The 57,071-nt window shown below is 71.7% G+C and carries 51 protein-coding genes (2 of these 51 cut by a window edge); 21 read left to right on the top strand and 30 right to left on the bottom strand.

Annotation, left to right across the window (positions count from 1 at the left end; all coding sequences use genetic code 11):
• The 4 genes from AB0924_RS15020 to AB0924_RS15005 all read right to left on the bottom strand — a co-directional run.
• Positions 1-207 carry the beginning of an ATP-binding cassette domain-containing protein gene (locus AB0924_RS15020; protein ID WP_358936254.1) on the bottom strand. The gene continues 597 nt to the left of window position 1, outside the view, so only the first 207 of its 804 coding nucleotides appear in the window; the start codon lies at positions 205-207; its stop codon lies beyond the left edge, outside the window.
• Positions 174-1,214, bottom strand: a complete 1,041-nt coding sequence (locus AB0924_RS15015; RefSeq protein ID WP_358936093.1) for an ABC transporter permease — start codon at positions 1,212-1,214, stop codon at positions 174-176. The genes AB0924_RS15020 and AB0924_RS15015 overlap by 34 nt, the downstream gene beginning before the upstream one ends.
• Entirely contained in the window at positions 1,211-2,215 is a 1,005-nt protein-coding gene (locus tag AB0924_RS15010; RefSeq protein WP_366911595.1) for a sugar ABC transporter substrate-binding protein, read from the bottom strand. The genes AB0924_RS15015 and AB0924_RS15010 overlap by 4 nt, the downstream gene beginning before the upstream one ends.
• A 236-nt stretch (positions 2,216-2,451) precedes the next feature.
• Entirely contained in the window at positions 2,452-3,189 is a 738-nt protein-coding gene (locus AB0924_RS15005; protein ID WP_359546744.1) for a GntR family transcriptional regulator, read from the bottom strand.
• 130 nt (positions 3,190-3,319) lie between these two features.
• On the opposite strand from AB0924_RS15005, the gene AB0924_RS15000 reads away from it, so the two are divergent.
• On the top strand, positions 3,320-4,342 hold the full coding sequence (locus AB0924_RS15000) for a Gfo/Idh/MocA family oxidoreductase (RefSeq protein WP_366911594.1): 1,023 nt from the start codon (positions 3,320-3,322) through the stop codon (positions 4,340-4,342).
• A gap of 22 nt (positions 4,343-4,364) precedes the next feature.
• Here AB0924_RS15000 and AB0924_RS14995 read toward each other — a convergent pair whose 3' ends face one another.
• Positions 4,365-5,555, bottom strand: a complete 1,191-nt coding sequence (locus AB0924_RS14995) for a cytochrome P450 (RefSeq protein ID WP_358936099.1) — start codon at positions 5,553-5,555, stop codon at positions 4,365-4,367.
• 264 nt (positions 5,556-5,819) lie between these two features.
• Here AB0924_RS14995 and AB0924_RS14990 point away from each other — a divergent pair, with 264 nt between their 5' ends.
• Positions 5,820-6,215: a ribonuclease domain-containing protein gene (locus tag AB0924_RS14990; protein WP_366911593.1), complete on the top strand. Its 396-nt coding sequence runs from the start codon at positions 5,820-5,822 to the stop codon at positions 6,213-6,215.
• A gap of 314 nt (positions 6,216-6,529) precedes the next feature.
• Here AB0924_RS14990 and AB0924_RS14985 read toward each other — a convergent pair whose 3' ends face one another.
• Positions 6,530-7,330 carry an alpha/beta fold hydrolase gene (locus AB0924_RS14985; RefSeq protein ID WP_366911592.1) on the bottom strand — a complete coding sequence of 267 codons (801 nt, stop codon included), beginning with the start codon at positions 7,328-7,330 and terminating at the stop codon, positions 6,530-6,532.
• Between the two features lie 2 nt (positions 7,331-7,332).
• Entirely contained in the window at positions 7,333-7,704 is a 372-nt protein-coding gene (locus AB0924_RS14980; protein ID WP_358936105.1) for a hypothetical protein, read from the bottom strand.
• 188 nt (positions 7,705-7,892) lie between these two features.
• Here AB0924_RS14980 and AB0924_RS14975 point away from each other — a divergent pair, with 188 nt between their 5' ends.
• Positions 7,893-8,126, top strand: a complete 234-nt coding sequence (locus AB0924_RS14975) for an MbtH family protein (RefSeq protein ID WP_358936107.1) — start codon at positions 7,893-7,895, stop codon at positions 8,124-8,126.
• 29 nt (positions 8,127-8,155) lie between these two features.
• Here AB0924_RS14975 and AB0924_RS14970 read toward each other — a convergent pair whose 3' ends face one another.
• The 4 genes from AB0924_RS14970 to AB0924_RS14955 form a co-directional block, all read right to left on the bottom strand.
• Positions 8,156-8,446, bottom strand: coding sequence for a hypothetical protein (locus AB0924_RS14970; RefSeq protein ID WP_358936109.1), 291 nt, complete (start codon positions 8,444-8,446; stop codon positions 8,156-8,158).
• Positions 8,447-8,689: 243 nt separating this feature from the next.
• Positions 8,690-9,598, bottom strand: coding sequence for a DMT family transporter (locus AB0924_RS14965; protein WP_358936111.1), 909 nt, complete (start codon positions 9,596-9,598; stop codon positions 8,690-8,692).
• Positions 9,599-9,732: 134 nt separating this feature from the next.
• On the bottom strand, positions 9,733-10,341 hold the full coding sequence (locus AB0924_RS14960) for a dihydrofolate reductase family protein (RefSeq protein WP_358936113.1): 609 nt from the start codon (positions 10,339-10,341) through the stop codon (positions 9,733-9,735).
• Positions 10,342-10,415: 74 nt separating this feature from the next.
• Positions 10,416-11,228 carry an AIM24 family protein gene (locus AB0924_RS14955; protein ID WP_366911591.1) on the bottom strand — a complete coding sequence of 271 codons (813 nt, stop codon included), beginning with the start codon at positions 11,226-11,228 and terminating at the stop codon, positions 10,416-10,418.
• 101 nt (positions 11,229-11,329) lie between these two features.
• On the opposite strand from AB0924_RS14955, the gene AB0924_RS14950 reads away from it, so the two are divergent.
• Positions 11,330-12,082, top strand: coding sequence for an SDR family oxidoreductase (locus tag AB0924_RS14950; protein WP_366911590.1), 753 nt, complete (start codon positions 11,330-11,332; stop codon positions 12,080-12,082).
• A gap of 188 nt (positions 12,083-12,270) precedes the next feature.
• On the opposite strand, the gene alc is transcribed toward AB0924_RS14950, so the two are convergent.
• Positions 12,271-13,386 (bottom strand): allantoicase, encoded by a 1,116-nt coding sequence (gene alc, locus AB0924_RS14945; protein WP_366911589.1) that lies wholly within the window; start codon positions 13,384-13,386, stop codon positions 12,271-12,273.
• A gap of 55 nt (positions 13,387-13,441) precedes the next feature.
• Positions 13,442-14,779: an allantoinase AllB gene (allB, locus tag AB0924_RS14940; protein ID WP_366911588.1), complete on the bottom strand. Its 1,338-nt coding sequence runs from the start codon at positions 14,777-14,779 to the stop codon at positions 13,442-13,444.
• Positions 14,780-15,052: 273 nt separating this feature from the next.
• Here allB and AB0924_RS14935 point away from each other — a divergent pair, with 273 nt between their 5' ends.
• Positions 15,053-15,847 (top strand): IclR family transcriptional regulator, encoded by a 795-nt coding sequence (locus AB0924_RS14935; RefSeq protein ID WP_366911587.1) that lies wholly within the window; start codon positions 15,053-15,055, stop codon positions 15,845-15,847.
• An 83-nt stretch (positions 15,848-15,930) separates the two neighbouring features.
• On the opposite strand, the gene AB0924_RS14930 is transcribed toward AB0924_RS14935, so the two are convergent.
• Positions 15,931-16,245 (bottom strand): DUF5955 family protein, encoded by a 315-nt coding sequence (locus tag AB0924_RS14930; protein ID WP_358936125.1) that lies wholly within the window; start codon positions 16,243-16,245, stop codon positions 15,931-15,933.
• A 129-nt stretch (positions 16,246-16,374) separates the two neighbouring features.
• Here AB0924_RS14930 and AB0924_RS14925 point away from each other — a divergent pair, with 129 nt between their 5' ends.
• Positions 16,375-16,986 (top strand): nucleotidyltransferase family protein, encoded by a 612-nt coding sequence (locus AB0924_RS14925; protein ID WP_358936127.1) that lies wholly within the window; start codon positions 16,375-16,377, stop codon positions 16,984-16,986.
• A 184-nt stretch (positions 16,987-17,170) separates the two neighbouring features.
• A complete protein-coding gene (aceB, locus tag AB0924_RS14920) occupies positions 17,171-18,796 on the top strand; it encodes a malate synthase A (RefSeq protein WP_366911586.1) in 1,626 nt (541 codons plus the stop codon).
• 48 nt (positions 18,797-18,844) lie between these two features.
• On the opposite strand, the gene AB0924_RS14915 is transcribed toward aceB, so the two are convergent.
• The 4 genes from AB0924_RS14915 to AB0924_RS14900 form a co-directional block, all read right to left on the bottom strand.
• A complete protein-coding gene (locus tag AB0924_RS14915) occupies positions 18,845-19,759 on the bottom strand; it encodes a HipA family kinase (protein WP_366911585.1) in 915 nt (304 codons plus the stop codon).
• 200 nt (positions 19,760-19,959) lie between these two features.
• Positions 19,960-20,502 (bottom strand): SMI1/KNR4 family protein, encoded by a 543-nt coding sequence (locus tag AB0924_RS14910; protein ID WP_366911584.1) that lies wholly within the window; start codon positions 20,500-20,502, stop codon positions 19,960-19,962.
• Between the two features lie 49 nt (positions 20,503-20,551).
• On the bottom strand, positions 20,552-29,194 hold the full coding sequence (locus AB0924_RS14905) for a DNRLRE domain-containing protein (RefSeq protein WP_366911607.1): 8,643 nt from the start codon (positions 29,192-29,194) through the stop codon (positions 20,552-20,554).
• A gap of 397 nt (positions 29,195-29,591) precedes the next feature.
• Entirely contained in the window at positions 29,592-31,094 is a 1,503-nt protein-coding gene (locus AB0924_RS14900; protein WP_358936135.1) for an IucA/IucC family protein, read from the bottom strand.
• 122 nt (positions 31,095-31,216) lie between these two features.
• Here AB0924_RS14900 and AB0924_RS14895 point away from each other — a divergent pair, with 122 nt between their 5' ends.
• From AB0924_RS14895 to AB0924_RS14885, 3 genes are read left to right on the top strand one after another with little or no spacing between them, the layout of a single operon-like run.
• The gene (locus tag AB0924_RS14895) at positions 31,217-32,722 is read left to right on the top strand and encodes an IucA/IucC family protein (protein ID WP_358936137.1); all 1,506 of its coding nucleotides are present in this window, start codon (positions 31,217-31,219) and stop codon (positions 32,720-32,722) included.
• An 18-nt stretch (positions 32,723-32,740) separates the two neighbouring features.
• Complete coding sequence (locus AB0924_RS14890) at positions 32,741-34,003, top strand: VWA domain-containing protein (protein ID WP_366911583.1); 1,263 nt, start codon at positions 32,741-32,743, stop codon at positions 34,001-34,003.
• Complete coding sequence (locus AB0924_RS14885) at positions 34,003-34,803, top strand: hypothetical protein (protein ID WP_358936141.1); 801 nt, start codon at positions 34,003-34,005, stop codon at positions 34,801-34,803. The genes AB0924_RS14890 and AB0924_RS14885 overlap by 1 nt, the downstream gene beginning before the upstream one ends.
• 52 nt (positions 34,804-34,855) lie before the next feature.
• Here the strand turns inward: AB0924_RS14885 and AB0924_RS14880 are convergent, their stop codons facing one another.
• Positions 34,856-35,482: a helix-turn-helix domain-containing protein gene (locus tag AB0924_RS14880; RefSeq protein WP_358936143.1), complete on the bottom strand. Its 627-nt coding sequence runs from the start codon at positions 35,480-35,482 to the stop codon at positions 34,856-34,858.
• Positions 35,483-35,563: 81 nt separating this feature from the next.
• On the opposite strand from AB0924_RS14880, the gene AB0924_RS14875 reads away from it, so the two are divergent.
• From AB0924_RS14875 to AB0924_RS14860, 4 genes are all read left to right on the top strand, one after another.
• On the top strand, positions 35,564-36,775 hold the full coding sequence (locus tag AB0924_RS14875; RefSeq protein ID WP_358936145.1) for a pyridoxal phosphate-dependent aminotransferase: 1,212 nt from the start codon (positions 35,564-35,566) through the stop codon (positions 36,773-36,775).
• Positions 36,776-36,941: 166 nt separating this feature from the next.
• Complete coding sequence (locus AB0924_RS14870) at positions 36,942-37,541, top strand: histidine phosphatase family protein (RefSeq protein ID WP_358936147.1); 600 nt, start codon at positions 36,942-36,944, stop codon at positions 37,539-37,541.
• A 119-nt stretch (positions 37,542-37,660) separates the two neighbouring features.
• A complete protein-coding gene (locus AB0924_RS14865; RefSeq protein ID WP_358936149.1) occupies positions 37,661-38,290 on the top strand; it encodes a hypothetical protein in 630 nt (209 codons plus the stop codon).
• A gap of 54 nt (positions 38,291-38,344) precedes the next feature.
• A complete protein-coding gene (locus AB0924_RS14860) occupies positions 38,345-38,767 on the top strand; it encodes an acyl-CoA thioesterase (protein ID WP_366911582.1) in 423 nt (140 codons plus the stop codon).
• 9 nt (positions 38,768-38,776) lie between these two features.
• Here AB0924_RS14860 and AB0924_RS14855 read toward each other — a convergent pair whose 3' ends face one another.
• The 8 genes from AB0924_RS14855 to AB0924_RS14820 form a co-directional block, all read right to left on the bottom strand.
• Entirely contained in the window at positions 38,777-39,178 is a 402-nt protein-coding gene (locus AB0924_RS14855; RefSeq protein ID WP_358936153.1) for a helix-turn-helix domain-containing protein, read from the bottom strand.
• Between the two features lie 127 nt (positions 39,179-39,305).
• Complete coding sequence (locus tag AB0924_RS14850) at positions 39,306-40,703, bottom strand: nucleobase:cation symporter-2 family protein (RefSeq protein ID WP_366911581.1); 1,398 nt, start codon at positions 40,701-40,703, stop codon at positions 39,306-39,308.
• 257 nt (positions 40,704-40,960) lie between these two features.
• Positions 40,961-42,340: an 8-oxoguanine deaminase gene (locus tag AB0924_RS14845; protein WP_366911580.1), complete on the bottom strand. Its 1,380-nt coding sequence runs from the start codon at positions 42,338-42,340 to the stop codon at positions 40,961-40,963.
• Positions 42,341-42,464: 124 nt separating this feature from the next.
• On the bottom strand, positions 42,465-43,388 hold the full coding sequence (gene pucL, locus AB0924_RS14840; RefSeq protein WP_358936159.1) for a factor-independent urate hydroxylase: 924 nt from the start codon (positions 43,386-43,388) through the stop codon (positions 42,465-42,467).
• A 3-nt stretch (positions 43,389-43,391) separates the two neighbouring features.
• The gene (uraH, locus tag AB0924_RS14835) at positions 43,392-43,787 is read right to left on the bottom strand and encodes a hydroxyisourate hydrolase (RefSeq protein WP_358936161.1); all 396 of its coding nucleotides are present in this window, start codon (positions 43,785-43,787) and stop codon (positions 43,392-43,394) included.
• A 4-nt stretch (positions 43,788-43,791) separates the two neighbouring features.
• Positions 43,792-44,304 (bottom strand): 2-oxo-4-hydroxy-4-carboxy-5-ureidoimidazoline decarboxylase, encoded by a 513-nt coding sequence (gene uraD / locus AB0924_RS14830; protein ID WP_358936163.1) that lies wholly within the window; start codon positions 44,302-44,304, stop codon positions 43,792-43,794.
• A 118-nt stretch (positions 44,305-44,422) separates the two neighbouring features.
• The gene (locus tag AB0924_RS14825; protein ID WP_358936165.1) at positions 44,423-44,791 is read right to left on the bottom strand and encodes a helix-turn-helix domain-containing protein; all 369 of its coding nucleotides are present in this window, start codon (positions 44,789-44,791) and stop codon (positions 44,423-44,425) included.
• On the bottom strand, positions 44,788-45,039 hold the full coding sequence (locus AB0924_RS14820) for a hypothetical protein (RefSeq protein ID WP_366911579.1): 252 nt from the start codon (positions 45,037-45,039) through the stop codon (positions 44,788-44,790). The genes AB0924_RS14825 and AB0924_RS14820 overlap by 4 nt, the downstream gene beginning before the upstream one ends.
• Positions 45,040-45,194: 155 nt before the next feature.
• Here AB0924_RS14820 and AB0924_RS14815 point away from each other — a divergent pair, with 155 nt between their 5' ends.
• The 5 genes from AB0924_RS14815 to AB0924_RS14795 all read left to right on the top strand — a co-directional run bounded on the left by AB0924_RS14815 (position 45,195) and on the right by AB0924_RS14795 (position 50,084).
• Entirely contained in the window at positions 45,195-46,016 is an 822-nt protein-coding gene (locus AB0924_RS14815; RefSeq protein WP_366911578.1) for a TIM barrel protein, read from the top strand.
• Positions 46,017-46,041: 25 nt separating this feature from the next.
• Positions 46,042-46,932, top strand: a complete 891-nt coding sequence (locus AB0924_RS14810) for a 2-hydroxy-3-oxopropionate reductase (protein ID WP_366911577.1) — start codon at positions 46,042-46,044, stop codon at positions 46,930-46,932.
• Between the two features lie 174 nt (positions 46,933-47,106).
• Positions 47,107-48,564 carry a catalase gene (locus tag AB0924_RS14805; protein WP_366911576.1) on the top strand — a complete coding sequence of 486 codons (1,458 nt, stop codon included), beginning with the start codon at positions 47,107-47,109 and terminating at the stop codon, positions 48,562-48,564.
• Between the two features lie 422 nt (positions 48,565-48,986).
• The gene (locus tag AB0924_RS14800) at positions 48,987-49,220 is read left to right on the top strand and encodes a hypothetical protein (RefSeq protein ID WP_358936175.1); all 234 of its coding nucleotides are present in this window, start codon (positions 48,987-48,989) and stop codon (positions 49,218-49,220) included.
• Positions 49,221-49,379: 159 nt separating this feature from the next.
• On the top strand, positions 49,380-50,084 hold the full coding sequence (locus AB0924_RS14795) for a TIGR04222 domain-containing membrane protein (RefSeq protein WP_366911575.1): 705 nt from the start codon (positions 49,380-49,382) through the stop codon (positions 50,082-50,084).
• Between the two features lie 75 nt (positions 50,085-50,159).
• On the opposite strand, the gene gcl is transcribed toward AB0924_RS14795, so the two are convergent.
• A complete protein-coding gene (gcl, locus tag AB0924_RS14790; protein WP_366911574.1) occupies positions 50,160-51,947 on the bottom strand; it encodes a glyoxylate carboligase in 1,788 nt (595 codons plus the stop codon).
• A gap of 279 nt (positions 51,948-52,226) precedes the next feature.
• Between gcl and AB0924_RS14785 the strand changes: the two genes are divergently transcribed.
• The gene (locus AB0924_RS14785; protein WP_366911573.1) at positions 52,227-52,892 is read left to right on the top strand and encodes a hypothetical protein; all 666 of its coding nucleotides are present in this window, start codon (positions 52,227-52,229) and stop codon (positions 52,890-52,892) included.
• Between the two features lie 19 nt (positions 52,893-52,911).
• Here AB0924_RS14785 and AB0924_RS14780 read toward each other — a convergent pair whose 3' ends face one another.
• Together AB0924_RS14780 and AB0924_RS14775 are read right to left on the bottom strand one after the other, a co-directional pair.
• A complete protein-coding gene (locus tag AB0924_RS14780) occupies positions 52,912-54,522 on the bottom strand; it encodes an AMP-binding protein (RefSeq protein WP_366911572.1) in 1,611 nt (536 codons plus the stop codon).
• Positions 54,519-56,192: an AMP-binding protein gene (locus AB0924_RS14775; protein WP_366911571.1), complete on the bottom strand. Its 1,674-nt coding sequence runs from the start codon at positions 56,190-56,192 to the stop codon at positions 54,519-54,521. The genes AB0924_RS14780 and AB0924_RS14775 overlap by 4 nt, the downstream gene beginning before the upstream one ends.
• 127 nt (positions 56,193-56,319) lie before the next feature.
• On the opposite strand from AB0924_RS14775, the gene AB0924_RS14770 reads away from it, so the two are divergent.
• Positions 56,320-57,071, top strand: the 5' portion of a protein-coding gene (locus AB0924_RS14770; RefSeq protein ID WP_358936187.1) for a helix-turn-helix transcriptional regulator. It continues 85 nt past the right edge of the window; only the first 752 of its 837 coding nucleotides appear in the window; the start codon lies at positions 56,320-56,322; its stop codon lies off the right edge, out of view.

Below are 57,071 nucleotides of genomic sequence, written 5' to 3'. Positions count from 1 at the left end.
GCCGCCGTCGTGCTTGTGCAGGCCCGCGACGATCTTGATCAGGGTGGACTTGCCGGCCCCGTTGTCGCCGAGGACGCAGGTGATCTCCCCGGGACGGACCTCCAGGGAGACGCCTTCGAGGGCGCGGACGGTGCCGTAGTGCTTGCTGACGTCGGTCAGCTCGACCAGAGAAGTCACTTGTTGGCCTCCGCACGCTTGCGGACCCAGGCGTTGAGCAGGGTCGCGAGGAGCAGCATCGCTCCGAGGAAGAACTTGAACCAGTCCGGGTTCCACTCGGCGAAGACGATGCCCTTGCTGGTCATGCCGAACAGGAGCGCGCCGACCGCCGAGCCGACGGCGCTGCCGTAGCCGCCGGTGATCAGGCAGCCGCCGATGACGGCCGCGATGATGTAGATCAGCTCGTTGCCGACGCCCTCGCCGGACTGGACGGCGTCGAAGGAGTAGAGCAGGTGCTGGCCGGAGATCCAGGCGCCGAGGGCCACGCCCATGTAGAGGCCGATCTTCGTCCGGGCGACCGGGACGCCGACCGCGCGGGCCGCGTCCTGGTTGCCGCCGGCCGCGAAGATCCAGTTGCCGGCGCGGGTGCGCAGCAGGATCCAGGAGCCGAGGGCGACCAGCGCGAGCCACCACAGGATGGTGACCTTGAAGTCGACCCCGCCGACGGTGAGGGTCGAGGCGAAGACCGCGTGGGCGCTCGGGAAGCCCTCCATGTCGGCGATGCTCTTGGTGGAGACCGTGTCGTCGATCAGCTTGGTGAAGCCGAGGTTCATGCCGGTCAGCATCAGGAAGGTGCCGAGCGTGATGATGAAGCTGGGCAGTTTCGTGCGGGTGAGCATGAAGCCGTTGAAGGCGCCGATCGCCAGGGTGACCAGCAGCGACACGCCCACACCGACCCAGGTGTTCGCCGTCATCTGGTAGCTGAACATCGACGACACGAGCGCTGACGACGTCACCAGGACGCCGGCCGACAGGTCGAACTCGCCGCCGATCATGAGCAGCGCCACGGGGACGGCCATGATGCCGATGGCCGAGGAGGCGTACAGGACCGTGCTGAGGCTGGTGGCGCGCAGGAAGCCGTCGGCGGCGAAGGCGAAGAAGACGAAGACGGCGAGCGCGCCGACCACCGAGCCCAGCTCCGGGCGGGCGAGCAGTTTCCGCAGCGGCGAGCTCCGCAGGAGTCTGTCGTCCGCCGTCTGTTCGAGGGTGGCGTTCATCGGGTGCCCCGCTCGGTGTACTCGGCCAGCGCGGCGGCCTGGTCCTTGGTGACGATCTGCGGGCCGGTGAGCACGGGCCGGCCGCCGCCGAGGACGTCGCCGTTGTACTTGTACAGCCACAGCAGGTCCACGGCCTGGTAGCCCTGGAGGTAGGGCTGCTGGTCCACGGCGAAGCCGAGGGTGCCGTCCGCCAGCTCGGCGGCGACCTTGGCGTTGAGGTCGAAGGTGTCGATCTCCGCCTTGCTGCCCGCTCCCTTCTTCGCCTGCACGGCGGTGTCGGCGTAGGGGGCGCCGAGGGTGACGACCGCGTCGACGGAGGCGTCCGCCTGGAGCTTGGCCTCGATCGCTGACTGCGTGTCGGGCATGTTGGTGCCGTTGACGTACAGCTTCCGCACGGTGCCGTGGAAGGTCTTGGCCACGCCGTCGCAGCGCTGCTCGTGGCCGACGTTGCCCTGCTCGTGCAGGACGCACAGGGCCTTCTTCTTCCCGCGCTTGTTCAGCTCCTCGCCGACGGCCTCACCGGCGACGGTCTCGTCCTGGCCGATGTGGGTGAGGGCGCCGAAGGCCTTGGACTGCTCGGACCCGGAGTTGACGGTGATGACCGGGATGCCGGCCTTCTCGGCGCGGGCGACGGCGGCCTTGAGGGCGTCGGGCTTGGCGAGGGTGACGATGATGGCGTCGACCTTCTTGTCGACCGCCGCGTCCACGAGCTGGGCCTGCTGCTGGGCCTCGTCGTCGTGCGAGTACAGGAAGTTGATGTTGTCCTTGACGGCGGCCTGCTTGGCGCCGCTCTGCACGATGTCCCAGAAGGTGTCGCCGTCTCCCGAGTGGGTGATCATCGCGAAGGTCCAGCGGGGGGTGTTCACCGCCGCCCGCCCCTGGGCCGCCGCGGCCTTGCGGGCGTCCTCCGCCCGTTTGCCGCCGGTGCTGCTGCACCCCGCCAGGGACACCGAGAGTGCCCCTGCCAGCGCGATGCCTACCCAGGTCCGAAACCGTGCCACGAGGCCGTGCCCTTCTTGCCGTGTCCGTCCGTACGCAAGGGGCCGGCGATCATCTCGGCGGCCCCGAACACTCCAGTATCGAACACGGGGAACACCCGTGACACCGCCGGGAGGCCCCTGCCCGTCACCTTGTCCGGACATTGCGACGTGACACGGGGCGGATGATCACGGCCGTCCCGGCCCGGCGTTCACCGGAGTGCGGGCCGGCGCCGCGGGCCCGCGCGCGGGCCGGCGGCTCAGGGGCGTACCAGGAGCTGGAACTCGAAGGCGTAGCGGCTCGGACGGTAGGTGTGGTCGCCGAACTCCACCGCGCGGCCGGTGTCGTCGAAGGTGGTGCGCCGCATGGTGAGCAGCGGGGCGCCCTCCGCCTCGGAGAGCCGCTCGGCCTCGGCGGCCGTGGCGCCCCGGGCGCCGATGGACTGGCGGGCGCTGTGCAGGGTGATCCCGGCGGAGCGCATCAGCCGGTACAGGCCGGTGGCCTCCAGCCGGCCGGTCTCCAGGTCGAGCAGGCCGGGCGGCAGGTGGTTGATCAGGTACGCCATCGGCTCGCCGTGCGCGAGGCGCAGCCGCTCCACGTGGTGGACGTCGCTGCCCTCGGGCACGCCGAGCGCTGCGGCGATCTCGGCGGAGGCGGGCACGACGGTGTTGACCAGGACCTTGGTCTCGGGCCGCTGCCCGGCGGCCTCCAGATCGTCGTAGAGGCTGCTCAGTTCCAGGGGGCGCTTGACCTGGCTGTGCACGACCTGGGTGCCCACGCCCCGGCGGCGGACCAGCAGGCCCTTGTCGACGAGGGACTGGATGGCCTGGCGGACCGTGGGCCGGGACAGGCCGAGCCGGGCGGCCAGCTCGATCTCGTTGCCCAGCAGGCTGCCGGGCGTGAGCCTGCCGTGCTCGATCGCGGCCTCGAGCTGCTGGGAGAGCTGGAAGTACAACGGCACCGGGGAACCGCGGTCCACACGGAGGTCGAGCGACACGGCCGGGTCCACAACTGGTTTGGGCACGGGCTCGAGCGTAGCCGCGTGCCCGGATGACGGGAAGTCGTGTAGTCCGGTTGTCCGGACATTGCGATTGACAGGGCCCGGGGTCCGCCCTCACTTTGTTTCCATGCGCATCGGGGTCATCGGTACGGGCCGCATCGGCACCATTCATGCGAACACGCTCAGCCGCAGTCGCGAGGTCGGGTCACTGATCCTGACCGACGCCAACCCGGCGCGGGCACAGGCGCTGGCGCAACGGCTTGGCGAGACGGCGGCGCCGGGGGTCGACGAGATCTTCCGGTGGGGCGTGGACGCGGTGGTGATCACCACGGCGACGGCGGCGCACGCCGAGCTGATCGGCCGGGCGGCCCGGTCCGGCCTGCCGGTCTTCTGCGAGAAACCCATAGCGCTCGACCTGCCGGGCACGCTGCACGCGCTCGCCGAGGTCGAGGCGGCGGGCACGGTGCTGCAGATGGGTTTCCAGCGGCGCTTCGACCCGGGCTACACGGGCGCCCGGGATGCGGTGCGCTCGGGCCGGCTCGGGCGGCTGCACACCGTGCGGGCGACGACCTCGGACCAGTCCCCTCCCCCGCCGGAGTGGCTGCCGCTGTCCGGCGGGCTGTTCCGGGACACCCTGATCCACGACTTCGACGTGCTGCGCTGGGTGACTGGCCGCGAGGTGACCGACGTGTACGCGGCCGGCTCGGACGCCGGGCCGCCGATGTTCCGCCAGGCCGGGGACGTCAGCACGGGCGGGGCCCTGCTCACCCTGGACGACGGCACGCTGGCCACGGCGACGGCGACCCGGCTGAACGGCGCGGGGTACGACGTCCGGATGGAGCTGGCCGGGGAGCGGGACACGGTCGTGGTGGGCCTGGACGACCGTACGCCGGTCGCGTCCACCGAGCCGACCGGGCCGCCGGCCGCGTCCAGGCCCTGGACCGGGTTCCTGGAGCGGTTCGGGCCGGCCTACGAGGCCGAACTGTGCGCCTTCGTCGAGGTGCTGCGCGGTGAGCGGCCCAACCCGTGCGACGGCCAGGAAGCCCTGCAGGCGCTACGGATCGCGGAGGCCTGCGAGGTGTCCCGGCGCGAGCGCCGCCCGGTGCGGCTGCTGGAGATCCAGGACCGGGTCCAGCCGTCGTACGGCTGAACCCGGGCCGCTCACGCGCGGTTCACCAGCGCACGGGCAGGCCGCGCATCCCCCGCATCAGCATGCCCGGCAGCCACTCTCCCGGGGAACCGTCGAGGGCTAGACCGGGGGCGCGCTCCAGGAGGGTGCCGATGGCGATCCGGCCCTCCAGACGGGCCAGGGGCGCGCCCAGGCAGTAGTGGACGCCGTGGCCGAAGGCGAGGTGGCCGCGGGCGTCGCGGCGGATGTCGAACCGGTCCGGGCCGGCGAAGCGGTCGCCGTCGCGGCCGGCGGCGGTGAGTCCGATCATCACCGACTGGCCCTTCTCGATCACCGTGCCGGCGATCTCCAGGGATTCGGCGGCGTACCGGTACGTGCCGGTCTCCACCGGGCCCTCGTAGCGCAGCATCTCCTCGACGGCGCCGTCCAGGAGGCCCATGTCGGCGCGCAGGGCGGCGAGTTGGCCGGGGTGGGTGAGGAGGGCGTGGACGCCGTTGCCGATGAGGTTGACGGTGGTCTCGTGGCCGGCGATGAGCAGCAGATAGGCCATGCCGCTCAGTTCGCGTGAGGAGAGCCGGTCGCCGTCCTCGGCGGTGGTGCGGATCAGGTCGCTGAGCAGGTCGTCGGTGGGGCCGGCGCAGCGCTTGTCCTCGATCAGGTCCCGGAGGTACCGGGCGAGGGCGACGACCGCGTCGTACTCCGTGTCGGCGCTGGTCGGTGCGACGACTTCGGTGGAGATCCGGCGGAACTCCGCGCGGTCCATGTCCGGGACGCCGAGGAGTTCGCAGATGACGGTGAGGGGCAGCGGGTAGGCGAGCGCCTCGATGAGGTCGGCGCTGCCGCGCGGCAGCATCTCGTCCAGCAGGTCGTCGGTGATCCGCTGGATCCGGGGGCGCAGCCGCTCCACCCGGCGCATGGTGAACGCGCGCGTGACCAGGGAGCGCAGCCGGGTGTGCTGGGGCGGGTCGGTGACCAGCAGGTACTTGCCGATCTTCTCCTCGTCCAGCATGGGCGAGCCGATCCGGGCGGTGTCCTTGGCCAGCCGGGGGTCGGCGAGGGCGGCCCGCGCCTCCTCGTACCCGACGACCAGCCAGGTCAGCTGGCCCGTGTCCGCCCCGCCGAGCCGTACCCGGTGCACGGGACCCTGCTCGCGCAACTTCGCGTAGTACGGATGCGGGTCCGTGCGGAACGCGTCCCCGAACTCCCTGAGATCGATCACCGGTTGCCTGTCCATCGCTCCCCTTCCGGACTCCCCCGAGGCGCACCGGGGACGTCCCCCGGTGCGGTGTGTGCAAGGTGCCAACGCGCGGGACGGGCGCTCAGTGCCCGTCGTCGTCGAGAAGTCCCGCGTCGTACGCCGGCAGGGCTGTCCGGATCTGGCTGCCGAGGCCGAGCTCGGCGAAGAGGCGTCAACTCGCGCAAATTTCACGTGACTTCACGGGAAACTCCGCAGGTTTGTCATTGACATGCCTGGCTCTACGCGCGTCATCATGAAGGCATGCGATTCCCCCCACGCGCATCTCGTATCACCGTCGCCGCCGCCGCGCTGTCCGCCCTCCTCGTGGGTGGCACCGTCTCCGCCACCACGGCGGACGCGGCGGCCGCCTCGGTCGGCAGCATCTGTTACGGCGACCTCCCCTCACAGGCCCACGACACGCTCGGCCTGATCGACAAGGGCGGGCCGTTCCCCTACTCGCAGGACGGAACCGTCTTCCAGAACCGGGAGAACGTGCTGCCGAGTCAGCAGAGCGGCTACTACCACGAGTACACCGTCATCACGCCGGGCTCCCCCACGCGCGGCGCACGCCGGATCGTCACCGGCGAGGAGAAGCAGGAGGACTACTACACCTCCGACCACTACGCCACGTTCGACCTCGTCGACTTCGGCTGCTAGGCCGCACCTCCCTCGCCCGTACGGCGACGGCCTTGTACGGCTCGTCGTTCAGGGCCGTGAGCCGCACCGTGTCCGGCGTCGCCCGGTCCCGCTCGCGCATGATCTCCTGCGAGGCGCGCAGGATCGGCGCGGCGCCGGGGCCGCCGTGCACGACGACGGGGGCCGGGTGGCCGCCGCAGGGCCTGCCGGTCATCCGGTGCCAGGTGGAGGCCGCGCGGCACGTGGTCGCGGAAGGGCACCCGTCCTTGGTGCGGGACACCTTGGCCGTCGCCGGCATGGCGCCCATGTCCAGCGCCCGGGTCGGGACCAGGCGCTCAGGGGTGCCCCAAAGCGCTCTGGCCGCCCACCACTTCGGGGCGGTACCGGCCGGCCAGGTGGTCCCGCAGGGTCCCGCCGATCACCTCGACGACCCGCGCGCCCTGACTCTCCAGGTAGAAGTGGCCGCCCTGGAAGAGGCGGACGGAGCCGCCGGCGGTCGTGTGCCCGTGCCAGGCGCGCGCCTCCTCCTCGGTGGTCCGGGGGTCGTCGGTGGCTGCCATGACCACGATCGGGGCATCGATGCGGGCGTCCGCTTCCGGGCGGTAACTCTCGATGGCGCGATAGTCGTTGCGGAGCGGGGGCAGCACCAGCTCCAGCAGGTCCGGCTCCGTGAGCACCCGGGCGTCCGTGCCGCCCATGGCGCGCAGTTCGGCGACGAGAGCGGCGTCGCCGCGCCGGTGCACGCCGTCGTCGTGGACCCGGCTGGGGGCTCGGCCGCCGGAGGCGAACAGCAGCGCGGGGGCCGGGTGGCCGTCGCGTTCGAGCCGGCGCGCGACCTCGAAGGCGACGACCGAGCCCATGCTGTGCCCGAAGAACGCGACCGGTCCGCGCATGTGCGGTTCGATCACCGTGTGGATCGCGTCGGCCAAGGCGTCGAGGCTGGGCACCAGCGGCTCGCCGTAGCGGTCCTGGCGCCCCGGGTACTGCACGGCCAGGATGTCGAACTCGGGTGTCAGTGCCTTGGACATCGGGTGGTAGTAGCTGGCCGAGCCGCCGGCGTGCGGGAAGCAGAACAGCGTGGCCCGCGGGGCGTGCGCCGGATGGTAGCGGCGGAACCAGAGGTTCTGCGCGGACATCGTCACGTACTCACCTTTCGGGAAGGGCCGTGGAAGAGGCCCAGTCGTCGGCGAAACCGCGCGCGATCGCCCGCGCCGTCCGCCCGAGGTCCGAGCCGGCAGGCGGCGAGCAGCAGTCCGGGCGTGGCCAGGGTGTTGCTCAATTCGTCCTCCGGGGCGGGGAGACGGGTCGCGTCGAGGACTGCGGCGTCCTCGTACCGCACCTCGACGTCAGGATAGGACAGCGGCACGGCGACCGGCTCGGGGTTCATCCGCGCCAGGCCCTCGGCCGCGATCGGGGCGCCCGAGAGGGCCACGCACACGTCGGCGCCGGCCGGGGCGGTACCCAGCGGGCCGGGCAGCGCGCCTGAGTTGGTCGTGGACCCGGCAGTCATGCGGACTTCGTTGACGGTCCTGACGCGGTTCGGTCCGGCTTGGCGCGGCCTGACCTAGACTCAGCGTGCCCGCGGTCCCATCGACCACGATTCCAACCGACCACGTTTCGGCCGGACTTCGATTCGGCCGACCATTCCCGCCGAACCCCTTCACTCGGACAATTCACACCATCCTGCGGAGAGGCATCATGAGCGTGAACCCATTCGACGACGAGTCCGGCCGGTTCTTCGTGCTCGTCAACGACGAGGAACAGTATTCGCTGTGGCCGGCGTTCGCCGAGATTCCCAAGGGCTGGCGGGTCGTGTTCGGCGAGGAGGTCCGGGCCGAATGCCTGGACTTCGTCGAGAAGAACTGGACGGACATGCGCCCCAAGAGCCTGCGGGTGGCCATGGCGGCCGACAGCGGCGGCGCCGTCGTCTGACCGCCCGGTCGCCGGGGGCCCGGGTCGCCTCATCCGGCCCGGACCGGGCCTCCGTCGGCCGCGGCCCCGGTTCCCCCGCAGCGGCCGACCTCGGGGCACGGCTGGTCGATGACGCCGCCGGCGAGGGACCGCTCGTCCGCCGATCCCGTGGCGCTCAGCGCACGCACGCCGTCCCGGACGGCGCCGTCGAGGAACTCGTCCAGCAGCCGGGTCCTGCCGCTCGCCACTCCCCCGCTGACCGGGATCAGCCGGCCCGGACCCGTGCGGCCCTCGGCCAGTCGCTCCCGCAGGAACGCGAGCGCCCCTTCCGGTTCCGTCACCGTGGTCCCGGTCGAGGGAACGCGCGTCGCGCTGTCACTGCCCGTCTTTCCGTACACCCTGGAACCCCGTCGCTCCTCCGGGAAACCCCCGATTCCCCGCGCCCGATGAGGGGATGACGCCAATGGACGGCCGACGTTCCCGGATCGGCCGGCGGCTGGCAACTTCCGCACCTGACCGCTCCGTTGGCGGGGGTTGCGCGCCCGTCGGAGGGCCGAGGGCGGCAACGGGCGGCGCGCGGGACGTCAGTCCGCCGCCCGGCGGCCCCAGGCGGTTCCGCCGAGCACCAGTACGCCACCGACGACGCCGAGCGTCCCCAGCCGTTCCCCGCCGAGGGCGATGCCGGCCGCCGCGGCCCACAGCGGCTCGGTGCCCAGCAGGAGGCTGACCCGGGACGGCGAGCTGCGGCGGACCGCCCACATCTGCACGAAGAACGCGAACAGCGTGCACAGGGCCGAGAGGAAGAGCAGACCGGCCCACTCGCGCCGGCCGAAGCCGGCCGCGGCCTCCCATGGTGCCGGGCCGCCGGCCCCGGCGGACAGGGCCGCGAAGACGACGACCGCGGTACCGAGCTGGACGGTGGTGAGCGGAAGGGCGCCGGCGCCGCGGACGGAGCGGAGCCGGGACATGACGAGGACGTGCAGGGTGCGGACGAGCGCGGCGAGCAGCATCAGCAGGTCGCCCTGGGACGGCCGGGTGAAGCCGCCGCCCTGGGTGAGCAGTACGACGCCGAGCACCGACAGGGCCGCGGCGCCGAGGAAGGCGGCGGTGGGCCGGGTGCGGGTGACCGCGGCCTCGGCGAGCGGGGTGAAGATCATGGTGAGGCTGATGATCAGACCGGCATTGGTCGCCGAGGTGTGCACGACCCCGTACGTCTCCAGCAGGAAGACGCCGCTGAGGATCAGCCCGAGCAGGGCCGCTCCACGCCACTGGGCGCCGGTCAGGGCGCGCAGGGAGCGCAGTCCGGCGGCACCGAGCACGGGCAGGACCACCGCGAACCGCAGCACGAGGACGGCGAGCACCGTGCGGGCGGTGGTGATGTCCTTCGCGGCGAGGTAGCTGGCGCCCCAGCACACCGCGACGAGCAGCACGGGCAGGTCGGTGTGCCAGGCGCGGCGGGGCGCGAGGGCGCCGGGTACGGCGATCGACGACATCGGGGCGGCTCTCCCGGTCTTCCGAGGGGGTGCGCAGACGTCGGCGGCTCGCACGGGGCGCGATCACCGTACCGGCGGGACGATCTTCGGGCCAGGCCCCTGCCGCCGGGGTGCCCCCTGGCCTCCCGGGGCGGTCAGAACGACCCGTACTCGGGGCTGCCCAGCAGGTCGTAGCTCTGGATGGAGACGCCCGAGGAGGTGACGCGGCCTCCGGTGTGCCCGAAGCGGGTGGGGACGGCGCCCTCCGTGAAGAGCCGGCGGCCGGCGCCGAGGACGACCGGGAAGGTCAGCAGGTGCAGGGTGTCGACCAGCCGCAGGTCCAGCAGGGAGCGGACCAGGGCCCCGCTGCCGTGGATCTGGAGTTCGCCGTCGGTGCGCTCCTTCAAGGCGGCCACCTCCTTGGCGAGGTCGCCGGAGACGACGGTGGTACCCGACCACTCGGGTGCCTGGAGGGTGGCGGAGACGACGTACTTGGGCAGGGCGTTGAGCGGGCCCGCGACCGGGTCGGCGGGGTCGGTCTTCCTGGGCCAGTAGGAGGCGAAGATCTCGTACGTGCGGCGGCCGAGCAGAAAGGCTCCGGCCCGGTCGAAGGACTCGGTGACGAACCGGCCGAAGTCGTCGTCGCCGTACGGGAAGCTCCAGCCGCCCTGGCCGAAGCCGCCGCTGGTGTCCTCCTGGGGGCCGCCGGGCGCCTGGTACACGCCGTCGAGGCTGACGAAGACGGTGGAGACGAGCTTGCCCATGACGGGTGCCTTCTTCCGGGTGCGGGGGCTGTTGTCATGAGGTCGGACCCCGCCCGCACCCGGAACTCATCGGTTCAGCCGGTGTGGGTCGAGAACAGTCCACCGGTCGGGCCCTGCTTGTCGCCGCCCTGGGCCTTCTTCAGGGCGTTGGCGAGGCTCTCGATGGTGAGGGACTGGAGGATCACCCGGCCGTTGCCCTCCAGGGTGGCCAGGGACAGGCCCTCGCCGCCGAACACGGCGTTCATGATGCCCTGCCGGTTCAGTCCGCCGACGCGCTGGACGCCGTACTGGATGCCCTCCTCGAAGGCGACGACGCAGCCGGTGTCGACCTCGACGCGGCCGCCGAAGTCCGCCGGGTTCAGGTCGATGAAGTTGCCCGCTCCGGCGATGATCACCGTGCCGTGCCCGGTGAACTTCTCCAGGACGAAGCCCTCGCCGCCGCTCATGCCGGTGCGGCCGCCCTGGAAGGCGATGCCGAAGTCGACGCTGGACTCGGCGGCCACGAAGGCGTCCTTCTCGGCGAACCACGCGCGCGTGCCGTCCAGCTCCAGGGCGCGCATCTCGCCGGGCAGCACGCCCGCGAAGCCGACGGTGCCGTCACCGCCCTGGGAGGTGAAGTACTGGAAGGCCAGGGACTCGCCGGCCATCATGCGCTGGCCGACCTGCATGGCGGTGCCCATGGCCTGGCGCAGCATGCCGCCCATGCCGCCGGAGCCGTTCTGCTGCCGGCCGCCGTTGCCCGACGGGCCGGACAGCCGGGTCTCCATGGTCACGTTCGTCGTCTTGAACAGGAACTTCCCGGCCTCGCAGTACACGGTCTGGCCGGGGCGCAGCTTGACGACCGCCATCTGCATGGCGTTGCCGACGATCTCTTGCTGAAGGGTCACGCGGGGAGAACGCGGGAGGTGGAGCGAAGAGTTCCGGGTGTGACGAGGTCGATGTCCGTACACCGCCGGTGAACGGTGCCCGTGACGGCTGGGATGGACGCATGACGACGACGAACGGATCTCTCGGCGGCAAGGTGGCCCTGGTGACCGGCGGCAGCCGGGGCATCGGGGCGGCGGTCGCGCTGCGGCTCGCCCGCGCGGGCGCGGATGTGGCGGTGACCTATGTGAACGGCAAGGAGGCGGCGGACGGCGTGGTGCGCGCCGTGGAGGCGCTGGGGCGCCGGGCGGTGGCGCTGCGCGCGGACTCCGCCGACCCGCGGGAGGCGGCGGCCGCGGTGGGCCGGGCGGCGGAGGCGTACGGCGGTCTCGACGTGCTGGTGAACAACGTGGGCGTGGGTCTGCTGGGCCCGCTGGACACGCTGACCCCGGAGGACGTCGACCGGGTGCTGGCGGTGAACGTGCGCGGGGTGTTCCTGGCGTCGCAGGCGGCCGCCGCGGTGATGGCGGACGGCGGGCGCATCGTCACCGTCGGCACGTGCATGACGCAGCGGGTGCCTGGGGCCGGCGGGACGCTGTACGCGATGAGCAAGTCGGCCCTGGTGGGGCTGACCCGGGCCCTGGCCCGCGAGCTGGGCGGGCGCGGGATCACCGCGAACATCGTCCATCCGGGGCCGACGGACACGGACATGAACCCGGCGGACGGCCCGTACGCGGCGGCGCAGGCGGCGATGACCGCGCTGGGCCGCTTCGGGACGGCCGACGAGGTGGCGGCGACGGTGGCCCATCTGGCGGGCCCGGACGCGGACTACGTCACCGGCGCGGAGTTCTCCGTGGACGGCGGGCACGCGGCCTGAGGCGGCGCGCGGGGCGCACCGGTGCGGTACCCGTGCGGTACCCGCCGGTGCGCCCCCCACGCGCGCGTGCCGCTCAGCCTGCCGCCGCTGCCGGCGCGGGCCGCTGAGCCCGCCGCCGCTGCCCGCGGTGGCACTGGATGCGCGCCCGTGACTGCGGGTACGCGCGCGCGTGGCGACGCGGCGCCCGGTCAGCCGCCGAGTTCCCGGTAGTGGGTGGCGAGGGCGGTGGCGCCCTCCTCGGTCGGGGTGCCGAAGACGCGGAGGCGGGAGATCCCGCCGTCGGGGTAGATGTCCACGCGCGCGTGGGTGCCGACGGCCGGCTCCGGGAGGACGAAGCGGTGGTCGGTGTCGGGCTGGAGGCGGGTGCGGGGCAGGATCTCCCGCCAGTCGCCGTCCTCGCCGTCCCGGACGGACACCGACGCCCAGCCCGCGCTGTTGCCCTTCAGGTACGCCGTGTCGATCTCGACGGCGCGGATCCGCGCCTGGGCGGCCAGCCGGTAGCGGATCCAGTCGTGGCCCCGGTCGCGGCGGCGGCGTGTCTCCCAGCCGTCGTCCATCTTGCGGGAGCGTCCGGGCTGGATGGTGTTGGTGGCCGGGGAGTAGAAGAGGTCGGAGGCGTCCTCGACCCGGCCGCCGTTCTCCAGCGCGACCACGTCGAAGGTGCCGAGCGCCTCGAGCCACCGCGGGTCCGGAACGACCTCGCCGTACACGCGCAGGCGCGCGATGCCGCCGTCGGGGTGCTGGTTGACCCGCAGGTGCGTGAAGCGCTGCTCGGCGGAGACGGCGAAGCCGTTGGCCGCGTGGCCGCCGACCTGGGTGCGCGGGACGAGCGTCGTCCACTTCACGTCGCCGCCCAGCAACTGCTCCGGGGACGGCGACCCGGGCACCGAGGTGCCCTCCACCGAGACGGCCTGCGGGTAGTTGCCGCGGAAGTGGGCGGTGTCGACCACGATCCCGCGGATCACGCCGGGCGCGCCGAGCCGGACCAGCGCCCAGTCGTGGTCCTCGTCCGTCGGCCAGGGGTGCCGGGCGGAGGCGCCACGCCGGCGCCGCGTCTCCCAGCCGTCCATGATCTTGCCCTTGTGCCCGAAGTGCTCGGGGTCGAACTCGGCCCGCTCGGGCACCAGCAGGTTCTCCCGCTGGGCGAAGAACTCGTCGTTGGCGGCGATGACACCGGCGCCGAGCCGCCGGTCGGCGAGGTTGGCGTACTGGGTGAAGGGGAAGTCCGCGGTGCGGTAGTCCGCGTAGGGGTCGCCTCCTCCGTAGGGGTTCGCGTCGCCGGTGAAGCTCGCAATCGCCGTCACTGTGATCAGGGTTTCCTTTCGGTGGTGGGCCGCCGCGGTCGCGGGGGCCGGGGCATCAGGGGGTACGGGTCAGCAGTCGGCCCTTCGGTTCGGTGAACTCGCCGTCGGCGGCGATGCGTTCGCCGCGCAGCCAGGTGGACTTCACCACGCCGTGCAGGGTGCGTCCGGCGTAGGCGGTGACCCGGTTGCGGTGCTGCAGACCGGCCGGATCGACGGTGAAGGTCTCGTCGGGGGCGAGCACGGCGAAGTCGGCGTCGCGGCCGGCCTCGATGGCGCCCTTGCGGGTCAGGCCGGCCAGGGCGGCCGTCCGGGTGGACATCCAGCGGACGACGTCCTCCGGGCCGTGCCCGCGCCGGCGGGCCTCGGTCCACACGGCGGGCAGGCTCAGCTGGAGGCCGGAGATGCCGCCCCAGGCGGTGGCGAAGTCGGCCGTCTTCAGGTCGGCGGTGGAGGGCGAGTGGTCGGTGACGACGCAGTCGATGGTGCCGTCGGCGAGGGCCTGCCAGAGCAGGTCCTGGTTGGCGGCCTCGCGGATGGGCGGGCAGCACTTGAACTCGCTGGCGCCGTCCGGGACCTCCTCCGCGGTCAGGGTGAGGTAGTGCGGGCAGGTCTCCACCGTGAGGCGCACGCCCTCGGCGCGGGCGGCGGCGATCAGCGGGAGCGCGTCGCCGGAGGAGAGGTGAAGCACGTGCACGCGCGCGTCGAGGCGTTTCGCCTGCGCGATGAGGGCGGCGACGGCCGAGTCCTCGGCGTCGCGCGGGCGGGAGGCGAGGAAGTCCGCGTACCGGGGGCCGCCGTGCTGCGGGGCGGCGGCCAGCCGGTGCGGGTCCTCGGCGTGCACGATCAGCAGGCCGTCGAAGCCGGCGATCTCGCCCAGGGCGCGGGCGAGCCCCTCCTGGTCGAGGTGCGGGAACTCGTCGACGCCGGACGGGGAGAGGAACGCCTTGAAGCCGAAGACGCCGGCGTCGTGCAGCGGGCGCAGGTCCTTCACGTTGCCGGGCAGGGCGCCGCCCCAGAAGCCGACGTCGATGTGCGCCTTGTCGGCCGCGACCTCCTGCTTGACCCGCAGGTTCGCGACCGTCGTGGTCGGCGGCAGGGAGTTGAGGGGCATGTCGACGAGCGTGGTGATGCCGCCGGCCGCGGCGGCACGCGTCGCCGTCCAGAAGCCCTCCCACTCCGTGCGGCCGGGGTCGTTGACGTGCACGTGGGTGTCGACCAGGCCGGGCAGCAGCACGTGGTCGCCGAGATCCTCCAGGCGGGCCGCGGCCGGTACTTCGGCGTCGTACGGCAGTACGGCCGTGATGGTGCCGGCGGACACGGTGACCGTGGCGGCCCGCGTCCCCTCCGGTGTGATGACGCGCGTCGAGCGCAGCACCAGTTCAGCGTCGGACACCCGGACCCCTCTCTCTGCCGCCGTTCACGCCCAGGAAACGGGATTTACATCCACGTAACGGACTTCAACGTTCTGTTGAAGGAGTCTTCACTCCCGCCCTCCCGCCGTCAAGGGGCACACTTCTGGACAGCGTCGCGGGGTCAGTAGCTCTGGACGTTTCCACAAAGCGGAATTAGAATTCCGTTGAGCAGAACGTAGCTACGTACAAGCAGGGAGTCAACCGGCCGCCGGGTAGGCTTCTGCCCTCCCCGCCAGCCCCGAAAGGAACGTGCCGTGCCGACGTCCAGCGCCAGCACCACCGACTCCGCCAAGTCCTCCGCCGGCGGCGGGGTCCAGTCCCTGGAGCGTGCCTTCGATCTGCTGGAGCGGATGGCGGACGCGGGCGGCGAGGTCGGCCTGAGCGAGTTGTCCGCGACCAGCGGGCTGCCGCTGCCCACCATCCACCGGCTGATGCGCACCCTGGTGGCCTGCGGCTACGTACGCCAGCAGCCGAACCGCCGGTACGCGCTCGGCCCGCGGCTGATCCGGCTCGGCGAGTCCGCCTCCCGGCTGCTCGGCACCTGGGCGCGGCCCTACCTCGCCCGGCTGGTGGAGGAGACCGGCGAGACGGCGAACATGGCCCTGCTGGACGGCGACGAGATCGTCTACGTCGCCCAGGTGCCGTCGAAGCACTCGATGCGGATGTTCACCGAGGTGGGGCGCCGCGTGCTGCCGCACTCCACCGGGGTCGGCAAGGCCCTGCTGGCCGGCGTCCCCGACGACGAGGTCCGCGCCCTGCTCTCCCGCACCGGCATGCCGGCCGCGACGGAGAAGACCATCACCACGCCCGACGGTTTCCTGGCGGCGCTGGAAGAGGTGCGCCGGCAGGGGTACGCGGTGGACGACAACGAGCAGGAGATCGGCGTCCGGTGCCTCGCGGTGCCCGTGCCCGACTCCCCCACGGCGGCCGCGATCTCCATCTCCGGACCGGCCGGCCGGGTCACCGAGGCCGCGACCGAGAAGATCGTGCCGGTACTCCAGGGCATCGCGGTGGAACTGTCCGAGGCCCTGGCGAGTTCCGGGGCCTGAGCCTCCCGCCCCGTACGGTCCGGGTGCCGGCCACCAGCAGCCGGCACCCGGCGTCGAGGGCGTCGTGGACGGCCGGGGGGGGCTCACCTCCCCGGCGGTTCACCGAACAGGTCCACCGCCGCCCGGACCTCCGTCAGACCGCGCGCCAGCGCGCTGACCGAGCCGATCGCGCCCGCGATCAGTAACAGGGAGCGGCGCAGGCGGGGCGTCTCCGGGATGCCGCCGGCGGCCATCGCCGCGAGTGCGGCCAGCTCGTCCTCGGCTATCCCCCGGTCATGGAAGTCCGCCGGGTGCGCGGCGAGTTCGCGGCGCAGCCGGGACACCGCGGTCCGCAGTTCCGCCACTCTCACGTCCTCGTCGCCGCCGGTCACCGGCCTCTGCTCCAAGCTCCGCGACACAGCCCTCCCCCTCACACGCCGTCGTGCGCGGGTCAGTAAACGCCACGCCGTCCGTGAGCGCCACCACGCGGACCGAAATTCAGCCCAAGGGGCCCGGCCGGCGCGGCCCGCGTCGGGTATGCAGGACGCATGAAGGACAACCGGGACGGACACGAGGAGCAGATCGCCGGGCTGCTGCTGGCCGCGGGCGGCGGCAGACGGCTCGGCGGGCGGCCCAAGGCGCTGCTGGAACACCGGGGGCGGCCCCTGGTCGAACACGCGGTCGGAGTGCTGCGCGCGGCCGGGTGCGGACGGATCCATGTGGTCCTCGGCGCGGCGGCGGACGACGTCCTGGACCGGGCGGACCTGAGCGGCTGCGTCACGGTCCGCAACCCCGACTGGGCCGAGGGCATGGGCTCGTCGCTGCGCACCGGACTCCGCTCACTCTCCGGTACGGGGGTGACGGCGGCCCTGGTGAGCCTGGTCGACCAGCCGGGCATCGGGCCGGCCGCGGCGGCCCGGGTGCTCGCCGCGTACGAGGACGAGAACTCGCTGGTCTCGGCATCCTACGACGGCTTGCGCGGGCATCCTGTGCTGTTCGGCGCGGCGCACTGGGCGGACATAGCGGCGTCCGCCACCGGCGACCGCGGGGCCCGCGCCTACCTGCGGGAGCACGCGGCGGCGCTCCGGCTGGTGGAGTGCGCGGACGTGGCCGAGCCGTACGACATCGACACCGAGGCGGACCTGAGCCACCTTGAGTGAACGGGGTGGCACCGAGCGCCACCTTGCCTCGACCCGGAGATTCTCGACATCAACAAACCATTGAAGTTCCACAATGAGGAAACTACTATCCACTGTTCAGAAGCGCCCGATCGCGCAGCGGGCGCGAATCGTCCATTTCGTGCCACTTGGCACCCGGTGCCACCGCTGAAGGAAGTGACAGCTCATGTCCGCACCAGCGCCGTCTCCGCTGGCCATCGTCGACGCCGAGCCCCTGCCCCGGCAGGAGGAGATCCTCACCGAGGCGGCGCTCGCCTTCGTGGCGGAGCTGCACCGGCGGTTCACCCCGCGCCGTGACGAACTCCTCGCCCGCCGCGCGGAGCGCCGCGCCGAGATCGCCCGCACCTCGACCCTGGACTTCCTCCCGGAGACGGCGGCCGTCCGCGCGGACGACTCCTGGAAGGTCGCCCCGGCCCCGGCCGCGCTGAACGACCGGCGCGTGGAGATCACCGGCCCCACCGACCGGAAGATGACCATCAACGCGCTCAACTCGGGCGCGAAGGTCTGGCTCGCCGACTTCGAGGACGCCTCCGCGCCCACCTGGGAGAACGTGGTCCTCGGCCAGGTCAACCTGGTCGACGCCTACACCCGGAACATCGACTTCACGGACCCCGGATCCGGCAAGTCCTACGCCCTGCGCCCCGACGGGGAACTGGCCACGGTCGTCATGCGCCCGCGCGGCTGGCACCTGAACGAGCGTCACCTCGTCGACGCCGAGGGCAGGCCGGTGCCCGGCGCGCTGGTCGACTTCGGCCTGTACTTCTTCCACAACGCCCAGCGGCTGCTGGACCTGGGCAAGGGCCCGTACTTCTACCTGCCGAAGACCGAGTCGCACCTCGAAGCACGCCTGTGGAACGACGTGTTCGTCTTCGCGCAGGAGTACGTGGGTGTCCCGCAGGGCAGCGTCCGCGCCACGGTCCTGATCGAGACGATCACGGCGGCGTACGAGATGGAGGAGATCCTCTACGAACTGCGCGACCACGCCTCCGGGCTGAACGCGGGCCGCTGGGACTACCTCTTCTCCATCGTGAAGAACTTCCGCGACGGCGGCCCGAAGTTCGTCCTGCCGGACCGCAACGCGGTGACGATGACCGCGCCGTTCATGCGGGCGTACACCGAACTCCTCGTCCGCACCTGCCACAAGCGCGGCGCGCACGCGATCGGCGGCATGGCTGCGTTCATCCCCTCCCGGCGCGACGAGGAGGTCAACAAGGTCGCCTTCGAGAAGGTCAAGGCGGACAAGGACCGCGAGGCCGGCGACGGTTTCGACGGCTCCTGGGTCGCCCACCCCGACCTGGTCCCGATCGCCATGGAGTCCTTCGACAAGGTGCTCGGCGACAAGCCGAACCAGAAGGACCGGCTGCGCGAGGACGTCCACGTCGAGGCGGCCGACCTGATCGCCGTCGACTCGCTGGACGCCAGGCCGACGTACCCCGGTCTCGTCAACGCCGTCCAGGTCGGCATCCGTTACATCGAGGCCTGGCTGCACGGGCTCGGCGCGGTCGCCATCTTCAACCTGATGGAGGACGCGGCCACCGCGGAGATCTCCCGCTCGCAGATCTGGCAGTGGATCAACGCGGGCGTCGAGTTCGAGAACGGAGAGAAGGCCACCCCGGAACTGGCCCGCAAGGTCGCCGCGGAGGAACTGGCCGCCGTCCGCGCGGAGATCGGCGAGGAGGCCTTCGCGGCCGGTCACTGGCAGCAGGCGCACGACCTGCTGCTCCAGGTCTCCCTCGACGAGGACTACGCCGACTTCCTGACCCTGCCGGCGTACGAGCGGCTGACGGGCTGACGGGGGCCGGCCGCCCCGGTGGCCCCGGCGACTTGCCGGGGCCACCGGTCAGCCGAAGTGCGCCGCCCCGTCCTGCTCCACTCCCGGCCTGCCGTGCAGGTCGGGCACGTGCTTGAGCCAGTCGGGGCGGCCCGCTTGCGTCCTTGCCGCGCGGGCGGTGTCCTCGGCCGCCAGTTCCGCCCGGCTCGGGAAGTCGGTCGGCAGCCAGTCGGCCGACAGCCGCACCCGCTGCAGGAGGTAGTCGACATAGGCGGCCCGGACGTCGTCGGGGGCCGCGAAGCCCGCGTCCTCGGCCAGCCAGGCGTCCGGCACCTCGGCGACGATCCCGCGCAGCAGTTCCTCGGTCACCCGCGGCGCCAGTTCCGCGTCGGCGGCCCGGACGTCGGGGCCGTACTGGCCGAGGGCATGGTGACGGAAGTCGTACCGCTTGCCCGGCGTGGTGGTGTCCCAGCGGTGGTGGAAGACGAGGGCGGCTCCGTGGTCGATGAGCCACAGGCGCGGCGGCACGACGCCGAGGGTGGGCCACACCATCAGGTTGGAGCTGTGCACCGTCCGGTCCACGTTGACGGTCAGCGCGTCCAGCCAGACGATCCGGCCCGCCTCCAGCGGGTCCACGGCGAAGGACCTGGCGATCTCCGGGGTGAAGTCGGCGGCGCCCGGCAGATAGTCCATGCCGAGGTTGACGCCCACGCTGGCACCGTGCAGCTCCCGGACCTCCTGGTGCGGCTCGTCGGTGGCGATCGCCGGGTCGAAGTGGACGAGGACCAGTTCGGGGAAGCGCAGACCCAGCGCCCGCGCGAGTTCCCCGACGATCACCTCGGCGACCAGCGCCTTGTGCCCCTGCGCGGAGCCGGTGAACTTCACGACGTACATGCCGAGGTCGTCGGCCTCGACGACACCGGGGACGGAGCCACCGGAGTGCAGGGGTGCCACGTAGCGGGTCGCGGTGACCTGTCTCATCACTTGTCAGGACCTAACCGGTTGTCTGCCTTCCCCTGCATGGTAACCAAGGGTGACAGCCGGGGAGGGAGGCCCGAGCCGGATCGCCGGCGTCACCACGGACCGGCGCCACGGCGGAGGAACGTGCCACGCCGCCGGGCAACGGACGTACCGTCGCCCGGCGGCGTGAACCTTGCGGCGCGGACCTCAGCCCGGCTCGCGGGCTAGCCGAGCCTCTTGAAGGCCGCCTCTCCCCGTCCCCAGAGGCCGAGGTCGCTCAGCGGGCACTCGGGGAACTCGCCCCGCAGCACCCGGGTGAGGAACTCGGCCATCCCGCAGTTGTAGCGGGTGAACCGGATCTCGCCGCGGTTGAACACCAGGACGGGCCAGGCGGCCGGATCCTCCCCGGAGGCGTCCCAGCACATCAGGTCGGCGCTGGAGTCGGCCCCCCAGGCGATCAGCCGGGGGGAAGTCCCCTCCAGTTCCGGGGCCTTGTACGCGTCGGCCCAGGTGTCCTCGGCGTTCCCCGTCTCCTCGACCATGCCGTCCCAGCCCGCTTCCTGCAGCGGTGCCAGCGGCTGCGGCGCGAGGACCACCAGGAAGTCCTGGACGACCCCGGCGCCGTACACCTCCATGAACCGCGTGTAGTCGGGCGGGAACGGCCGGCCCCACGACTGCGCCATCCGGTCCCAGTCGACGGCCCTGCCGCCGTCCTCGGGGGGTGGCATCAGCCGCAGCAGGGCGTCCACGTCGGCTGCCGCGCTCATCGGTTCTCCTCTCCGCGTGCGTTCACAGTGCCGACCGACATCATGCCGGTCACGGTGTCGATCCGGTCGGAACGGGTGAGCCGCCCTGCGACTGCGACCCCAGGTTGTCCCCCGTCTTCAGGGTGTTCGGGATCAAGGTGCTCAGGTTGATCCCGACCGTGCCGTCGGGATACATCCCGTACGCCGTGATCTGGAAGCCGGTGGCGACGGTTCTGTTGCCCTCGTAGACGGGTGTCACCGTGTACATCACGTCCTGGCCGGACATGACCGCGTCGTACACCTGCTTCTCGTAGCTGTACATGTGGTCGTCGCCCTGCCCGGAGCCCCGCTGCTTGGCGTTGGCTCCGCGCCCGCATGTGGCCAGGTTCCGCGCGTCCGTACCGGACCCGCTCAGCTTGTTCCCGAGCAGGTGGCAGTTGTTGATGTTGGTCTGGGGAACCAGGCCCTTGCTCTGGGCGAAGTCCTGCGCCCACCGGTAGCCGGGCGGCAGCACACTGCTGGTCGGAGTGCCCTGATGGCTGTTCAGGTAGTCCTTGGTCAGACACGCGTCGACGCCCTGGGCACGGTTGCCGTTGGCCGAGTCCGTGTCCTTGTAGTTGACCCAGCCGCCGCCGCAGTTGCCGCGCCGTCCGTCGTCGTCGGGCAGCGGGCGCGGCTTCGGGACGGGCTTGGGCTCGGGCTGCGGATCGTCCTGCGCGCCCTCGTCCGCGTCGTCCCTCGAGGACTCCTCGATCCTGTCCCTGACCTGGGTCGCCACGTAGGCGACGGCGGCCACGACCGCGACGACCACGACGGCCACGACCACGGCCTCGAGGACCACCGCGGCAGCGGCGGCCAGCAACGGGATGGCGAACGCGAAGTGCCCGTCGATCTCCACGTTGCTGATCGGGTTGCCGCCCGTGAAGGCGTAGCGGTTCCCGGTGAACGGGTCGCTGCCGAGGCCCATGTCGGCCAGGGCGCCGTTGTACAGGTCCCGGGTGGTGAAGCGGTTCAGACCCGGGTCGTAGTCACGGAACCCCATGTCGTACGTGCTGGAGTTGTCGTCCCAGCGCTTGGCGTTGTAGCGGTACGGGTTGTACTCCTCCTTCTGCGGGTTCGCCGGGTCCGGCTTGTCGATGCCCGTGAACTCCGACTTGTCGGCGTTGCCGTAGGCCGTGTATCCGTAGGTGGCCTTGGTGTTGCCGCTGTCGTCGGTCAGCGTCTCGACGTCGGTGTGCGAGTTGTAGCCGTAGTAGCCGTCCTCCTCGCTCCCGTCGTCGTTGTGCTTGACCTGGGACAGGCGCTCGCCCCACGGGCTGTACTGGTAGGACTTGGTGAGCTTGCCGGCGACCTCCTCGGTCAGCACCTCCTGGGACAGGCCCAGGTAGTGGTAGTCCGTGGTCTTGCCGTCGGCGGTCGTGGAGAGGGTCCGGTCGAGCGGGTCGAAGGCGTACTTCGTGGACTTCATCGTGCCGTCCGCGCCCCGCTGCTGGGACTCGACGACGTGGTCGAAACCGTCGTAGACGCTCCGCGACTGGATCTGGCCGTCGCGGCTCATCGACTCCTGCCGGCCCAGCGGGTCGTAGTTGAAGGAGGTGACGGATCCGTTCGTGGTCGAGGTCTGCAGCCGGTTGCGGTCGTAGGCGAAGTCCGTACTGACACCGTCCACCGTCTGCTTCGTGACGTTGGCGTTGTCGTCGTGGACGTACGTCTCCGTGTTCGCGCCGTTGCCGGTCTTGACCGCCTTGGCGATCCGGTCGACCGGGTCGTAGGTGTAGGCGGTCGTGGAGTCGAGATACGCCGCGTGGTCGTCGGCGTTCATCTTCTTCGACTCGTCCCGCGCCTTGTTGCCGTTGGCGTCGTAGGTGTAGTCGTGCGAGGCGACCAAGGTGCCGTCGGCCTTCTTCTCCACCGAGCTCTTGACCGCTCCGTCGGCGAAGTAGGCGTTGGTGAGGACGTTGCCGTTGTCCTTGGTCGCCTGGAGCACCTCACCCCGGTCGGTGTAGGTGTAGCTCGAGACCTTCGGGGCGGTGTCGGTGGGCGACGTGCCCACGGAGACCGTCCGGACCTTCTCCCTCAGGTCGTAGGTGTACTTCGAGAACTGCTGCGGATGGGTGACCGTCTCCGGCTGGTCGTTCGGGTCGTAGGTGTAGCTGGTGGTGGTCTTGTCCGCGTTGGCGAGAGCCTCGGTGATGCGGGAGACCTTGTTCACGTCGTTGTAGGCGAGCGTGTACTTGTCGATCTTCGCGCCGGGTGACAGATCGTCGATCGAGGACAGGTTGTCATTGAGGTCGTAGGCGTAGCGGAACTGGTGCTTCTCCGCGTCGACCTCGCTGGACAGGTCCCGGACGAGCTTGACCCCGTCCGCCACGACCGTGCCGTCCGCGCTCTGGAAGAGTTCGAGCTTCGACGTGTTCCCCTGGGTGAAGTCGTACGAGCCGAGGCTCACCCAGGCGCCCGCGCCACTGGACTGGTCGACGGTCTTGTCGACGCTTCCGCCCGCGTGGGTCAGCGTGTACCTGGCGGACTTGCTGGCCCCGCTGACCTGCGGGAACTTCACATAAGCCGTGTACTTCCCGTCCTTCGGGACGTTGAGCGTCCAGGTGAACGAGTCCGCCCCGCCGCCGGCCGCGTGGGTCCGGTGGTCGTAGCCCTGCTGGCCGGCCTGGCTGCCCGTGCTCCAGGTGCCGGTGAAGCCGGTGTTCTGGAGGTCGGAGTTGTCGACGAGCGGAACCGCGGTGCCCACGGGCACACCGTCGTCGGTCTTCTCCTTCAGCTTGCCGTTCGGGTAGTAGCTCCAGCCCATGGTGCGGCTGATGTCGCCGTCGGCCGAGGAGATGGTGCGGGACGTCTGCAGACCCAGCTCGTTGTAGTCGTAGCTGGTCTTGATGTCCCACGGGTCGGTGGAGGTCTTCGCCCATCCGTTGTCGAAGTAGGTCTGGACGGTGTCGTTACGGAGGGGCTGTCCCGCCGACGGCGGCAACGAGGTCCTGACGACCCGGCCCGCCTCGTCGTAGGCGGTCTCCGTGTAGACGTTCGGGTTGTTGTAGCGGGCGTCCGACGGGTCGTACGGCAGGTACTGCTTGACCGGCCGGTTGAGCGCGTCGTACTCGGTGCGCGAGGCGAAGTCCTGCTCGCCGGCCGTCTCCGTGCCGCGCGGGGTGACCGTGCGGGTGAGGTTGCCCACCTGGTCGTACTCGTACCGCGTGGTCCGGTAGACGGTGTTGTCGCCGGTTCCGTCGTGCGGGATCTTCAGCTCGGTCCGCTTGCCGCGCTCGTCGTAGCTGGTCAGGGTTGTGTTGCCCAGCTGATCCGACTCGGAGACGACCAGTGAGTCCTTGTCGTAGCTGCGCGAGGTGACCTTGCCGGCGGTGTCGACGACCTTGGTGACCCGGTGGTCGAGGTCGTACTCCATCTTCGACGCGAAGTCGTCCGGGTCGGACGTCCGGTTCTTCTTCGGGTCGACGACCTCGACGTTGTTGCCGACCGAGTCGTAGGTGTACGAGATCTTCTCGCCGAGCGTGTTGACCACGTCGGTGACTTCGTAGATCGCGTCGTAGCTGTTGGTCGTGGTGAAGTCGTTCGGATCGGCCGCCGTCGCCGCGCCCTTCGGCTCGGTCGTCGTCTTCAGATGGCCGGTGCGGTCGTAGGTGTAGGTGGTCTTCCGGTCGGGGGCCGTGTCCGAGTCCTTCGGCGCGACGGCCTCGCTGATCTGGTCGGCCTCGTCGTACACCGCCGTCGACACAGCCCCGTTCGGCGCGGTGGCCCTGGTGACGTTGTCGTTGGCGTCGTAGACCGGTGCCGGCGTGGTGATCAGGTCGTTCTTGGCCTGGTCCTTGGGCTCGGTGCGCACCAGCGGACGGCCGAACGCGTCGTAGGTCTGGGTGGTCCGGTGGCCCAGCGGATCGGTGACCTCCGTGACCTTGCCGCGCTCGTCGTAGGTGTAGCCGGTGGTGTGCTCCAGCGCGTCGGTGATCTTCGCCGGGTATCCGGTGGCGCCGAACTCGCTGTTCCTGGTGGAGTGGCCGTTCGCGTCCGTCGCCTTGGACAGCAGACCGAACGCGTCGTACTCGTACCGGGTGGTGTAGTCGCCGGTGTCGGGGGTGGAGACGCCCTTCGGGTCGACCACCGTGGTCAGGTTGCCGAAGTCGTCGTAGTCGAAGTTCCAGGTGCGGCCCTGCGGGGACGCCTTGCGGAACAGGTCGGACGAGTAGCCGTCCAGCCGCTTGACGTACTCGAACTGTGTGCTGTTGGCAGGGTACTTGCCGGGCGCGCAGTCGCTCTGCGGCGGGACCCCGCCCTGGTTGTACTCGGCGGTCCGCTTCCACAGCGGGTAGCCGGTGAGCGGGTCGTAGCAGTACGCGGTGGTAGCGCCGTTGGCCTCCTCCATGTACGTGACATTGTTGTCAGCGTCCCAGGCCAGCTTGGTGGTCTGGTTCTTGGCGTTGGTCGACTGCACCGGACGGCCGTAGTCGTCGGTCACGTACGTCGTGGCATGGCTTTCGGCGTCGGTGACCTCGGTGGAGGTGTGGGCCGTGTTGGCCGGGTCGGGTGCGTAGGCGAAGTCCGTCCGGCCGCCGAGGCGGTCGGTGAGGGTCTGTGTCCACCAGTGGTACTTCGGCTCGTCGCCCTCACGGGGGTAGTAGTACGCCAGTCGGGTCGCGTGGTCGCGCGGGTCGGTGACCTTGACCAGCTTGACGTTCTTGTTGCCCTGGGTGGCGTCGTACTCGAAGGCGAACGCCTTCGGCTGGGAGCTGCCCGCGCCGTCGGTGAGACCGGTCAGCAGACCCTTGTCCGAGTACGCGAAGGCCAGCTTCCGGCCGGAGATCTCCGTCACCGACTTCAGGTGGTCGACGATCTTCGGGTTGGAGGTGTCGGCCTTCGTGTAGTAGGTGGCGGTCAGCGACTGCCGGCCCGCCGGGTCGGTGATGTACTTCAGGAATTTGGTGGGCTTGTTGTTGGACTTGCGCTCCTCGTACGTGAACGTCTGCGTGTTGCCGTTCTTGTCGACCGCGGACGTCAGGTAGCCGTCACAGCCGAAGAGGAAGCGGGTGCCGTCCGGTTTGGTCAGGGTCCAGGCGTCCGGGACCGGGTCCTTGTCCGGGGTGCAGTCCAGGCCGGGCTTGGCCGCGAGTCTGAAGTGAACGCCCGCCGGGGCCTTCCAGGTGCCGTCGTCCTGCTTGCGGAAGACGTGCGTGGTGCCGTCGCCGTCCGGCAGCCGGATCTCCGTCGGCTTCGGATTGGGGTGGAAGTCCAACGGCGTACCGAGCCGGATCGGCCCGGAGGCCTGCACGGACCAGCCCGCCCCGGCCACCGTGTCGGAGGTGTCGAGCGAGTTGTACGCCAGGCGGAAGAAGGTGTTGAGACCGCGCCCGGGGTTGTTGAACGCGTTGTACTGCCAGACGGTGTTCCCGGCAGCGGTGTTGGTCATCAGGGACGAGCCCGCGCCGGTGTTGACGCCGTTGTAGGAGTAGAACTTCTCCAGGCCCAGCTGGTCGGAGGTCGGGTCCTCCACGGCGACGTTCTGCCGCAGCCCGGGAATGCCGTCCGTGCCGGACACCCAGGTGTTCGCCTGGGTGTCGAGGACGTCCCAGATGAGCGCGTAGTCATTGCGCTTGTTCCCCGAGTCGGAGTTGATCGGGGTCTTCACCTGCGCCTGGAGGGTGACGGAGTCACCCGGTAGCAGGTCGGCGGGCAGGGCCGTCCGCACCTGGTTGCCGCCGTTGGTGACGTCAGTGCCGTCGGGCAGCTCCCACCGGTAGGACAGCACGTGCTGTCCGGCCTTCCAGACGGAGGTGGTGGTGTTGGTGACAGTGAGCTCGACCGTGTGGTCGGAGTTCGGCGTCATCCGCGCCGGCGTCGTCGGGGCGTAGTAGGTCGAGTCCGTGGTCGAGTCGATGTACGTGACCGCGAGCCTCGGCCGCAGCCTGGGTTCCACGCCCTCGGTGGACACGAAGAGGCTGCGTTCCTGCGCACCGGCCTCGTCCGCGAGCTTGACCATGACGCCGTGCCGGCTCGCCGGGTTCTTCACCCAGCCCTGCACCGTCGAGGTCGCGTCCCACTCGCGCTGGACGGGGTCGTTGGTGAAGGCTCCGGTGTCGGAGACGGCGTCGTCGGCGTCACCGCCGGGCGCGGCCCACGACGTGGCGGAGTCGGCCTTCTGCCAGGTGGCGGTCGCCTCGTCGAAGTCCTTCGTCAGCGGCCGCAGTTCGTACCGGGCACCCGGGCCGCCCACGATGGTGGTGAAGGACCACATCTTGACTTCGGCGTCCACCACGCGGGCGGTGGACGGGATGCCGAGCGCGGGGAACCCGGCCACGGCGCGACTGGTGCCGTAGGTCCCCGAGCTGTTGCCGACCATCAGCCACGGGTAGGCGACGCCGCCGTCGGTGATGGTGTCGTGCGGCTGCGTCGGCTGGTTCGCGGTGAGCGTGGTGTCCTGGGACGCCTCCACCAGTCTGGTGACCCGGCCCGCCTTGGGCAGCCGGACCAGCTGGGTGGGCGCCGGGATGACCTGGCCGTCACGTGTCTTGACCGCGACCATGTAGTAGTAGGCGCGGCCCAGGGGATCCGCGTCGTCCGCGCGGGTGGGCACCGCGGAGGTGTCCGAGTAGGAGGTCGTGCCCGACGCGACCGGTGCGACCAGGGTGGACTGCGACGGGGTGAAGTTCTGGAACACCGAGCGGTGCACCTGGTACTCGACGATGTCGTCGCCCGTGTTGCTGGACGGGTCCTGGTAGGCCGACCAGTTCAGATCCGCGCCGGTGGCGTGGATGGTGTCGGGTGCGGCGAGGTTCACGCCCTGCCGGCCGAACGTCAGCACCAGACGGGGTGCGTTGGCGTACTCACCGCCGTAGGCGTACTCGCTGCCCTCGTACCGGGGTCCGCCCTTGGGACCGGTCGCGGACTCGTCACCGGCCTTGACGACGAAGCCGTAGTTGGGCTGGGTGCCGTCGATCCACTGCTGGACGGTCTTCGTCACCGGGAAGGAGTGCCAGACGTTGGTCTGCCCCGGCGCCTTGGTGACCGCGCCGCCCTTCGTGAAGCGCACGGCGTCGGCGATCACCGAGGTGGAGGTGGAGGCGGGGCCGTCGCCCAGTACCACCTTGCCCAGCGTGCCCGCCTTGAAGGGGTGGTTGCCGAGCGTCTTCCACACGCCGGCCGACCCGGCCGCCTGGTCGACGGTGTACGTCTTGCTGCCGCCGTCGTAGCTCACGGTGTACGGCGCGCTGGTCGCGCGGTCCGAGGCGGGCACGTAGTGCGCCTCGACCTGGTAGGTGCCGTCCTCGGGGAGGTTCGGCTGCCAGGTGTAGGTGTCGCCGGCGACGCTGTCCTTGTTGTACAGGTAGTCCTTGTTGACCGCGTACTGGGTGTACGTGGTGTTCCCGGAGGCCGGCCAGGCGCCCTTGGCCGCCGTGGTGCCGGGGTCCTGGTCGTCTACGGTCACGGAGGTGCCGGACAGTTCGCCGGTGATGTCCTTGGCGTTGTTCCACGTCGCGGTGGACTCGCTCCAGTCGGCGGTCGCGCGGTGCGCCTCGAGCTGCACCTCGTCGTCACCGGTGGTGTGGACCTGGTCGTAGTACAGCTTCAGGTCGGCGGAGTCCAGCTTGGTGCCGGACGGTATGCCCGTCACGGGGAACCGCAGCAGCGCGCGGGAACTGCCCGTGCCGGTGTTGCCGACCGAGAGCCGCCAGCTGTCGTCGTAGTTGTCCGCCGGGCCGTCCGAGGAGATCATCACGTCACGCGCCTGGGAGGGCGTCGGCACGATGGAGATCGTCGGGTCGATGGTGACCGGGAACTTCCGCCCGGCGGCGGCCAGCCACTTCGCGTCCGGGGTGACGGTCACCTTCCAGTTCTCGCCGTCCCGGCTGAGCCGCTGGTCGACGGAGCGGCTGTAGGCGCTGCCGTACGGGGACGAGGCGTCCTTCTTCGCGTCCGTCATGAAGGCGGGCGGGAGTTCGAGGACGGGGGCGTCGCCCTGGCCGTACAGGCGTATGGAGCCGTCCTTGCCGGCCTTGGGCCGCAGCCCGCCGGTGTCGAGGGTGAACGTGAACGACACCGGTCCCGCGGGTCGCTCCCGCAGGACGATGTTCTCCTTCACCCGGCCGGGCCCGACCTCGTACACCAGGTCCGTGTCGGCGTCCTTGACCGCGTTCCGGTAGGTGACGGAGTTCCCCTCGGCCCGCGGCACCAGTCCGGCGGCATCCTTCAGGCCGAGGGTGACGGCCTGCCCCTGGGCGGTCTCGAAACGCACCAGCCGCCGCGGAGTCGTTCCGAAGTAACTGCGCCCGGTGTTGGTGGTGTTGGCGAAGGTGTAGCCCGCCCTGCCGGTCTTCTCGATCCCCGCGTCGATGGTTTTCCAGCTCTTGCCGGACCGGTACGCGCTCGGCACGGCGGAGACCTCGGCCTGCACCCGGCCGTCCGACATCCGCCAGTAGCGGGCGAACGGGGTCCGCCTGGCGCCGAGTTCGGCGATCCGTACGGCCTTGGGGGCCTTCGCTCCCCTGGGCAGCTTGTCGCGGCTGGGGAGGGTGGGATCCCCGCCGGTCCTCGGTTCCTCCGGCCGCCGGCTTCCGCCGTCGTCGGAGAACCAGGACTTGATCGTGTCGCCTATGCCTCCGCCGTCGCTCCGCGACGGTGCGGCCGCGTACGCCGCCTGCGGTATGACGGACACGATGACCGCGGAAGTGACCGTGAAGGTCACCGCCCGCATCATCCTCGTCCGCCGCTTTCCATGTCTCGGTCTCACGCGATCCCCTCTTCGCATGCGCGCATCCGCGCGCAGAGCATTCCGACACAAAAAAGTTCGCGGCATTCGTCGCGAACCCAGGCTGATTCAGTTGTGTTTCAAGGCGTGCGAAACAGAGCGGACCACCTGTTGTGGGGTGGCCTCGCGGCGTCACGCACCTGACTCGGGGGGCATGTTGACCGTCTGTCAGTTTCCCGTCAACTGACCACTCAAAAGGGACAGTTGACGATGCAATACATGAAGTCGCAGGGCCTGTGGATGCGATATGAGGCGGAACTGGAATCAGTCGGACGCGGCCCGTTCCGGCCGCTTTGAATTGACCGGCGTGAAGGTCCGGAAATTACCTGGGTTCGTGACCGGATCAGCCGTTGGCCAGTGGGTTGGGCAGGGGCAGGTAGCGGGCGGCGGCGCCGTCCGCGCCGGTCCAGCGCAGCAGCAGGTTGGTCTTGCCCGGGAGGGCGGGCGAGGCGAGCAGGGCGGGGATCTCGGGCAGGTCGTGGCGGGCGAGTTCGCGGCGGGCGGCCGGCCAGGGGTCGAGTCCGGGGTGGTGTTCGGCGAGGGCCGCGGCGATCTCGGTGAGGTGGTTGACGACCAGGCAGTACACCAGCCGCTCCCAGCCGGCGGCCCGGGAGACGTCCGGGAGCAGTTTGACGCCCTCGGCGTCCCGGAACAGCGCCTGCACGGGAAGGCCCGCCGGGTCCACGGCGACCAGAGTGTTCTGCAGATGCGCCTCCAGGACGACACCGTGATCGGCGAAGGCCGTCAGGGCGGGCGGCACGACCTGCCGCAGATACGCCTCCCACCAGGCCTCGGGGTCGGTGGTGGCGGCCAGGGGGCTGCCCTCGAAGCCCTCGGCCAGGGCGGCGGCGAGCAGCGGGGTGGCGGCGGGCAGGAGGTCGCCGCGCAGCCCGCCCCGCACCAGTACGGCCAGTTCCTCGAAGGCGAACGCGGCGGTGCGGTAGCCGCGGTCGGGCAGCCAGGCGGCGGGCGGACCCATCGCGGCGAACGCGCGTTCCACGGCGGTGCCGGTGCGGCGCAGGGCCAGCAGGTCGTGGCGCCACAGCCGGCGGATGTCGTTGGTGATGCGCACATCAAGGCTGAACTTCAGGAACAGGTCGCGCCCGGGCTCGTACACCGTGCGGATCGCCGCTGTGGGCCAGGTGTCGAAGGCGGTGGTGCCGAGCCTGATGAGCCGGCCGTCGGCGAGGGCGGGTTCCAGGTCGCGGGCGACGAGGTCGAGCTGCCAGGGGTGGGCCGGCAGCAGCCGGTAGCCGGGCGGGGCGGTACCGAGGGCGTCCAGGGCGCTGGTGTCGCCCTCCTCGGCCACCTGATCCGCACGCACCCCGAGCAGGGCGAGCGGGAAGCGGGCGTGCGCCTCGGGGGCGTACGGCAGCCAGGCCGCGGCCGGGCCGCCACCGCGGGCCTTCGGGGCGGGATGGCAGGGATGGCCGGTGATCAGGGACTGCTCGGAGCGCAGATACGGGTCCGCGGGCGCCGCCGCCCGGGCGCGGGCGGTGAGCAGGGCGGCGACGGCCTCCCGGCTGTCGATCATCTCGGCGGGCAGGTCGTCGCCCGGCTGCCCGGTGTGCCGGCGCAGCTCCTCGGCGACCAGTTTGACCAGTTCGGTGTGGCCGAGGCGGCGCCAGGACCCGGCCGAGCACACCTCCGGATCGGCGGGCCGGCGGCCGGCCCGCACGCGCAGCAGCCGGCCGGTGCCGCGCAGCCGGTGGACCCGGTGTCGCCCGTCGGCCGGCAGCGGCTCGGCGACCTCCCGCAGCAGGCAGTTCAGCAGGGGCGCGGACGCGTACGCGTCGGCGCGCCGTCCTGCGGCGTCACTGGGAGGCTTGAGGTCCACGCGATCCATTCGTCCGTCGTCGGGGCCGGTCGCACCGGGCCGCCGTTACGGGTCCGGGGGCCGGTCGCGATCAGTATCTCTGCCGTACCCGACAATCGTGCCCCGAGCTGCCCTTTCCCGAGGAGCCGAACGTGTACGACTCAGCCACCGCGGAGGCCGGGATCGCCGAGGAGCTGGCCGCCGTCCGGCCCGGCCTGCTGCCCCGGTACCGGGCCGCGCTGCCCGGTGCCCGCGCGGCGGTGCTGACCCGGCTGTGGCGGGCCCTGGCGTACGAGCCGCTGCCGTGGATCTCCGGCCGCACCGGCGGGGCGCACGGCCTGGCGCTGCGGCTCGCCGACGGCCGGCACCTTGAGGGGCCGCCCGCGGACCCGTACGCGACCGGGTGGTACGTCACGTCCGTGCGCCTGGGCCGGGAGCGCTACGACGACCCGGCGCGGCTGATGAGCGACCTCGCGGTGCCGCACGCCGCCGGTTTCGCGGCCGAGCTGGCCCACAGCGCGGCTTCGCTGGCCCTCTCACGGGCCGGCGCGGACCGCTCGGCGGACTGGCCGCAACGGGACTGGGAGTGGGAGCAGCGGGTGACCGACGGGCATCCCTACCACCCCAACTGCCGTTCCCGGCCCGGTTTCTCGGTGGCCGACCAGCTCGCCTACGCACCGGAGCACCGTCCGGTGGTGGAGCTGGGGACGGTGCCGGTGCCGGCGGAGCAGTGCCTGCTGTCGGGTGAGTGGCCGGAGGAACTGCGGGACGGAGGGCGGCTGTTGCTGCCGGTGCACCCCTGGCAGGCGGACCATGTGCTCAAGCGGCCGTACGACCCCTGGCGGGCCGCGCGTCCGCTGCTGTCCCTGCGGACGCTGGCCCTGCCCGGCGGTCCGCACGTCAAGACCGCGCTGAGCGCCCGGCTGACCTCGTCGGTGCGGGACATCTCCGGGTACTCGGTCGAGGTGGCGGCGGCCCTGTCGGCGTTCGCGACGGACCTGGCCGGCCGCACCGGGGGCCTGCTGCACATCACCCGCACGCTCGGCGCGGTCACCGCGCACTCCCCCGATCTGGCCGCGCTGCTGCGGGAGTCGCCCGCCGGTTACGCGGGCCCCGGCGAGCGGGTGCTGCCGGTGGCGGCGCTGCCCGGCACCGGCCTGCCGGAGTCCTCCGCCTGGCTGGCGGACTTCGCCCGGCTGGCGCTCACAGTGGGGCTGCGGCTGCTGGACCTCGGTGTGGCCCTGGAGGCGCACGGCCAGAACCTGCTGGTGATCCTGTCGGCGGACGGCACACCGGTGCGGCTGGTCTACCGGGACCTCGCCGACATCCGGATCAGCCCTGCCCGGCTGGCCCGGCACGGCATCGCCCCGCCCGCGCTGACCGGCCGCCTGGTCACGGACGACGAAGGGGCCCTGCGCCGCAAGCTGTTCGGCTCCCTGGTGGCCGGCGCGCTCGCCGGTACGGCGGGCTCGGGACCGGCGCTCGGGGCGGCGCTGGCGGCGGCCGTGCCCGTGCTGCCGGACACGGCAGACCTGGCCGCGCTGCGCGAAGCCCCGCTGCCCGCCAAGGCGCTGACGCTGATGCGGCTGTCCCCGCAGACCCCGGGTGACCAGTGGACCGCGCTGCCGAACCCGCTCGTTTTGGAGCCCGGCACCTGAGATCAATAAGATCCGCCGATGATCAGAAGACAACGGCTGGCGGCGGGAGTCTGCGCTCTCCTCGCCGCCCTGACGGCCGGGCTCGCGTTCCCCGCCGGGGCCGCCGCCGACGAGACGGAACAGGCCGCCCCCAAGGTGGAACTGGTGCTGGACGTCAGCGGTTCCATGCGGATGCGGGACATCGACGGCGGCACCCGGATGGCCGCGGCGAAGCAGGCGTTCAACGAGGTGCTCGACGCGACGCCGGAGGAGGTCGAGCTCGGCATACGCACGCTCGGTGCCAACTACCACGGCAACGACCGCAGGACCGGCTGCAAGGACACCGCGCGGCTCTACCCGGTCGGCCCGCTGGACCGGACCGACGCCAAGACCGCGGTGGCCACGCTGGCCCCGACCGGCTGGACGCCGATCGGCCCCGCGCTGCTGAAGGCCGCCGACGACCTGAACGGCGGTGACGGCACCCGCCGTATCGTGCTGATCAGCGACGGTGAGGACACCTGCCAGCCGCTCGACCCGTGCGAGGTGGCCCGCGAGATAGCCGCCAAGGGCATCGGGCTGACCATCGACACCCTCGGCCTGGTCCCGGACGCCAAGACCCGCGACCAGCTCAGCTGCATCGCGGACGCGACCGGCGGCACCTACACCTCCGTCCAGCACAAGGAGGAACTGAGCGACCGGGTGGGTCAGCTGGTCGACCGGGCGGCCGATCCGGTGGTGACGCCGGTGGCCACCGAGGGCGCCACCGAGTGCGCCAAGGCGCCGGCCCTGAAGTCCGGCCTCTACACCGACCGCGAGGAGTTCGGGCAGCAGCGCTGGTACAAGGTCGACGTGAACCCCGGCCAGGAGCTGCGCGCCTCGGTCAGCGTGGCCGACGACCGGGCCGTCAACCCCGACTACGGGGTCCTGCTGCGGGCGGTGACCCTGCACGGCCGGGAGATCGTACGCGGTGAGGCGGCGGGCAACGGCCGCACCGACGCGATCTCCACGGGCCTGCGGTACCCGAGGCCGGAGAGCGACGACGACGACGCGACCGCGGAGACCGTGTGCCTCCAGGTCACCAACTCCTTCTCGGCCGCCGCGGGCGTCAAGACGTCCCCGGGTCTGCCGCTGGAGCTGACCGTGGACCTCGTGGACGGGCCGTCGCACGCGGCCGACGTGGCCGCGTTCGGCCTCGGCCGCGGCTGGTGGCTGCTCGGCGCCCTGGTGCTGGCCGGGTTCGTCGCCGGTCTGCTGTGGGGCTGGCTGTCGCGCTGGCGGGTCGCGGTCTGGAGGACGAACTGATGCGTATCACACGTGTGCTGGGTGCCGCGCTGCTGGCGCTCGGGCTGGCCGCCGGTCCGGCGGCCGCCGACTCCACGCCGTCGCCGAGCGCCTCGGACGACGGCAAGGCGCCCACCCGGGCGGGCACCTCGTTCCGTACGGCGACGGAGATCGAACAGGGGCAGCGGGCCACCGCGTCCGGCTCCACCGGCGACTACCTGTACTGGTCGTTCCCCGCGGACGCGGAGCAGCGGCCGACCGTCGAGGCGACGGTCGAGCTGCCCGGGACGCACGGCACGCAGACCTGGCAGCTCGACGTGTACGACGGTCTGCGCCGCCGCCAGTCCTGCCAGTACGGCGCGGCGACCCGCACCGCCGGCCAGGGGACGTCCTCGGTCGAACTGGCCTGCGTGCTGCGCACGGTGCGTGCCTGGTCGGAGCCGTGGGCCAACGACCCCCTGCCGGGCACGTACTACGTCCGGCTGACCGTGGTGAACCTGGCCTCGTCCGACCTCGGGCAGCCGGTGAGCACCGAGATCCGCGTCGACTCCAAGGACGTCGGCGGCGCGGCGGCCGTGGACGGCTCGCTGGCGAAGCCGCTGGTCCCCGGCATCGCCGTCAAGTCCGAGGCGCAGGAGAACGGTTCGAAGTCGGCGGTGCTGTCGAGCATCGAGCCGGACGACGGCTGGTCTTCCGGCTGGTGGTCCGACCGCTGGGTGTGGACCGCGATCGGCGGCATCCTGGCCGCGCTGGCGGGCATCGGCGGCTACGCGCTCACACGCGGCTCGGGACGGCCGTCCCGGGTGCCCCCGTCCGTCTGACCCACAGCCGAAGGCCCGCCGCTCCGGCGGGCCTTCGGTGTTTCCGCGGCCGTCAGCCCTCCCTCAGCGCCTTGGCGAGTGTGCCCTCGCCGGTCACGGTGATCCGGCCGGCCCGGACGGCGTCCGCCGGCGACAGCTCCCCACGGCAGACGGCCACGCACGTGGCGGAGTCCAGTACCAGCCGCGCGTCCACCGCGCCGGGCGCGGGCCCGTCCCCGTACGCCGGTCCGTCACCGGCGCCCACGTTGAGGTGGAACTCACCCTCCTCCAGGCGGACTTCGACGACGCCCTCACCCTGGAGGGCCCGCAGCAGGGGCAGCGCGAACCAGTGCGCGCGGACGGCGTCCGTCGGGCGCCGCTCCCCCAGTTCGCCCTCGCCCCACCTCCCCAGGGCCTGCAGCACGGGCAGCAGCTCACGTCCCCGGTCGCTGAGTTCGTAGACGAACGCCGCGCCCGGCGGGGGCAGCCGCCGCCGGGTGGTGAGTCCGTCGCGCTCCATGTCCTTCAGCCGGGAGGCGAGTACGTCCGTACTCACGCCGGGGAGGTCCGCGTGCAGGTCCGTGTATCGGCGCGGGCCGGCCAGCAGTTCCCGGACGATCAGCAGGGTCCAGCGGTCGCCCACGAGGTCGAGGGCGCGGGCTGCGGAGCAGTACTGGTCGTAGCTTCGGCGAGGTGACATGCGGCGCAGTCTAGACGGGTTGTTGGACTTTCCAAGCTCTCACTTGGTAAAACCAAGCAACACGAGTTTCCGGAGGGGCGCATGGAGTTCCGGCAGTCGAACAAGCTCAGCGAGGTCTGTTACGAGATCCGCGGCCCGGTGATCGAGCACGCGGACGCGCTGGAGGAGGCGGGCCACAGCGTGCTGCGCCTGAACACGGGCAACCCGGCGCTCTTCGGCTTCGAGGCGCCCGAGGAGATCCTCCAGGACATGATCCGGATGCTGCCCCGGGCGCACGGCTACACGGACTCGCGCGGCATCCTGTCCGCCCGCCGGGCGGTGGCCCAGCGCTACCAGACCCTGGGCCTCGCGGTGGACGTCGACGACGTGTTCCTCGGCAACGGCGTCTCCGAACTGGTCTCCATGGCCGTGCAGGCGCTGATCGAGGACGGCGACGAAATCCTCATCCCCGCCCCGGACTTCCCCCTCTGGACGGCGGTGACGACGCTGGCGGGCGGCAAGGCGGTGCACTACCTCTGCGACGAGCAGGCCGACTGGAACCCGGACCTGGCCGACCTGGAGTCGAAGATCACCGACCGCACCAAGGCCGTGGTGATCATCAACCCGAACAACCCCACCGGCGCGGTCTACCCGAAGGAGGTGGTGGAGGGCATGCTCGACCTGGCCCGCCGCCACGGCCTGATGGTCCTCGCCGACGAGATCTACGACCAGATCCTCTACGACGACGCGGTCCACCACTCCGCCGCCGCCCTCGCCCCCGACCTCGTGGTCCTCACCTTCTGCGGCCTGTCGAAGACGTACCGGGTGGCGGGCTTCCGCTCCGGCTGGCTGGTCGTCACCGGGCCCAGGCAGCACGCGAAGGACTATCTGGAGGGCCTGACCATGCTGGCCTCCATGCGGCTGTGCGCCAACGCGCCCGCGCAGTACGCCATCCAGGCCGCGCTCGGCGGACGCCAGTCCATCCATGAACTCACCGCCCCCGGCGGGCGATTGCACGAGCAGCGGAACGTGGCCTGGGAGAAGCTCAACGAGATCCCCGGGGTGTCCTGTGTGAAGCCCAAGGGCGCGCTGTACGCCTTCCCGCGGCTGGACCCGAAGGTGCACCGGATCCACGACGACGAGAGGTTCGTACTCGACCTCCTGCTGCGCGAGAAGATCCAGGTGGTCCAGGGCACCGGCTTCAACTGGCCGTCGCCCGACCACTTCCGCATCCTCACCCTCCCGCACGCCGACGACCTGGAGGCGGCGATCGGCCGGATCGGACGCTTCCTCGGCGGGTACCGGCAGGGGTAGCCCCCGTACCGGCGGCGCCGACCCGGCGGCCAGGTGCCGCGGCCACTGGTCCGCGTGGCGCCGGAGCGCGTGGGCGGCCGTCCGGCGCAACCCGCTCTGCGGGCGGCCGGAGCGGTGTGACACCGTGCTGGGGCATGCGCTGAGGGGCAGCGGGAAGGGCGTTGACGTGGGTGACCTTTTTCTCGTCCGGCACGGTGAGACCGAGTGGTCCCGGTCCGGGCGGCACACCGGCCGGACCGACGTGCCCCTGACCGAGCACGGCCGGGAGGAGGCGCGCCGGCTGGTGCCGCTGATCCGGTCGCACCGTATCGGCGCCGCGTTCGTCAGCCCCCTGCAGCGGGCCCGGGAGACCGCCGCGCTCATCGGCGTCCACGACGCCCGCGTCGACGTCGACCTGCTCGAGTGGGACTACGGCGGCTACGAGGGCGTGACCACCGTGCAGATCCAGCGGGAGCGGCCCGGCTGGTTCCTGTTCACGGATGGGGTCGCGCCGGGCCCGCCGGAGCGTCCCGGGGAGACCGCGGAGCAGGTCGGGGAGCGGGCGGACCGGATGCTCGCCAAGGTGGACGCCGCCCTCGCCAACACCGAGGGAGTGGTGCTGCTGGTCGCCCACGGCCACTTCCTGCGGGTCCTCACCGCGCGCCGGCTCGGGCTGCCGCCGCAGCAAGGGGCGCTGTTCCAGCTCGCGACGGGCGCGCTGGGCCGGCTGGGCACCGAGCACGGGCGTCCCGTGATCGCGGGGTGGAACGTCCGGGCGCCCGGCTGACCGGTTCGGCCGGTCCGGATCCCCGAGGCCGAGGCCGTTGTCGGACCCCGGCCGTACGCTCGGAACGAGTCGCCGGTCCGGCGGCTCCCGGGCGTCGGCGCATCGGAAGGGGGCACGCCGTGACACGACCGCCGACCGTCGCGCAGCGACGGCTGATCGAGGCCGCCGATCCGGTGACCGGGCGGCTGCGCGGCACGCGGGCGCAACTGGACGCGCTGGTGAAGCGGGGACTCGCCTTCCGGCACCCGCGGCCGCCGCACGACCACTTCCTCACGCCGGCTGGGCACCGGATACGCGAGGCGGAGCCGGAGGCGCCGGCGGCCGTCGAGGAGTCCGCGTCCCCGGGCGGGGGGTTCGCCGCGCGGGTCGGCGGCGAGGAGGATCCGCCGGTGTCCGGGGCGTCCCGGCCGCGAGAGGTGCACAGCGCCTGGCAGGGGCTGCTGGAGCTGCGCCGGATGACCAACCCGGGCGGCGCGACCGACCGCCCGTGCGGCTGGGAGCGGACGCATCTGGTGCGGGCCGCCGCGCTCGCCCTGGAGGCGGCGGGGCACCGCCCGGCGGGCCCCGACGGCGACGGCTACCGGGTACGGGCGACACCGCAGCCCGAGGCGGTCGCCGTGTACGCACCGGACGAGCGGGGTCTGCTGGCGTGCACGGCGACGCTGGAGCGGGCGGGCTGGCAGGCAGGCGCGTACACGGAGCCCAGGACGCGGGCGCGCTATCTGCTGGCATCGCCGCGGCGGGCCTGAGACGCGTGTAAGGATCAACGGGTCGAGTATTCGAACGACGAAGGGGCGCCGGCCGTGGCCGAACCGTTTTCCGTCCGTGTGACCGTTCGCGGTTACGAGACCGATGTGCAGGGCCATCTCAACCAGGCGGTGTACCTCAACTACGCGGAGCACGCCCGCTGGTCGCTGCTCCAGGCCGCCGGGGTGAGCCAGGCCCGGCTGCGCGCCCGGGGTGTGGGGCCGGTGGCGCTGGAGACGACGATCCGCTTCCGCCGCGAGCTGCTCGCCGGGGACGAGGCCGACGTGAGCTGCGAGTTCGAGTGGGGCGGCGGCAAGACCTTCCGCATCAGGCAGGAGATACGCAAGCTCGACGGCACGCTGGCGGCCGAGGTCACCGCGGTGGGCGGCATGCTCGACCTGGAGAAGCGGAAGCTGCTCCCCGACCCCCGGGACGTGTTCGGGGAGCTGGCTACGGACCTGGGACTCTTCGGCCTGTGACCACGGGTCCTACGCGTCGAGCAGCTCCGGCGGGTGCTCGGCGTCGTAGGCCGCCCGGGCCTCGGCGATGTACGCCCGGTTGCGCTCGGCCCAGTGCGTCAGCCGTCGCAGCGTCGGCTGCAGCTCCCGGGCGACGGGCGTCAGTTCGTACTCCACCTTGGGCGGGACCGTCGGATGCACGGTGCGCGTGACCAGTCCGTCGCGCTCCAGGTGGCGCAGGGTCAGGGACAGCATGCGGCGGCTGATGCCCTCGACGCCGCGTTCCAGTTCGGTGAACCGGATGGGCCCCGCGGCGGCGGCCACGAGGATCTGCACGCTCCACTTGCCGGCGACCCGGTCGAGCACCTCACGCACCGGGCAGGCGTCCGCGTCCACCGCCCGGACGGTGACACCGGTGTTCCTGCGCACCATCGGACTCCCTCCTCGCACCCGCCTCCTCGTACCGGCCTCCACTCTCACCCACGACACCCCCGGTCGCACCCGCGGGGAGGCGGGGCAGGACCGTGCCCCGCCCCGCCTCCCGCCGCCCGCGTCCGCTTCAGCGCGCGGGAGCCAGTTCCTCACCCGATTCCATCGGATGGGTGACGTCGGCGGCCTCGCGGCTTCGGCCGAGGTGGTTGAAGACGAGGTTGAGGAGGACCGCGGTGACACAGCCGGTGGAGATGCCGGAATCGAGGACGATCTTCGCGGTGTCCGGGAAGGCGTGGTAGAAGTCCGGCGCAGTGATCGGGATGATGCCGACGGCGAGGGACACGGCCACGATCAGGACGTTGTTGTCCCGCTCCAGACCGGCCCGGACCAGGGTCTGGATGCCGCTGGCGGCGACCGAGCCGAACAGCACCACGCCGGCGCCGCCGAGGACCGGGCGGGGTACGACGGCGATGAGCGAGGCGGCCATCGGGCACAGGCCCATCAGGACCAGGAAGCCTCCGCCGACGGCGACCACGAAGCGGCTGCGGATCCGCGTCATGGCGACCAGCCCGATGTTCTGCGCGAAGGCGCTGCACATGAAGCCGTTGAAGACCGGGCTGAGGGCCGAGCCGAGGGTGTCGGCGCGCAGGCCGGCCGCGATGGTCCGCTCGTCCGCGGGGCGTTCGACGATCTCGCCCAGGGCCAGCATGTCCGCCGTCGACTCGGTCATCGACACCACCATCACCACGCACATCGACAGGATCGCGGCGACGTGGAACTGCGGGGCGCCGAAGTGGAACGGCGTCGGGAAACCCACCACGGCGGCCTTCGTCACGGGGGCGAAGTCGGTGACGCCGAACGGTATCGCGATCAGGGTGCCCGCGATCAGGCCGAGCAGGACCGCGATCTGCTTGACGAAGCCGCGGGTGAAGCGGCGCAGCAGCAGCACGAGCAGCAGGGTGACGCCGGCCAGGGTGAGGTTGGTGGCCGAACCGTAGTCGTGGGCGGCCGGGTTCGGCCCCTGCGCCCAGTTGAAGGCGACCGGCAGCAGGGAGACGCCGATGAGGGTGATGACCGTACCGGTGACGACCGGCGGGAAGTAGCGGACCGCCTTGCAGAAGACGGGGGCCGCGAGGAAGCCGAGGAGTCCGGCGACGATGACCGCGCCGAAGATCATCGGCAGGGCGTCGGACTTGTCCTTGGCGGAGGCGACGATCGCCGTCATGGGGGCGACCCCGGCGAAGGTGACTCCGTTGACGAAGGGCAGCCGGGCGCCGATCTTCCAGATGCCGAGGGTCTGCAGGAAGGTCGCGAGGCCCGCGGTGAACAGGCACGCTCCGGTGAGGAAGGTGAGTTCGTTGCCGGACAGGCCTACGGCCGCGCCGACGATCAGGGGCGGGGCGACGACTCCCGCGTACATGGCGGCCACGTGCTGCAGGCCGCTGGTCGCCATCTTCAGGGCGGGGAGTTTCTCGTCCACGGGGTGGACGGACTGCTCGTCGGCGTCGACGGGGTGGGCGGTCACGGCGGCTCCTCCGGTCGGTGGTTCACGTCGGCTCTGACGCGGTTTCAGGGAGGTGGTGCACGGGCATGGGGGCACCTCCCGCTCGAGCGAGGTCGAGAGTGGGGGAGGGACCGGTGGGCCGCTCGGGGCCCGGGAACGGAGACCGTTCCGGGGCGCGCGCCTTCACGCGCGCCCCGGATCCGGCCGCTGCGGACCCCGCTGGGGTCCACCGCTGCCGGCCGGGAGCCGTCCCTCCCGGCCGGAGTCGTGGTGCCGGCTCAGTCCTGGGCGGCGATGCGCGCCAGACGCCGGGCCTCGTCCCGCGTGGAGCGGGCGATGGCGTCCTCGTCGACGGTCAGCAGGCGGCCGTCCTCGACGATCTGCCGGCCGTTGACGAAGGAGGCGGTGACCGGGGCCGCCGCGCCGAAGACCAGGGCGGTCACCGGGTCGGCGATGGAGGCGTGGGCGAGGGTGTCCAGCTTCCACAGCACCAGGTCGGCCAGCTTGCCCGCCTCCAGCGAGCCGGTCTCGGCGGCCCGGCCGAGCACCGAGGCGCCGCCGTGGGTGCCGAGCCGCAGCGCCTGCCGGGCGTTCAGCGCGGCCTCCTTGTGCGCGCCGAGGCGGTTGATCAGCAGCGCGTTGCGCAGCTCGGTGTGGAGTTCGCCGGACTCGTTGGAGGCGGTGCCGTCCACACCGAGGCCGACCGGGACACCGGCCGCGAGCATGTCCGGGACCCGGGCGATGCCCGCGGCCAGCCGGGCGTTGGAGGAGGGACAGTGGGCGACACCGGTCCTGGTGCGGGCGAAGGCGGCGATGTCGGAGTCGTTCATGTGGACGCAGTGCGCCATCCACACGTCCTCGCCCAGCCAGCCGGTGGACTCGAAGTAGTCGGTCGGGCCCATGCCGAACAGCTCGTGGCAGAACTTCTCCTCCTCCACGGTCTCCGAGCCGTGGGTGTGCAGCCGCACCCCGAGGCTCCGCGCCAGCTCGGCGCCCTGCCTGAGCAGTTCGGTGGAGACGGAGAAGGGCGAGCAGGGGGCGACGGCGACCTGGGTCATGGCGTCGAAGGAGCAGTCGTGGTGCTCCTTGACGGTGGCCTCGGTGGCCGCGAGGGCTCCGTCGAGGGTCTCGACGGCGAAGTCCGGGGGCAGGCCGCCGTCCTTCTCGCTGCGGTCCATGGAGCCGCGGGCGAGGGTGAAGCGGACACCCGTCTCCCGGGCGGCCCGGATGATCGCGCCGGACAGGTCGCCGGAGCCGCGCGGGTACACGTAGTGGTGGTCCATGGCCGTGGTGACGCCGCCACGGGCCATCATCGCCAGCGATCCCCGGGCCGCCGCGTACACCATCGGCTCGTCGATGCGCGCCCAGGTCGGGTACAGCGCGACGAGCCAGTTGAAGAGGTTGTGGTCGGTGGCCAGGCCCCGGGTGATCCACTGGTAGAAGTGGTGGTGGGTGTTGACCAGCCCGGGGGTGACGAGGTGCCCGGTGGCGTCGATACGGCGTACGACGTTCTCCAGGCCCTCGGGGGCCTTGCCCGCGCCGACCGCCTCGATGCGGTTGCCGGCGATGACCAGGTACCCGGAGGCGTACTCGGTGTCGTCGCCGTCGACGGTCGCGATCGAACAGTTCTCGATGACGATGCGCTGGGCTGCTGCCATGATTCGTCCTTTTCGCTCAGCGGACTGAAATGGGTGGGCACGGCAGGACCCTGGAGGATTTGAGTGCCGTGACCGGGGACATGGGTTCCGTTCCCCGGTCACGGGTGCCGAGAGGGTGAGACGGCTAGAGGTTGGTGAGGTCCACCGGGATGCGCGGCTCGCAGCCGTCCCGCAGGACGGTCGCCTCGATCAGGCCGTAGGGCCGGTCGGCGGCGAAGTAGACCTCGTTGTCGTTCTTCAGCCCGAAGGGCTCGAGGTCCACGAGGAAGTGGTGGCTGTTGGGCAACGAGAAACGGACCTCGTCCACCTCGGCGCGGTTCTCGATGATGCGCGAGCCCATCTGGTACAGCGTCTGCTGCAGCGAGAGGGAGTACGTCTCGGCGAAGGCCTGGAGCATGTGCTTGCGCACCTGCTCGTAGGACTTCTCCCAGTTGGGCATCCGCTGCTCGTCGTCGGTCCAGTTGAAGCGCCAGCGGCCGGACACCGAGGTGGCCAGGATGCGGTCGTGCGCTTCCTTCAGGGTGGTGTACTTGTCCTTGACGTAACCCCAGAACTCGGAGTTGGTCGAGTTCATCACCGTCAGGTCCTTCAGGCCCGAGACGACCTCCCACGACGAGCCGTCATAGGTGATCTGGGCCAGCCGGGTCTCCTGGCCCTTGCGCACGAACGAGTGCTTGACCTCGTCCGCGCCGATGAACTTCGAGTTGGCGTCGGAGGTCTCGATCCGCTCCCAGGCGTACTCCTCGACGCGGATGCGGGCGCGGTGGATGGCCGGCTGCGAGGTGACGAAGTGGCGGGCGAGGTGGATGCCGAACTGCTCGGCGGACTCGATGCCGTGCTCCTTGGCGAACGCGAACACCGTGTTCTTGGTGGTGTCGGTCGGCAGGACGTTGGCGTTGGAGCCGGAGTAGTGGACCTCCTCCATGTCGCCGCTCAGGGCGACGGAGACGTTCAGGTCCTTGATGTGGTGGGTGGCGCCGTCCCGCGTGATCTTGACGACCCGGTTCTCGGCCTTGCCGTACTGGTTCTGTCCCAGGATGGTGGGCATGAGCTAGCTCCCTCGGTAAACGGAGTAGCCGAACGGGTTGAGCAGCAGCGGTACGTGGTAGTGCTCGCCCGGCACGACGGCGAACGTGATCGCCACCTCCGGGAAGAACACCGCGGGCCCGCTGTCCCGATTCGCGGGGGCGTCCTGCTGCGCATCGGCTTGCTTCTTCTCGAAGTACGGCTCCACGGCGAAGTCGAGCCGTACGTGGGTGGTGCCCTCCGGCAGCGCCGGCAGGTCCTTGCACCGGCCGTCGGCGTCGGTCGCGGAGCCGCCGAGCGACTGCCAGTCCGCGTCCCGGCCAGGACGGGCGGCGAGGTGGACGGCGACGCCCTCGGCGGGGCGGCCGGCGGAGGTGTCCAGGATGTGCGTGGACACGGAGGCGGTGGTGCTGGTGCTCATGGTGTCAGGCGTCCTCTTCGACGAGTCGGGCCAGCCGGATGCGGTTGATCTTCCCCAGCTCGGTGCGGACGATCTCCCTCTCCCGCTCGGGGGGGTTGCCGAGCCGTTCCCGGGCCGCGTCCCGCATCTGCTCCCCGCTGCGGCCGGTGGCGCAGATGAGGAAGACATGGCCGAACCTCTCCTGGTAGGCCAGGTTGAGTTCGAGCATCTCGGCCTTGAGTTCCGCGGCGGCGCCGGCCATGCCGCGCTGCTCCCGCGCGGAGGTCGGATCGCCCGGCGCGGGGCGTCCGATCGGCGGGTGCCCGGCCATCGCCTCGGCCAGGTCCGCGGCGCTCAGCCCGGCCGTCGCGGCGTCACTGGCCGCGTGGAGGTCCGCCACGGTGGCGTACGGCCGGCCGGCCAGCAGCCGCCGGGCCCACTCGGTGGAGGCGCACGCCTCGTGGAGGGCGGCGAGGGCCGCCTGCTCCTCCAGGACGTTGAACCGGGCCAGGCCCGGGGGCGTGGAAGTCGTAGTCACGGGAGCCTCCGTGGCCGGAAACGGCCTTCGAGCGGAACGGGCTGCCCAGTAGCTAACGCCCTCCGAAACACGGCGTCAACACTTTGTTGAAAATTCCGGGTTACGAGCCGGGCGGCCCTCAGCCCTCCTTCTCGCGGTTGAGGTAGTTGTAGACGGTGAAGCGGCTCACGCCGAGCGCGCCCGCCACGGTCTCCACGCCGTGCCGGACGGAGAAGGCGCCGCGCGCCTCCAGTACGCGCACGACCTCCTGCTTGGCCTTGCGGTCGAGGTCGGCCAGGGGCACGCCCCTGCGGCGCTCCATGGCGGCGAGGATGTGGTCCAGGGAGTCGGCGAGCTGAGGCAGGCGCACGGCGACCACGCCGGCACCCTCCCAGGAGAGCACGACGTCGTCGGGGCCGGCCTCGTCGGGCGGGAGCAGCTCCCCGCCCATGGCGTCGACCAGCGGCTTCACGGCCGCGATGAAGGACTCGTCCCCGGCGCCGGTCACTTCGCGTCCTCCCCGACCACGTTGACCTGCAGCGAGATCCGGGTGGCGCCGGCCTGGAGGGACTTGCGCAGCAGCGCGTCCACGGCCGTCAGCACGCTGTCCGCACCACCCTCGGCCGTGTTGCCGAAGGGGCCGACGTCCACTGCGTCCAGCTCGGCCGCCTCGATGACCGCGCGGGCCGCCAGGGCGTGCGCCGGGGCCTCCTCGAGGTCGAAGGGTTCGGTCGTGAACTCCACTCTCAATCGCACGCGCACAACCTAACCCGCGGCCACGACTCCTGGGCAGGCCCGGCCGGGGACCGGCGTACGACCCCCTTGACAAGCCACGAGACCCACAGGCAGTCTTCCGTTAGGCAGAAATCAACTTCCACATTATGGAATTACAGGAAGGGAGCGCCGCCCCCGTGGGATTCGCAGACCAGCGCTTCAACGTCAACCTGTCGATCCTCTTCACGGAACTCCCGCTCCTGGAGCGCCCCGCGGCCGCCGCCGCGGCGGGCTTCACGGCGGTCGAGCTGTGGTGGCCCTGGGTCGACTCCCCCACCCCGCAACCGTCCGAACTCGAAGCGCTGAAGCGGGCGATCGAGGACGCGGGCGTCCGGCTCACGGGGCTGAACTTCTACGCCGGGCGGCTGCCGGGCCCGGACCGCGGGGCCCTGTCGGTGCCCGGCGCGGAGTCGGAGCGGTTCCGCGCCAACATCGACGTGGCCGCCGGTTTCGCCGCGTCCCTGGGCTGCACGGCGCTCAACGCCCTGTACGGCAACCGCGTCGAGGGCGTGGACCCGGCCGAACAGGACGCGCTCGCCCTGGAGAACCTCGTCCTCGCGGCCCGGGCGGCCGACCGGATCGGCGCGGTACTGCTGATCGAGGCGTTGAACAAGCCCGAGTCGCCGCTGTATCCGCTGGTGTCGGCACCAGCCGCCGTGGAGGTCGTCGACCGGGTGAACGAGGCGACCGGGCTCGGCAACGCCAGGTTCCTCATGGACCTCTACCACCTGGCCATGAACGGCGAGAACCTGCCGGCGGTGATCGAGCGGTACGCCGCCAGGACCGGCCATGTGCAGATCGCCGACAACCCGGGGCGCGGTGCGCCCGGCACCGGCTCGCTGCCCCTCGAAGACCTCCTCGACCGGCTGCGGAAGGCGGGCTACGACGGCTGGGTCGGCCTCGAGTACAAGCCGGGCGACCGCCCGAGCGCCGAGGCCTTCGACTGGCTGCCCCGCTGACCCCCGTACTGAAAGGCACCCTTTCATGAACAACCTTCCCAAGATCGCCTGGATCGGCCTCGGCATCATGGGCTCCCCCATGTCCGAGAACCTGATCAAGGCGGGTTACGACGTCACCGGCTTCACCCTGGAGCGGGAGAAGCTGGACCGACTGGCCGCTGCGGGCGGCTCCGCGGCCGGCTCGATCGCCGAGGCGGTCCGGGACGCCGACGTGGTGATCACGATGGTGCCGGCCTCCCCGCAGGTCGAGGCCATCGCCTACGGCCCCGACGGCATCCTGGCGAACGCCAGGCGCGGCGCGCTGCTGATCGACATGTCCTCGATCACCCCGCAGACCTCCGTCGACCTCGCGAAGGCCGCCGCGGACAAGGGCATCCGTGTCCTCGACGCCCCGGTCTCCGGCGGTGAGGCCGGTGCCGTGGAGGCGGTGCTGTCGATCATGGTCGGCGGTGAGCAGGCCGACTTCGACCGGGCCAGGCCCCTCTTCGAGGCGCTGGGCCGGACCATCGTGCTGTGCGGCCCGCACGGCTCGGGCCAGACCGTGAAGGCCGCCAACCAGCTGATCGTGGCCGTGAACATCCAGGCCTGCGCCGAGGCGGTGGTGTTCCTGGAGAAATCCGGCGTGGATCTGAAGGCCGCCCTGGACGTCCTGAACGGCGGCCTCGCCGGCTCCACCGTGCTGACGCGCAAGAAGGACAACTTCCTCGGCCGCGACTTCGCGCCGGGCTTCCGGATCGACCTGCACCACAAGGACATGGGCATCGTCACCGACGCCGCCCGCAACGTCGGGGCCGCCCTGCCGGTCGGCGCCGTGGTCGCCCAACTGGTCGCGTCACTGCGCGCCCAGGGCGACGGCGGCCTGGACCACTCGGCCCTGCTGCGGGCCGTGGAGCGCCTCTCCGGCGCCCAGGTCTGACCCGGCCCACCCCCGACTTCCGGGCCGCGGCGCCGCCGACACCTGTCCTGTCGCGCCCAGGCGGCACCGCGGCCCGGAACCTGCTTCAACAAACTGTTGACGCCTCGTTCCCCCACTTCTAGGCTCCACGAAGCGGAAACAGGTTTCCGCTGACTCCTGCACGGAAGGTCCACGATGTCGAAGCGCGTGCTCACGACCGAGTCCGGCGCCCCGGTCGCCGACAACCAGAACTCCGCCTCCGCCGGCGCGGGCGGCCCCCTGCTGCTCCAGGACCAGCACATCCTGGAGAAGCTCGCGCGCTTCAACCGCGAGCGGATCCCGGAGCGCGTGGTGCACGCCCGTGGCTCCGGCGCGTACGGCCACTTCGAGGTGACGGACGACGTCACCGGTTTCACCCACGCCGACTTCCTGAGCGAGACCGGCCGGCGCACGGAGGTGTTCGTCCGGTTCTCCACGGTCGCCGACTCCCTCGGCGGCGCCGACGCCGTCCGCGATCCGCGCGGCTTCGCCGTGAAGTTCTACACCGCCGAGGGCAACTACGACCTCGTCGGCAACAACACCCCGGTGTTCTTCATCAAGGACCCGATCAAGTTCCCGGACTTCATCCACTCGCAGAAGCGGGACCCGTTCACCGGCCGGCAGGAACCCGACAACGTCTGGGACTTCTGGGCCCACTCCCCCGAGGCCACGCACCAGGTGACCTGGCTGATGGGCGACCGCGGCATCCCGGCGTCGTACCGGCACATGAACGGCTACGGCTCGCACACCTACCAGTGGACGAACGCCGAGGGCGAGGCCTTCTTCGTCAAGTACCACTTCAAGACGAACCAGGGCGTCCGCTCGCTGAGCGGCGAGCAGGCCGCCGAGATCGCGGGCAAGGACCCCAGCTCCCACCAGACGGACCTGCTGCAGGCGATCGAGCGGGGCGTGCACCCGTCCTGGACCCTGTACGTCCAGATCATGCCGGCGGCCGAGGCGGCGGACTACCGCTTCAACCCGTTCGACCTGACGAAGGTGTGGCCGCACGCCGACTACCCGCTGCGGCGGGTGGGCCGCCTGGTGCTGGACCGCAACCCGGACAACGTCTTCGCCGAGGTGGAGCAGGCCGCTTTCTCCCCGAACAACTTCGTGCCGGGTATCGGCCCGTCGCCCGACAAGATGCTCCAGGGCCGGCTGTTCGCCTACGCCGACGCCCACCGCTACCGCCTGGGCGTCAACCACACCCTGCTCGCGGTCAACGCGCCGAAGGCGACGACCGCGCACAACTACGGCCGCGACGGCCTCATGGCTGCCAACGCCCAGGGCAGGCACGCGAAGAACTACGAGCCGAACTCCTACGACGGCCCGGTGGAGACCGGCCGCCCGCTGTCGGCCCCGCTGGCCGTGTCCGGCCACACCGGCACCCACGAGGCCCCGGCGCACACCAAGGACGACGACTTCTTCCAGGCGGGCGAGCTGTACCGGCTGCTGTCCGAGGAGGAGCGGCAGCGGCTGGTCGCGAACATCGCCGGCGGCCTCTCCCAGGTCTCCCGCGACGACGTGATCGAGAAGAGCCTGGCCCACTTCCACGCCGCCGACCCCGACTACGGCCGGCGCGTGGAGGAGGCGGTCCGCGCCCTGCGCGAGGACTGAGGCCCCGAGGACCGCGTCCGGGACCCGGCGGGGAGGCCGGGACCCGGACGCGCACGACCCGCGACCGAGCGGTCCGGATGAGGGGTGACCTCTCGGTACGGCGGGCAGAGCGAGGACCGCGGCGGCGTGCGAGCCAGTGCGGTGGTGAAGGACGCGGGTCCCCTTCTCGACCAGAGGGAAGGGTTCCCGGCTCCGTCGCGGCCGCCGCGGTCCTCCAGCTACGACCTCCGCGCGGAGGTCCCCCGGTCAGCCGCCCGGCGGCGCGAACGTCCTGTCGCGCCCAGCCTCGCGCCGTCGGACGGCCACCACACGGCGCGAGGAGCGCTCCCTGTCCCAGGGGGCGCTCCTCGCGCTGTCCCGGCTCGCGGCTCCCGGCTCCGGCCCGGGGTGCGTGTCCGGCGCGTCCGCAGGACGCTGAACCCATGGGAAATCCGACGCAGTACCCGCACATCGTGGTCCACGCCCCGGCACTGGACGGCTCCCGGCGGGTCACCGAGGGGGACGTGACCCTGGGGCTCGCCTCCCACCTGGACGACGTGGTGGAGATCCTGCGGCTGGCCGACCTGGACCGGATCGAGGTCGAGGAGAGCGACCTCGTCGAATGGCAGGGCGGCGGGCCGGAGGACTGGCCCGGCCTGACGGAGCCCGAACTGTAGTGACGCCGGGTACGGCGGTGGCCGTACCCGGCCTACGCATACCTCAAATCAACCTCTGAACAAGGGCGTTCAGGCTTCGGCGGCCGTCGCGCCCGGGCACATTACCGTCATGCGGGGCCCGCCGGCACGGGGGCGGCGGGCCCCGTACGGGGGTGCCTCATGGACCGTACGAACCCACCGCCGCTGGACGGTACGCCGCCTGACCCGTGCGCGATCGCCCTGCTGCGGGGCGGCGACCGGGCCGCCGTGACGGTCGCCGTGCTCGCCCTGCATCTGCGCGGCGCGGTCGACGCGGGCCGGCCGGGGACACTGCGCAGGACCGGCACGGGGGACGCCGGGGCCTTCCGCCATCCACTGGAGAAGGCGGTCCGTACCGGCCTCTACCGGCCCGCCGGGCCGCGGGAGTTGCCCGGCCGGGCGGTGGTCCGGCGCGCGCTCGCCAGGATGCGGGCCGAACTCGTGGCCGCCGGACTGCTGCGAGCACTGCCGCCGGGCCGCACCCGCGCCGCCCGCCGGCTCCTGGCCGGGCTGCGCGAGCGCCATCCGCTGCCGGAGGGCCCGGCCGGCCCGGAGGGCCTCGCGGAGCGGGAGGTGCTGCTCGCCGTCGCGCTGCACGGCGAGCGCGCCCTGACCGCGCTGCTGCCGCGTTTCGCCCGCGACTCCGGGCTCACCGGCCGCGGCGCCCTCGCCGACGAGGGCCTGTTCCCGTTCGGCCGGGGCAGCGGCATCCGCGGCATCACGTACCACGGGGACGACAGCGGCCGGGACACGGACCACGGCGGTTCCGGTGGCGGGGCCCACGGCGGCCACCACCACGGCGGCCACGACTTCGGAGGTGGCTGCGGGGGCGGCGGGTTCGACTGAGCGCGGGGGCACGCACCGCACGCCGGAGGGGCGGCCCGTCCCTCCCGGACGGGCCGCCCCTCGCTCGCTCGTGGCTCAGACCTTCAGCGGAGCGATCGCCGTCGGCGCGTGGCCGGGCTCGGTGGCGAGGTCCTCGAACTCGGTGATGTCGCCGATGTCCATGGTCCGGCTCATCGAGATGTTGGTGACCCGCTCCAGGATCGCCTCGACGACGACCGGCACCCGGTACTCGGCGGCCAGCTTCCCTGCCTGCTCGAAGGCAGGGCCGAGCTGGTCCGGCTCGGTCACCCGGATCGCCTTGCAGCCCAGGCCCTCGGCGACCTTGACATGGTCGACGCCGTAGACGCCGATCTCGGGCGTGTTGATGTTCTCGAACTCCAGGTTGACCTGGAAGTCGATGTCGAGACCGAGCTGCGCCTGCCGGATCAGGCCCAGGTAGGCGTTGTTCACCAGGACGTGCACGTAGGGGATCCGGTGCTGGGCGGCGACCGCCAGCTCCTCGATCAGGAACTGGAAGTCGTAGTCGCCGGAGAGGGCGACGACCGGGGAGTCGGGGTCGGCCTTGGCGACGCCGATCGCGGCCGGGATGGTCCAGCCGAGCGGGCCGGCCTGACCGCAGTTGATCCAGTGGCGCGGCCGGTAGACGTGCAGCATCTGGGCGCCGGCGATCTGGGAGAGGCCGATGGTCGTGACGTACCGGGTCTCGGGGCCGAACGCCCGGTTCATCTCCTCGTACACGCGCTGCGGCTTCATCGGCACGTCGTCGAAGTGCGTACGGCGCAGCAGGGTGGCCTTGCGTTCCCGGGTGGAGGCGACCCAGCCGGTGCGGTCGGGCAGCCTGCCCGCCGCCTTCAGCTCCCGGGCGGCCTCGACGAACAGCTCCAGCGCGGCCCTGGCGTCGGAGACGACCCCGTAGTCCGGCGGGAAGATCCGGCCGATCTGGGTGGGCTCGATGTCGACGTGGACGAACTTGCGGCCCCGGCGGTAGGTGTCGAGCTTGTAGCCGGTGTGGCGGTTGGCCCAGCGGTTGCCGATGCCGAGGACGAAGTCCGACTCCAGGAAGGTGGCGTTGCCGTAGCGGTGCGAGGTCTGCACGCCGACCATGCCGGCGTTCAGCTCGTGGTCGTCCGGCAGCGCGCCCCAGCCCATCAGGGTCGGGATGACCGGGGTCCCGGTCAGCTCGGCGAACTCGGTCAGCAGGTCGCAGGCGTCGGCGCCGATGACACCGCCGCCGGCGACGATGACCGGGCGTTCGGCGGCGAGCAGGAAGGACAGCGCCTTGTCGATCTGGGCGCGGGTGGCGACGGGCTTGTGGACCGGCAGCGGCGCGTACGTCTCCGGGTCGAACTCGATCTCCGTCTGCTGCACGTCGATCGGCAGGTCGATCAGGACCGGGCCGGGACGGCCTGAGCGCATCAGGTGGAAGGCCTGCTGGAAGACGCCGGGGACCTGAGCGGCCTCCATGACGGTGACCGCCATCTTCGTCACCGGCCGGGCGATGGAGGCGATGTCGACGGCCTGGAAGTCCTCCTTGTGCATCACGGCGGTGGGCGCCTGGCCCGTGATGCACAGGATCGGGACGGAGTCGCCGATGGCCGAGTACAGGCCGGTGATCATGTCGGTGCCGGCGGGCCCGGAGGTGCCGATGCAGACACCGATGTTGCCGGGGCGGGCGCGGGTGTAGCCCTCGGCCATGTGCGAGGCGCCCTCGACGTGGCGGGCGAGCGTGTGGTGGATGCCGCCGCCCTCCTTCAGCGCCTTGTAGAACGGGTTGATCGCCGCGCCGGGCACACCGAAGGCGTCGCCGACGCCCTCGAGCTTGAGGATTTCGACTGCCGCGCGGGCAGCGGTCATTCGGGCCATCGAGTACTCCTGCTTCGGCTGTCGGATGCGTACTCCCGTCGCGCCCCGCGGTGAGCACTGTCCATAGGGTCGTCGGATCACTCCCGCGAACTTTTTCCGTATTGCGGAAGTTCACTTCTACTATCTGGAAGTAATGTAAGCGGGGTGCCGAACGCCGTCAAGAGAGCCGGGGGCCTCCGCGAGCCGGGCCGGGCGGCGGGGCCAAGAGCCGGACAGGCGGACCGGGATGGAGGACGATGGGGGCGCTGCCCCGACGCGACGCCTGAAGATGGATGGGCCATGCCCGAGAGCGTTCCGCTGCACTGTCCGGCCTGCCGGCGCGAGCACGTCTACACCGCGCCCCCGTACCCCTGCGCCTGCGGCGCCCCCAGCGCCCCGCGGCTGGACGCGGCGGCCGGACCGGCCGTGCTCGTCCACCGGGCCTGGGACGAGGACTGGATCACCGTGCGCTGCACGGCCTGCGGCCGCCGCAACCAGTGGCCGCACCCGGAACTGGGCTGCCCGTGCGGCACGGTGCTGCGCATACCGGTGGCCGGAGCCCCGTCACCGGGTCCCGGCCACCGTGGTCCGGCGCGTTCCGCCGCCGTCGCCTCCACGCGGGACGCGGTCACCGCCGCCGTGCTGTGTCTGCGCAGGCTCGGCCACCGGGACATCCGGCGCGCCGACCAGCGCCCGCCGTCCGGCATCGGCCTGGCCGCGCCCGGTCTCGTCGTGCGGGTCGATCCGGCGGCGCGCCCGGCCTCGTCGCGGGACGTGGAGTGCCTCTGGCTGACGGCCATGACGGAGTCCGCGGACTGCGTCTACTTCTCCGCGGCCGGCTACACCGAGGCGGCCCGGCTCCAGGCGGACGCGCTGGCCGTCCCCCTGTTCGCCCTCGACCACGGGGGGACGGCCACGCCGGTGAACGGCCCCGGCCGGCTCCTCGTCCGGCAGGGCCCCACGTGAACCGCCGGACCTCTCGCCGTCAGGCCCCGTAGGTCTGCCGCAGCTCCACCTTGCGCACCTTGCCCGAGACCGTCATGGGGAAGGTCTCCAGGATCTGCAGCCGGCTGGGGATCTTGTAGTGGGCGAGCCGGTCGCGGCAGAAGGCGCGCAGGTCCTCCAGGGTGAGCGGGTCGGCGGGGTCCAGGGGGATGACGCAGGCCAGGACCTCCTCCCCGTACTTCTCGTGCGGTACGCCGACGACCTGGACGTCCCGGATCCCGGGGTGGGCGTAGAGGAACTCCTCGATCTCGCGCGGGTAGATGTTCTCGCCGCCCCGGATGATCATGTCCTTGATGCGGCCGACGATCTCGACGTACCCGTCCTCACGCATCACCGCCAGATCGCCGGTGTGCATCCAGCGGCCGGCGTCGACGGCCTCGGCGGTCTTCTCGGGCTCGTCCCAGTAGCCGAGCATCACGCTGTAGCCGCGGGTGCACAACTCCCCCGCCGTGCCGCGCGGTTGGGTGACCCCGGAGACCGGGTCGACGACCTTGACCTCCAGGTGCGGCAGGACCCGGCCGACGGTTGCGGTGCGGTGCTCCAGGTCGTCCTCGATGCGGGTCTGCAGCGAGACCGGGGAGGTCTCGGTCATGCCGTAGCAGATGGAGACCTCCGCCATGTGCATCTCGGCGACCACCCGCTTCATCACCTCCACCGGGCAGGGCGAGCCCGCCATGATGCCGGTGCGCAGGGAGGAGAGGTCGTACGCGGCGAAGCCGGGCAGGTTCAGCTCCGCGATGAACATGGTCGGGACGCCGTACAGCGAGGTGCAGCGCTCCCGCTGGACGGCCTCCAGCGTCGCCTCCGGGTCGAAGGACGGCGCCGGGACGACCATGCAGGCGCCGTGGGAGGTGACGGCCAGGTTCCCCATGACCATGCCGAAGCAGTGGTAGAAGGGGACCGGGATGCAGACCCTGTCCTGCTCGGTGTAGGCGACCAGTTCGCCCACGAAATAGCCGTTGTTCAGGATGTTGTGGTGGGAGAGCGTGGCGCCCTTCGGGAAGCCGGTGGTGCCCGAGGTGTACTGGATGTTGATCGGGTCGTCGCAGGACAACTCGGCCTCGCGCGCCCGCAGTTCCTCCTGCGGGACGGCGGAGCCGCGCTGGGCGAACGCCTCCCAGCCCGGATCGCCGATGTAGACGGTCTCCGTCAGCCGCGGGCAGCGGACCCGGACCTCCTCCACCATCGCCCGGTAGTCGCTCGTCCGGTGCCGGACGGTGGCGAACAGCAGGCGGATCCCGGCCTGGTTGAGGACGTACTCGACCTCGTGCGTGCGGTAGGCCGGGTTGATGTTGACCATGACGGCGCCGACGCGCGCGGTGGCGTACTGCACGAGCACCCACTCGGCGCAGTTGACCGCCCAGATGCCGACCCGGTCGCCCTTGGCGACTCCGCTCGCGAGCAGCGCGCACGCCAGCCGGTCCACCTCGGCGGCGAATTCGGCGTAGGTCCAGCGCCGTCCGGAGGGCACGTCGACGAGGGCCTCGCGTTCGGGCCAGGCGGCCACGGCGCGGTCGAGGTTGGCCCCGATGGTGTCGCCGAGCAGGGCGGTGGGGCCGGTTCCGTGGGTGTACGACAGTTCCGAGGTCACCGGAAGTCCTCCTCGCGGTACTCGTGGTCGGAGCCGGCGGCCGTGGCCTCGCGCAGCTCGATGCGGCGGATCTTGCCGGAGACGGTCTTGGGCAGTGCGGCGAACTCCAGCCTGCGCAGGCGCTTGTAGGGGGCCAGCACCTGGCGGGAGTGCTCGAAGAGCACCTTGGCCGTGTCGGGGCCGGGCTGCCAGCCCTCGGCGAGGACGACGTACGCCTTGGGCACGGCGAGCCGCAGTTCGTCGGGGGCGGGCACGACGGCCGCCTCGGCGACGGCCTCGTGCTCCAGCAGCGCGCTCTCCAGCTCGAACGGGCTGATCTTGTAGTCCGAGGCCTTGAAGACGTCGTCGCTGCGGCCGATGTAGGTCAGATACCCCTCCGCGTCGCGGGACGCGACGTCGCCGGTGCGGTAGAAGCCGCCCGCCATCGCCTCCGCCGTGCGGTCGGGGTCGCCGTGGTAGCCGGTCATCAGGCCGACGGGACGCTCGGACAGGTCGAGGGCGATCTCGCCCTCGTCGGCGCCGGGGGCGCCGGAGACCGGGTCGAGCAGTTCCACCCGGTAGCCGGGGCTGGGCCGGCCCATGGAGCCGGTCTTCAGCGTCTGCCCGGGACTGTTGGAGACCTGCACGGCCGTCTCGGTCTGCCCGAAGCCGTCCCGGATCGTGATGCCCCAGGCCCGCCGGACCTGCTCGATGACCTCCGGGTTGAGCGGCTCGCCCGCCGCGACCACCTCGCGCGGCGGGGTGGCGAGCTGGGACAGGTCGGCCTGGATGAGCATCCGCCACACGGTCGGCGGCGCGCAGAAGGTGGTGACCGCGTGCCGGTCCATCTCCGCCATCAGGCGGGCGGGGTCGAAGCGCGTGTAGTTGTGGATGAAGACCGTCGCCTCCGCGTTCCACGGGGCGAACAGGTTGGACCAGGCGTGCTTGGCCCAGCCGGGCGAGGAGATGTTGAGGTGCACGTCGCCGGGCCTGAGGCCGATCCAGTACATGGTCGCCAGGTGCCCGATGGGGTACGAGGTGTGGGTGTGCTCGACCAGCTTGGGGCGGGCGGTCGTCCCGGAGGTGAAGTACAGCATCAGCGGGTCGTCGGCCAGGGTGGGGCCGTCGGGGACGAAGTCGGCGGAGGCGGCGTACGCGTCCTCGAACGGCTCCCAGCCCTCCTCCGGCAGCCCGCCGACCGCGATCCGGGTGTAGGTGCCGGGTACCTCGGCGAACTTGGCGGTGTCCTCGGCCCGCACCAGCACGTGCTTCACCCGGCCGCGCTCCACCCGGTCGCGCAGGTCGGCGGGGCCGAGCAGCGGGGTGGCCGGGATGACCACCGCGCGCAGCTTCATCGCGGCCAGCGCGGTCTCCCACAGCTCGGCCTGGTTGCCCAGCATGACGAGGATGCGGTCCTCGGCGCCGACGCCCCGCGCCCGGAGGTGGGCGGCGACACGGCTGGAGCGCTCGGCCATCTCGGCGAAGGACAGCCTGGTCTCGGTGCCGTCCTCCTCGATGATGTGCAGCGCCGTCCGGTCGTTGCCCTCGGCGATCACGTCGAACCAGTCCAGCGCCCAGTTGAAGTGCTCGGGCCGCGGCCAGGCGAAGCCCTCGTAGGCGCGGGTGTAGTCCTCGCGGTGCTCCAGCAGGAAGTCGCGCGCGGTCCTGAAGACCTCGGTCGCCGTCGTCATCGGTGTCCTCCTAGAATCCGGACCATTGCCGGGCGGCTCTCTGGCATCGTCTAATCCGTGATGCAGGTCTCACTACCCCCGAACGGGGGTGTGGTCCACGGGTGAGCCGCACCGAAGGAGCGATGAGGTGACAGCAGAGGCCGTGGCGACGACGGAGATTCGCGGTGCGCTGGCCCGGCTGCGGCACGCCACGGGGCTCCCGGTCGCCTTCGGCGGGCTGGTGGAGGCCGGCCGGCCGCAGATCCGGATCAGCGAACTGAGCGGTACCCACACCGCCGCCCTCAGGTCCCTCGCGGTGACCTCCGGCAACGGGCTCGGCGGCAGGGCGGTGGCGCTGGCCCGTCCGTGCGCGGTGACGGACTACGCCGGTTCCCGGCAGATCAGTCACGAGTACGACGTGCCGGTGGCCGCCGAGGGCATCCACTCCGTGCTCGCGGTGCCGGTGGTGGTGCGGCGCCGGGTGCGCGGGGTGCTGTACGGCGCGCTGCGCTCGGCCCAGCCGCTCGGCGACCGCACGCTGGGCGCCGCGGTGGCGGCGGCGCGGGACGTGGAGCAGTCGCTGGTGGTGCGGGAGGAGGCGCGGGGGCTGCTCGCGGCGGCCCGGGCCGAGCCCGCCGGAGCGTACCGGAGGGCGGAAACCGGCCAGGAACAGGTGCGCGAGGCGCACGCGGCGCTGCGCGCGCTGGCGCCGCGGATCGCGGACCCGGAACTGCGTGCCGAGCTGCTGGCGGCCTGCGGGCTGCTGGCCGCGCCGCGCCCGGCCGGCGGCGCGAGCCTGGCGCCGCGGGAGCTGGACGTGCTGTCCTGGGTGGCGGCGGGCGCGACCAACGCGGCCGTGGCCGGGCGGCTGGGTCTGCGCCCGGAGACGGTGAAGGGCTA

It is taken from the genome of Streptomyces sp. NPDC047869 (assembly GCF_040704065.1).
Taxonomy (GTDB): Bacteria; Actinomycetota; Actinomycetes; order Streptomycetales; family Streptomycetaceae; genus Streptomyces.
Note: the sequence above shows the minus strand (reverse complement) of the source record. Positions and strands in the feature narration are given on the sequence as shown.

Coding starts and splice junctions, on each gene's coding strand:
- AB0924_RS15015 (WP_358936093.1), bottom strand. CDS start 1,214: ATGAACGCCACCCTCGAACAGACGGCGGACGACAGACTCCTGCGGAGC.
- AB0924_RS15000 (WP_366911594.1), top strand. CDS start 3,320: ATGCGCATCGGGGTCATCGGTACGGGCCGCATCGGCACCATTCATGCG.
- AB0924_RS14995 (WP_358936099.1), bottom strand. CDS start 5,555: ATGGACAGGCAACCGGTGATCGATCTCAGGGAGTTCGGGGACGCGTTC.
- AB0924_RS14990 (WP_366911593.1), top strand. CDS start 5,820: ATGCGATTCCCCCCACGCGCATCTCGTATCACCGTCGCCGCCGCCGCG.
- AB0924_RS14985 (WP_366911592.1), bottom strand. CDS start 7,330: ATGTCCGCGCAGAACCTCTGGTTCCGCCGCTACCATCCGGCGCACGCC.
- AB0924_RS14980 (WP_358936105.1), bottom strand. CDS start 7,704: ATGACTGCCGGGTCCACGACCAACTCAGGCGCGCTGCCCGGCCCGCTG.
- AB0924_RS14975 (WP_358936107.1), top strand. CDS start 7,893: ATGAGCGTGAACCCATTCGACGACGAGTCCGGCCGGTTCTTCGTGCTC.
- AB0924_RS14965 (WP_358936111.1), bottom strand. CDS start 9,598: ATGTCGTCGATCGCCGTACCCGGCGCCCTCGCGCCCCGCCGCGCCTGG.
- AB0924_RS14960 (WP_358936113.1), bottom strand. CDS start 10,341: ATGGGCAAGCTCGTCTCCACCGTCTTCGTCAGCCTCGACGGCGTGTAC.
- AB0924_RS14950 (WP_366911590.1), top strand. CDS start 11,330: ATGACGACGACGAACGGATCTCTCGGCGGCAAGGTGGCCCTGGTGACC.
- AB0924_RS14925 (WP_358936127.1), top strand. CDS start 16,375: ATGAAGGACAACCGGGACGGACACGAGGAGCAGATCGCCGGGCTGCTG.
- aceB (WP_366911586.1), top strand. CDS start 17,171: ATGTCCGCACCAGCGCCGTCTCCGCTGGCCATCGTCGACGCCGAGCCC.
- AB0924_RS14910 (WP_366911584.1), bottom strand. CDS start 20,502: ATGAGCGCGGCAGCCGACGTGGACGCCCTGCTGCGGCTGATGCCACCC.
- AB0924_RS14905 (WP_366911607.1), bottom strand. CDS start 29,194: ATGCGGGCGGTGACCTTCACGGTCACTTCCGCGGTCATCGTGTCCGTC.
- AB0924_RS14900 (WP_358936135.1), bottom strand. CDS start 31,094: ATGGATCGCGTGGACCTCAAGCCTCCCAGTGACGCCGCAGGACGGCGC.
- AB0924_RS14890 (WP_366911583.1), top strand. CDS start 32,741: ATGATCAGAAGACAACGGCTGGCGGCGGGAGTCTGCGCTCTCCTCGCC.
- AB0924_RS14885 (WP_358936141.1), top strand. CDS start 34,003: ATGCGTATCACACGTGTGCTGGGTGCCGCGCTGCTGGCGCTCGGGCTG.
- AB0924_RS14880 (WP_358936143.1), bottom strand. CDS start 35,482: ATGTCACCTCGCCGAAGCTACGACCAGTACTGCTCCGCAGCCCGCGCC.
- AB0924_RS14875 (WP_358936145.1), top strand. CDS start 35,564: ATGGAGTTCCGGCAGTCGAACAAGCTCAGCGAGGTCTGTTACGAGATC.
- AB0924_RS14855 (WP_358936153.1), bottom strand. CDS start 39,178: ATGGTGCGCAGGAACACCGGTGTCACCGTCCGGGCGGTGGACGCGGAC.
- AB0924_RS14845 (WP_366911580.1), bottom strand. CDS start 42,340: ATGGCAGCAGCCCAGCGCATCGTCATCGAGAACTGTTCGATCGCGACC.
- pucL (WP_358936159.1), bottom strand. CDS start 43,388: ATGCCCACCATCCTGGGACAGAACCAGTACGGCAAGGCCGAGAACCGG.
- uraH (WP_358936161.1), bottom strand. CDS start 43,787: ATGAGCACCAGCACCACCGCCTCCGTGTCCACGCACATCCTGGACACC.
- AB0924_RS14810 (WP_366911577.1), top strand. CDS start 46,042: ATGAACAACCTTCCCAAGATCGCCTGGATCGGCCTCGGCATCATGGGC.
- AB0924_RS14805 (WP_366911576.1), top strand. CDS start 47,107: ATGTCGAAGCGCGTGCTCACGACCGAGTCCGGCGCCCCGGTCGCCGAC.
- AB0924_RS14800 (WP_358936175.1), top strand. CDS start 48,987: ATGGGAAATCCGACGCAGTACCCGCACATCGTGGTCCACGCCCCGGCA.
- AB0924_RS14795 (WP_366911575.1), top strand. CDS start 49,380: ATGGACCGTACGAACCCACCGCCGCTGGACGGTACGCCGCCTGACCCG.
- gcl (WP_366911574.1), bottom strand. CDS start 51,947: ATGGCCCGAATGACCGCTGCCCGCGCGGCAGTCGAAATCCTCAAGCTC.
- AB0924_RS14785 (WP_366911573.1), top strand. CDS start 52,227: ATGCCCGAGAGCGTTCCGCTGCACTGTCCGGCCTGCCGGCGCGAGCAC.
- AB0924_RS14775 (WP_366911571.1), bottom strand. CDS start 56,192: ATGACGACGGCGACCGAGGTCTTCAGGACCGCGCGCGACTTCCTGCTG.